Below are 56,852 nucleotides of genomic sequence, written 5' to 3'. Positions count from 1 at the left end.
TGGCCACGGTCACGCCGACCCTGGACGGAGACGTACTCGCGGTTTTGGCGTCCGCAGACGCTACGTTCACAATCAGCCAGGTCCATCGCATTCTCACCACGGCGTCGGCTGAAGGCATCCGCAAGGTCCTCAACCGACTCACCATTCAGGGCGTTGTGCTGCACGATCAGGTGGGTAGGACGAATACCTATCGACTCAACACCGAACACCTCGCTGCTGAGCCGATCATGGCGTTGGCACGTCTGAACTCGGCGTTTCTGAACCGTCTCGAAGAACACCTCCGAGAGTGGGGCACGACGCTGCGGTACGCCGCGGTTTTCGGGTCGGCGGCGACCGGGCACATGCGCCTCGATAGCGACATTGACCTGATCTTGGTGCGCGCCTGCGACTGGGGCCACGAAGGCGACGACGTGTGGGGGCATCGGGTGACAAAGGTTGCCCGACTTATCACGGCGTGGACTGGCAACGACGGCCGCATAGTCGAGTACGCTGCGGACGAATTTCGCGCTGCGGCTGCCGCGGGTGAACCTCTGCTTCGTGACGTGGCGAAGCAGGGCCTCACCGTTGCGGGTACTCGGTCCTGGTTCAACGCGCAGCTGCGCCCGGCGTCGGGGAGGTCCTGATGGCGTCGCAGCGCGACTGTGACTCCGTGGTCATCGCAGGGCGGATGTCGAAGGCGAACGAGTTCTTTGATGCCGCTGACCATCTCGGGGAGGAGATGCCCAACGCCGCTGGGGACTTTGTACGTCGACGCTGGCATCGCAGCCTCAGACGTTATCTGTTGTGTTCGCCTCGGTGTGCATTCCAACACCGGCAACCACGCCGAGGCTGCAGCCCTCCTGAAGCGTGCGGACAGTGGATCTGAGCGACACCTGAACACGCTGTTAAACCTGAAGAACAAGGCTGCGTACACGCATCAGGACCTAACCTCCGGAGAGCTAAAGCGGATGATCCGCGCAGCGCAGCACTTGGTTGCGTCGGCGAAACTGGCAGTGGCCGCTCGCGGATAGGGCACACGCCACCTCGGCGAAGACGTCCGCTACGGATGTCGGCAGCACTCGCGTATGCCACTCGACGCGCGAGCCGGCTGGTCGGGGAATCCGGCTGCGGCGCAGTGCAATAGGAGTGAACTACTCGGAGAGTGCCGGTAATCCTGCATATGCTCTGCGCGTCGCGATCGGAGCGGAGATCGGACAGAGCGGATCGCCGGTGCGGGCGAAGAGGGATCAGTCCCAACCACGGCACAGCTGCATAATGATGACAACGCAGTTACATTGACTGCACGAGTGTGGTGATTCAGTCCGTGACGTTCCGGACGCGGTGCGCGATGAGCTCGCTGGGCGGGCCGCACGGGCGGGCAAGTCATTGCAGGAGTACTTGCGCGGCATGCTGATGGAGTCTGCGGCACGTCCGCAGGTCGATGATGTGATTGCGCGGGCGCGGGCGCGAGTCGGCACAACTGGAGTTCGGGTCGATGCCGCAGCGATCCTCGATGCGCGAGATGCCGACCGACGGTGACGGTGGCCGCCGTATGTGAGTCTTCGGCCCTCGTCACCCTGTTGCTCGACGACGGACCGGACGGCAACTGGGCGGTTGAACAATTGTCGGGCACGCACCTGCTCGCACCGCAACTGGTGATGTTTGAAGTAAGCAATATCATTCGTAGACAAGAAATGGCCGGAGTTGTCAGTGCCGATCAGGCGGTGCAGGCGCATGGCGATCTGCTCGACTTGTCGATCGAGCAGTGGCCGTACGAACTTCTCGGTTCGCGAGTGTGGGAACTCCGCAGCAATTTGTCTGGATACGAGCCAGCTACGTTGCGGTCGCCGAACTGGCGGACGCGCCGCTCATCACGCTTGATCGTCGCATCGGTAGGGCGCCGGCCTAGGGTGCGAGGTTAAGGTTCCGTGACGTCAAGGTTTAATAGTGTTGCGGCACAGTGCGATATGCAGTGGTCTACTTACTGGATACCGTCAATATCGAGTTGATCATATTCCCCTGCAAGAGGTTTCAAGGTCGGCAGTCTCGCGGTGGCGATAGATGGTAGGGGCTGAATTGGCTGCTGATTCGATGTGTGTCAATATTGATATATGTCGAATCAAGACGTGGTGGTTGCGAGCGGCGGGTTGAGCGCGAAGCGGGCTGCGCGGGTCGCGGCGGAGTTGAAGGCGTTGGCGGATCCGGTGCGCCTGCGCTTGTTGTCGGAGGTGGCGTCGCGGCCGGGCGGTGAGGCCTGTGTGTGTGATATTTCGGGGCCGATCCGGTTGTCGCAGTCGACGATCTCGCATCACCTGAAGGTGTTACGAGAGGCTGGCCTGGTGACCAGTGAACGCCGGGGCACGTGGATCTACTACCGCGTGAATAGCGTTGTGCTCGAGCAGTTGTCGGAGGTACTCGTTCGTCTTGCGGCAGTGGTCGGCGAGCCGGGCTCGTGCGAGGAACGTCGATGAGCGGGGCTGGTGCTGCGGTCGCGGGCAAGTTGTCGATGCTGGATCGGTTCCTGCCTGTGTGGATCGCCGGCGCGATGGCCGCAGGCTTGCTTTTGGGCCGAGCTGTTCCGGGGCTGGGAGAGACACTGGCGACGGTAGAACTCGACGGTATCTCGCTGCCGATCGCTCTCGGGCTGCTGATCATGATGTACCCAGTGCTGGCAAAGGTGCGCTATGACCGACTTGACGCGGTCACCGCCGATCGTCGCCTGCTGCTCAGCTCGCTGGCGTTGAACTGGATCATGGGCCCGGCGTTGATGTTTGCGCTGGCGTGGTTGATGTTGCCGGATCTGCCGGAGTACCGGACGGGCCTGATCATCGTCGGTCTGGCCAGGTGTATCGCGATGGTCATCCCGTCCTCGTCGGTCTCGTTTACGTGTCCCTCGCGCTGCGGAAACGGTTCACCGCAACCACCAACTCAACCCAGGAGCCCGTGCGCCATGCCTGAACCCATCGATGTGCTCTTCGTGTGCGTAAGCAACCGCGGCAAATCTGTGATGGCCGAACACCTCACGCCGACGGTCACCGACCGGATCGCTGCATCATCGGCCGGGACCAGTGCGAAGACGCACAGCGAAGCCGGGCGGGGCACATCTACTTCCCCGCCGACGCCGTACCCACCTGGGCGCAGTGCGTGACGCTTCTCGAAGAGCAACGCGATCACCACCTGCGGCGCGCCCTCCGTCTGGTGGATCGCCTCGGCCGCGAGCTGGAGGCTGTGCGCAACGACATCAACGAAGCGCGCGAACATCCGCGGCAAGCCCTCGGTGTCGACCTACTTGCGCTCGGCGACTGGCGGCAGAGTCATCCCCTCGAGGGAGAGACCACGACCGCGGCAATCCTTCAGCAGTTCGTCTTCGAGCGGGTCGCCATCCAGAACTACGATCGTGCATTTCGCGAGGCGCGGAACGCAGGCGTTCGCCCTGATCACTAGCCTGGCAGGCGATCCAAATCCCACACCTGGCCCGCGCCCTGACGCCCGCGTCGCGGCCACCTTCGACGCTCGACGCTTTGGGTCGCCCGGTCGAACTCGGTTGAGAGGTCCGCGTGCAGGGCCGCGAGTTCGCGTGAATCGACCATCAGCGCGCCGATGTGGCCCACAATGTCGTTAGGTTCGGAAAAGTAGTCGCCGGCCTCGACCGCTCTTCGGTGGGCGTCGGTGATCCGTTCGGCTGTTTCGGCCATCGTCGGCGAGAGCAGTCGGATTCTCTCAACCACGACCGCCATCTGATCCACGGAGTGCACTGGGTGCGGACCACCGGTTTCCTCGGTGTCGAACGGATCAGACCTGTGGGCATGCGGGGAGCGAATTCTGCTCTCATAGGCTGCCGAGAGCACGTTCTGCCGATGCCACGACAGGCCCGCGAACTCGCTGATCGCCACCAGCAACGCGTCGCGGTGCCACCGATCGAACTCGCGGTGATCGGCAGCGCGCTTGGTGTACGTCACCGAGGCCAGCGACACGAGTACGGCTGATGCTGAGATCACGTACGGCACCCACGCCCACGGCGTCATCGCGGCCACACAGAATGCATACGAGTCTCCTTAGGTACTGGGTCCGGTGTCGTCAGGTCCAGCGATGCCGGCGGGTTCGGCCACAGCCGGACCGCTTGATTGGTCGCCACGAACGGGTGCTCGAGGTGGCTGCGCCCTGGGTGGTAGGCAAGGTGGAACACCGCGAACTCGCCACCGTCGGCGCTGAACATCGTGAAGGACTGATGTTGTGGCGGCCGAGCGCCCCAGCTCTCCCACGGTAGAGGCGGGTCCGAAACACCGGGATCATCGGCGGCCCGGGCCATCCACAACGACACCTCGGTCGGCGCAACCCCAGTCCTGATCTCTTCGGCGAGCCTGGGCGGGAACGGGTCCCAGGGATTTATCGGAGCAAAGTTGGCCAATCCCGGAACGATACGCCGGACCAGATTTCCTTCGTGCCGACTGTTCGGATGACGGCTGAGCGCAAGCGTTTTGATCATCCACCGCGCGACCACATCCACGTCTGCTTGAGACAGGACATTGCCGTCGTCGAGGAGCGCACGCACCGGCGTCTTGGCCGGGACCTCATAATGGGCGTTCAACGCTCGATGACAGGTCTCACAGATGTCGAGGAAGATGGGTGAGAGACGGTCCGTCTTCCGTTCCTTGCCCGCCCGGGTGCGCAACGGTTCACGGTTGAAATGCGTCGTGAACGGACCCTCGCCGGCCGGCCACCGCTTGAGAAACCACTGTGGAAACACGTGCTCGCGGGTGATCCTCGCGCGCTCATTACACAGCTGGCAGATGCCCACATTCTTTGCCGTCGTCGCTGCCCGCTCGTCGACGAGACTGGTTAAATCGGTGCTGTCGTCCGAAGTGCCCGACTGGCGAGCGCGCCGTCGACATAACGTCCACTTCATACGGCTCCCTCTGGTGGGAGAACGCTGTCAAATATCCAGTCCACCTGCTCGTCGAATCCGTTAAAGCGATGGTAGGTGGCGTCGACTGTTATGAGGTGGAGCACGACCGCCGCGTTGATGCGCACGTGCTTGTCCTCGACCTTCCAGAGACCAGTGTCGCCTGCTGTCCGCGGGCGCGTTCGACTGTGGAGGTTTGCGTCATGTTCGAGTGATGTAGCTCCCATTCGAGTTCGCGTCCGTGAGGGTCTGTACCCACGCAGTCGAAGGTGACTGTGTCACCGACACGTAGGCCGAGCCCGGTCTGGATAGTCGAAACGAACGCGTTGCGACTGCTTGGGTCGCTGCCGTTGAAGGTATTGCCGAAGCTGTCTGTGATGCTCTCGATGCGCGGGAAGTAGTCACCGGCCGGGTCCTGTGAACTCATGTAGATGGTCACCTGCCGCTCCGCCATCAGAGGTAGCACGGAGGGCTACTATGGCCGACTTCCCGACCGGCCGTGTCGCCGTGTCCCGATCTGGGCTCAACACTCACCCTTGACCCAGTCGCGGACCGCGCGCTCGCGTGCCTCCGAGATCTGCTTGGAGGTGAAGTCCTCGGGTTCCTCGGTGCGCCACTCGCGCATGTACTGCTCAACCTGGGCGTCCGTAGCGCCGGGGCTGATTCCGGTCGCCTCGCCGTAGGCGTCGAGCTGGCTGCAGGTCTGGGCATACGCCGCGCCGTCGTCGTTGGGCACGGTGCCCTCGACCTGGATCGTCTCGTTGCGATCGGTGCCGGTGGTGGCCGAGGCCGAGATGGTCGAGGGCGGCACGGCGTCCGGGTCGGCGGACTCGGAACAGGCGCTGAGCGCCAAGAGTGCGAAGGCGAGCAACGCAGCACGTCTCATAGCCGCTCAGGGTAGCGGTGACCGAGCTCATACACCACCGATGACCTGCAACAACGTTGGCACGGTTGCAGAGTTCGTCGTCGGCAGATGAGGGTTACCGGGCAGAGCACCCCAACAAACCAATCGCGGATGTGGGCCAGCGCCGGTCAACCTCCATTCCGGATTGAGCTGTAGATGTAGATTGCGCCATATGCCGATCCTGCCGTCGAACAGTCTGAACCTCCTCGTCCGCGTCGCTTCCGACTCCGAGGACGCCTGGACTGGACTCGTGCAGGAGATCGAAAGACTATCCGGCGACACCAACTTCGAGGTCGTCGACGACCCACGACTCGACGGCCTTTCGACTGGTGACTTCCTCGATCTCCTCGTCGATAGCGAGAACGACTACGCCTTCGTAGCCGACGCCGAAACCTTGGCCAACGACGAACGGTCGCTACTGGCGATCTCGAGCTCCGGGGACACCCTACGAATCGTCCCAGCCAGCCTCGCCGGTGTAGCTGACAACCTCGCCATCGCCAACCTCTCGCTCGGTGACTTCAAGAACGCCGCGGACAGCGACGGGGTGTACCGAGGCGGCTCGCGCTCGTATGTGCCCCCCGAGACGCTGACCAAAGACGAACTACTCGCCCTCGCAGAGGGGAACACCTCAAGTCCGGCGCTTGCCCAGTTTCGCGACGAACTCGCGTCGCTGCTCGCCCCGCGGTACGCCGTGCGACGAATCGATCTCACTGAGTCGCACGAGCGACAGGCTGGTCGAGACTTTCGAGGATGGCAGACCTTAGGGCACGAGGACTACCTAGCGGTGACATCTCACGGCGGCGAAGCTGAGTACGCCACGGTCGGTCTGTCTCGCGGCTATTGGGAAGTACTGCTCGACCGGACTGCCGGCCGATGCCTTGCGGCGTTGAAAGTCTTCCCGCCGTCCAACTCTTAACCGGCGGTGCGAGCGCTTATGTCACACGCCGAGCAGAACCACTCTCCCCCAACGTTTTTCAAGTGCCGATAATGGTAATTATGACAAGGAGGAAAGTGAAAAAGTCATCCGGGGCGCAGCCCTGAAACCCGCAGGGCGGATTAGTTTTTCACGCCTTGCGGGCCGCGACTGGAGGTAAGAGAATGAGTCAGGGCAACGCAAACCAACTCAGCCCGAAGGGCGTCACTGTGCGGCGTAGCCCGCTCCGATCAGGTGACGGCGGAGCCGGCAGACAGACCGCAACCCACCGCGGCCGGCGACCTCTCGTCAGGGGGCGCGGGCACGCCGGACGCACGTGGCAGACGTGGTGATTGTGCGGGAGCGACGCGGGTCCGGGAGGGCGTGGTGTCGCGGCAGCGCAGAATATCCGCCAGCAGGGTGACGAATCACATGCGACGCAACATTTTTCGCCGATAACTACGTTACGTCATCACTGCGGCTACCAGGACAGCCGAATGGCGGGGCCTTCGATGGCCGTCCCCGCCCATGGCGATCTGACAGAGGGGGTGCCCGGGCAACCTAGCGGTTGTCGCGAGGAGTGGGTGAGATCTAAAACGCTCTTCCGGATCTCAGTCGCCTCCTTCCTTCGTTGCTCCCCACGAGTCCGTTAGCTGAGCGTGTATAGCGATTGCCCATTTGCGGCGTATGCAGTTTCGGCGTCTCTGGCGACCAGCGCGGTGACACTGCTGATGGTGCTGCGTTGTTCCCAGTGTGTGCCGTCTGGGCTGCGCCAGACGGTGTTGGCGGTGTCAATGCCCCAGAGCGTGCCATCGGGTGCGGCCGCCAGGAGGGCTAGGGCTGGCGCATCGGGGACGATTGTGAAGGTCTGGGCGTCGTCGGTGCTGTGTTGCAGCCCTGCAGGGGTGGTCGCCCAGACGCCGTGGTCGGTGATCGTGAGTGCTGCTGCGGCCAGGGACGCGCCGGTGGTCCAGCTTGTCCCGTCGTCGGTCGATACGAGCAGGCGGTTGATTCCGTCGAAGCCTACGAGTAGTTGTCCGTTGGTGGCGAGCGCGTGGAAGTCGATTTGGCCGGCCACCGATCTCGGTGTCCATGTCTGCCCGCCATCTTCGCTGGCGACGAGTCCCAGCGGGTTGGGTGCCGAGCTCGTTGGACCTGGATGGCCGGAGGCGAAGAGCCGGTCAGAGCCGGGTACCCCGGTCAGTCCCATGAAGTCGTTGTCGGAGGCGCCGACCCGGCTGGTGGTTCCGTCAGCGGTGAGAGCGACTACGCCGGTGTGAGTTCCGGCCAGGATGGTGCCGTCGGCGCGGATGTGCAGGGCGTGGAGGTGGTCGAGTTCTGGGGTCAGTGTTGTGGCTGTCTCTGCTGAGATTGCCGGCGGTGGTAGAGATGTGGGTTGTTCCTGGGTGGCACAACCGGTCAGCACAGTCAGCGTGGCGATGACTACGACCGCAACAGTGCGGATGGACAGGCTCGAGGCAGGCAAGCGGCTAGGACTTTCGTGTGGATAGGGCCGTGTTCGGTGGTGGCGGCGCTGGATGGTGTGCTCGGTGTGGCGGCGAGACCGGGATAGAGGGTCGGTAGAGAGCCACCCTGGCCCTCTGGGGCGTCGTGGTCGTGGTCACGACTTCTGGATGGGGATGGAAGCCTGCGAAGGTTGTTGGCCGCAATGTCTTTGGAGGACGAGGGAGGCAAGGACGGTACCGAGGTGGTGACGCGCCCCGGCGAGGTCGCCGATCGCAGCGAGGTGGCGGACGAGACCGATGTGTGCGGCGAGGTGGCGGCGTCGGTTCGAGGTGACGCTGAGGTGATGGGCGCGGTGGAAGAACTGGTGGGCCGAGTATGGCGTGGGTGCCCGGTAGACGTCGCGCATGGCATGCAGATACTGACGACGGTGGTCGTCCGGGGGCGAGTGCGTCCCCCTCGGGTTCTCGGTCACAGCGCATCCCTCGAACTAGTACGCGCAGGCTGGGTCAACCCGCGTCATCTAACTACTATAGAGCCTAGTAATTGGCGGCGCGGTGGGTGCTGGAGTTGCGGCGTCACGGACGAGCCCCTGGGGCATACTGGCTGGTGGTGCAGGTGGCGGACCGCCGGGAAGGTGTATTGAGCGTGGGTCTCAGCGAGCACGACGGCGGGCGTCGAGGATCGAGGCGAACGATGGGTGAGCATCCATGAGTGCAGCGGTGGTGTTAGTTGTAGCCGCAGGTGTGCTGGGCTGGCTGTGGCCTCGATGGATGGTCCGGGTGCAGGGCCGTATCGATGCTCGTTGGGTGTTGGTGGCCTGGCCGGCCGCGCAGGTCGTGTTTGCGTTGTTGTGGGTGGGAGCTGTTGTGACGCTGGCGGTTCCCGGTCATTTCGGCATCCATTCGTTGTCTGAGGTGGTGTCGTGTCTGCGGGTGTTGTCACACGGCGCATCCCCGCGGGTGGAAGCGATCTCTGGTGGCGTGCTGGCGGTGGTGACCGTGGCAGCGATTGTCCGAGCGGTGACGATCGCGGTGCGATCGGCGGTGCGGATGCGTGGTGCTCGTGAGGAGTATCTTCAGTCGTTGCGGTTGGTGGGCGCCCGCAGTGAGCGTTATCCCGATGTGTGGTGGCTCGCCGACGGGCGGCCGATGGCGTTTTGTCTGCCGGGCAAGGATGCCGGCATTGCCGCCACGACCGGGTTGCAGGCGGCGTTGTCCGGTGAGGAACTCGATGCCGTCGTTGCTCATGAGCGCGCACACCGGCGGCAACGTCATCACACCGTGGTGTTGGCGGCCCGCGCTCTCGGGCGTGCGTTCCCGCTGATTCCGTTGTTCAGCCGCGCGGGCCGTGAGGTCGCCGGCTTGGTCGAGCAAGCCGCCGATGCCCGCGCGGCCCAGCTGGTGGGTGCGTGGGCGGTCTGCTCGGCGTTGGGAACGTTGGCCCGTTCGGGACCTGTAGCGGGCCCGGTGGGTGTGTTGTCGATCAGCGATTCGTCGTCGGTGGGGCCTCGGTTGAGCCGCTTGGACTCCGGTCACCGGTGCCGGTCGCGACGTCATCATGTGGGTGCTGCCGCGGCGGTGGCTGGTGTGGTGGCGGTGCCGACCACGCTGGCGGTGTCCGGTGTCGTCTCGGCGATGGTGATCGCGATGTGTGTGTAGCCGAGACCGACCCGGGCAGGTCCGACCGCTAGGGGTTGTTGAGAAGCTGCTGCATCCTCGCGATTTCGCTCTCCTGATCAGTGACGATCTGACGTGCCAGAGCGATCGCCTCGGGCGATTGGCCGTCTTGAATCTCGGTCTTGGCCATGGCGATGGCGCCGCGATGGTGTTCGATCATCTGCGTCAGGAACAGGCGCGACGCCTCGGCTCCTTGCGCGTCGCGTAGCTGCTGCATCTGTTCTGGCGACATCATGCCCATCATCGACGGCATCGGGGAGGAACCCGGCGCCATCGACGTACCCATGTCCATGTTGTGTCCCTGGCCCTCGAGTGGGGCTCCCCATTGCTTCAGCCACGACTGCATCTGCTCGATCTCGGGCTGCTGAGCGTCTTTGATCTGCTGGGCCAGACTGACGACCTGGGGGTTGATGTTGTCCTTCTCCAACAGGATGTCGCTCATCATGATCGCCTGGGTGTGGTGCGGGATCATCTGCTGGGCGAACGAGATGTCCGCGCTGTTGTGTTCGGCAGAGGCCGCCGCTGACGATTCGGTACTGACCGTGCTGGTACCCATCCCCGACATCGAGGAATGATCCTCAGTCGAGGTGTCCGAACACGCGGCCACCACTGTCAGAACAGCCGCCGCGGCAGCAACGACGACACCGGTTCGTGTGACTCTCATCGATCTCCTCCTCAAGAGTGATACTTCGCTACCGCCCGGCAGCGCTTCGATAACAATTCTACTAACACCGATAGTAGTTAGTCGCCTGCCCGGCACCCACAAAACGGGCGGTGAACTGCGCAAACAAAGCCGCTAATGCCTGATTAGTTCGCTTCGTAGTGGAGCCGCGTGTGACTGGTGGGGCACAAGTGACTTGTGGTGTGATCTCGCGGGTACACGCATGGCACTCGTGCGTGGGTCTACGACGTCCGCGGGAAAGGTCCGACCGCATGCAGATGGTGTTGACATCGCTACGGGTCAAGGCGGGGCAGCAGTGGGGCCCCAAAGCGCTGGGGGTGGCAGCGGCGGTGTGCGTGGGCGTTGCGCCTGTGATTGCCACCGCACCGGCGGCGGCCTCGACCGATGGACATGTGGCCGGGGAGCTGATCGCGATCGTGCAGGACTCGGTGAAGGCCGCTTTGGGTGGTGCCGCGGCGGCGAATTTGGGGAAGCCGATCACGCAGACGGCGTCCTGCCTGGGCGCTCAGGCCCAGTCGGGCAGCGTCGGCGATGCGGGCAGTGCAGCCGCACTGCAGTGCTTCGGCACGTTTTCGCTCATTGATCCGATAGACGGGTTCCGGATCATCGACGCGTTACCGCTGGCTCGGCTGGTAGCCACCCTGATCGCCGCAATCGTGCCGCACGATCCGAACGAGCCGCATGGCCCCCAGCCGCAGGAACCCGGAACGCCGACACCGCTGCTGCCCGGTAGTGGCGGTGCGGTGGCGCCGACTGCGGGCGAGATCACGTCCACCTTCGGTGACGGACGGGGCCATCAGGGCATTGATATCGGCAATGATCTGGGCGCGCCCATTGTCGCGGTAGCTGACGGGGAGGTCATCACCTCCGGACCTGCCGAGGGGTTCGGGTTGTGGATGCGGATCCGGCACGATGACGGCACGATCACCACCTACGGCCACAACGACGAGAATCTACTCGAGCAGGGCGCGCGAGTACGGATGGGCCAATCGATCGCCACAGTGGGCAACCGTGGGGTCTCGACCGGCCCGCATCTGCATTTCGAGGTTCTCGACCCGACGGGAGTCAACGTCGATCCGGCACAGTGGCTGGCCGATCGCGGGGTGGTTCTGGCGATGGCCGCTGATGCAGACGCCCGCGCGCCGGGGCCGGTGGTGCCGCAGTGGGTCGGCGAACCACGCCTGTGACGAACCCGGCGTGGTGGGTGGCTCAGGAACGAACGAGGCGAGCGATGGCCGCCGAGGCTTCAGCGATCTTCTCCTGCGCCTCGTCCCCGCCGGCGTGGGCGGCATCGAGCACACAGTGGGTGAGATGGTCGTCGAGCAAACCCAGCGCGACCCCCTCCAGCGCCTTGGTCAGCGCCGAAATCTGGGTCAGGATGTCGATGCAGTACTGCTCCTCATCGACCATCCGATAGATACCTCGGGATTGCCCCTCGATGCGCTTGAGACGGGCCAGGTATTTGCCCTTATCGCTGATGTAACCGTGGGAAGAGTGTTCCGAGGCAGAGGATTCTTCCGGGGTGGAGGATTGTCCCGGTGCGGACGCAGCGGTCATGGACTCACCTTCTCAATGGATCTCGGCCGGTTGTGCTGCAGTCCACGCACTGTACTCGCGCCTGGCTGCAGGTCGAGTCGGCGTAACAGTTGCGCGTTGAGTGCGACCACGACCGTCGAGGCTGACATCAGAATCGCTCCGACCGACATCGGCAGGACGAACCCGATGGGCGCGAGAATTCCGGCGGCCAGCGGTACAGAGATCAGGTTGTATCCCGCTGCCCACCACAGGTTCTGCTTCATTTTTCGGTAGCTGGCGTCCGACAGCTCGATGACCGACAGCACCGAGCGGGGGTCGTCGCTGGCGAGGATGACCCCGGCCGAGGCGATCGCGACGTCGGTGCCGGCCCCGATCGCGATGCCCACATCGGCCTGGGCCAGGGCGGGGGCGTCGTTGACGCCGTCGCCCACCATCGCCACCTTGCGGCCTTCGTGCTGCAGTTCGGCCACCTTGCTGGCTTTGTCTTCCGGCCGTACACCGGCGAACACCCGATCGATACCGAGGTCGTGAGCGACGGTGTGCGCCACTGCTTCGGCGTCGCCGGTAATCATCACAACCTCGACCCCGCGGGCGTGCAGCACCTCGACGGCTTGGCGGGATTCCCCGCGCACCTCATCAGCAAGTTTGAGAGCTCCAATCAGCTCAGTGTCGCGGGTGACATGCAGGATGATTGCGCCGTCGGCGCGCCAGCGATCAGCGATGGCCAGTTCCTGATGGCCCTGTTCCTCGAGCATGCGGGGCCCGCCCACCCGCACTGTGGCGCCCTCGACGCGAGCGGTCACACCGACCGCCGGTGACGAGGTGAAGTCGGTGGCCGCCGGCACCGGCCGCGCGCGGTCTCCGGCAGCTGCGACAATCGCTCGCGCCAACGGGTGCTCACTGTCGGCTTCGGCGCTGGCGGCCAGGGCGAGCACGGTGTCCTCATCGACGCCGTCGGCGGCCGCGATCTCGATGACCGTGGGCTCACCCTTGGTCAGGGTTCCGGTCTTGTCGAACAGCACCGCATCCACAGTGCGCATGGCCTCAAGTGCCAACCGGTCTTTAACCAGCACGCCGCCGCGGGCGGCGCGTTCGGTGGCAATGGCCACCACCAGGGGGATAGCCAAGCCGAGTGCGTGCGGGCAGGCGATGACCAGCACGGTGATGGTTCGAATCACCGCCTGGTCGGGTTGGCCGATGACCGTCCACACGATGGCGGTGATGATCGCTGAGCCGAGCGCGAACCAGAACAGCAGCGCTGCAGCGGAATCGGCCAGCCGCTGGGCGCGGGAGGTGGAGTTCTGCGCGTCTGCCACCAGGCGCTGAATCCCGGCCAGCGCCGTGTCATCGCCGGTGGCGGTGATCTGGACCCGCAGCCCCGAGTCGGTGGCCACCGTGCCGGCCACCACCTGATCGCCGATGCCGCGGCGCACCGTGCGCGATTCTCCGGTGACCATGGATTCATCGAGCTCGGCCGAGCCGTCTACGACGCGACCGTCGGCCGGCACGCTGGCCCCCGGGCGCACGATCACCACATCTCCGACCTGCAGCTCACTGGGAGCAACCGTGGTGATCTGGTCGCCATCGACGCGTTCGGCCTCATCGGGCAACAGCGCGGCCAGCGAGTCCAGGGCCGAGGTCGTCTGGGCCAGCGACCGCATCTCGATCCAATGCCCCAACAGCATGATCACGATGAGCAGCGCCAGTTCCCACCAGAAGTCCAGTTCGTGATGCAACACACCGATGCTCGCACCCCAGGACGCCACGAAGGCCACCGTGATCGCCAAGGCGATCAACAGCATCATTCCCGGTGCACGCGACCGCAGTTCTGAATAGGCGCCTACCAGGAACGGCCGCCCACCCCAGCAGTACATCACCGTACCCAGCACCGGTGAGACCCACTTCAACACTTCACCATCGGGTAGGTCATAGCCGATGAGCATCGCGAACATGGGCGAAAAGGCCACGACCGGCACAGCCAGGGCCAGCATGATCCAGAACAGCCGCCGGAACTGCCCGACGTGATCACCATGCCCCCCATGCCCAGCGTGATCATGGTCTGCGCGGGCGCGCTCAGCATGGTGATCGTGGTGGTTGTGTGACGCTGCGGCGAGTTGGCCGTGGTGGCGTTCATCGGCGGCGTCGTGACCGACGTGCTCAGGGGAAGAGTGCTCGTTCATGCCGCTACCTTATACCCCTGGGGGGTATACGTCGAGGGGTTGGTGGGTGGAACTGTGGACGATGAGTGGGGCGGGCTGGTGAAGGCGCGCAACCGCAGGCTGTTGCTGACGACGAACACGCTGGACAACGCCATGGCGGCCCCAGCCAGCATGGGGTTGAGCAGTCCCAGCGCGGCCAGCGGTATCGCGGCGACGTTGTAGGCGAATGCCCAGAACAGGTTCATTTTGATCGTTTTCAGAGTGGTGCGTGCCAAGGCGATCGCGTCGGCGGCAGCGTTGAGGTCGCCGCGGACCAGGGTGATGTCAGCGGCATGCATGGCGGCGTCGGTGCCGGTGCCCATCGCCAGCCCGAGATCGGCGTGGGCCAGGGCAGCGGCGTCGTTGACGCCGTCGCCGATCATGGCCACAACCTTGCCGTCGGATTGCAGGTCGGTGATGACGGCGGCTTTGTCGGCCGGCAAGACGTTAGCGATGACGGTATCGATACCGACCTCAGCGGCCACGGCATCGGCGACGGTCTGGTTGTCGCCGGTCAACAGGATGGGCGTCATACCCAGTGCGGCGAGCCGGGCGATGGCGTGTGCGCTGGTGGGTTTGATCGCATCGGCGACCGCCAGGACCGCATGGGCGCGGCCGTCCCAGGCGACGAGTACGGCGGTCTGTCCGGCTTCTTCGGCGGCGGTCTGCGCCTCGTTGAGGTGAGGGTCATCCACGGCGATGCCGTGTTCGGCCAGCAGCGTCGGACGCCCGACGGTGACCACACGTCCCTGGACCAGACCGCGCACGCCTCGACCTTCGAAGTTGCGGAAGTCGTCGACCTCGTCGAGCGGCCCGACTTCGGCGGCTGCACCAGCAGCGATGGCGGCCGCGACGGGGTGCTCGGAGGCATTCTCCACCGCCCCCGCGAGGGCGAGCACGTCTTCGCGAGTGGTGGAGGGAGCAGTGGTGACCTGGACGAGTGTCATCTGTCCCGTGGTGACCGTGCCGGTTTTGTCGAGGACAACGGTGTCGACGGTTCGGGTGGATTCCAGGACTTCGGGGCCTTTGATCACGATGCCGAGTTGGGCTCCGCGGCCGGTACCGACCAGAAGTGCGGTCGGGGTGGCCAGTCCCAGAGCGCAGGGGCAGGCGATGATCAGCACAGCGACCGCGGCGGTGAACGCCGCTTGCAGGGGATAGCCGGCGCCGATCCACGCGCCGAGGACAGCGATGGCGACGGCGATGACCACCGGCACGAAGACACTTGAGATCCGGTCGGCCAGTCGCTGGGCGTGGGCTTTGCCGGTCTGGGCGCGTTCGACCATCGCGGCCATTTGCGCGAGTTGGGTGTCCGCTCCCACGCGGGTCGCCCGCACCCGCAGGTGCCCGCCGGCGTTGACCGTTCCGCCGGTCACGGTGTCGGCGGGGGCGACCTGGACTGGCATCGACTCGCCGGTGACCATGCTGGCATCGACTGCCGAGGTGCCGGACACCACCACACCGTCGCTGGCGATCTTCTCGCCGGGGCGCACATTGAACTCGTCGTCAATGGCGAGCTCGCCGATCGGGATCCGATACTGGTGGCCGTCCCTGATCACTGTGACGTCTTTGGCGCCCAGCTCCAACAAGGCCCGCAACGCCGCACCGGCGCGCCGTTTGGACCGCTTCTCGAAGTATCGGCCGGCCAGGACGAACATCGTGACCCCCGCGGCTACCTCAAGGTAGATGTTGCCTGCACCGTCAGAAGCGCTGACCGTCAGGGTGAATCCGTGGGTCATGCCTGGTTGTCCGGCGGTGCCGAAGAACAACGCATACAACGACCACAACAGCGCCGCGGTGGTGCCGACCGAGATGAGGGTGTCCATGGTGGCCGCACCGTGGCGCAGGTTGAGCAACGCGGCGCGATGAAACGGCCATGCCGCCCACACGATCACTGGCTCGGCCAACGTCAACGACGCCCACTGCCAGTAGGTGAACTGCAACGCCGGGACCATTGCCAGCGCGATCACCGGTACCGAGAGAACCACCGCACCGATCAGTCGGTGACGCAAGGCCACGAGCTCCCCGTCGTCGTCCGAAGGGTCATCGTCGGGGGCGGCACCTTTGGTGGGAGTGGCGGGCAGCGCAGCGTGGTATCCGGCCTGTTCGATGGTCTCGATCAGCAGGTGTGGGTCGACACCGGCGGGTGCGCTGACGTGAGCTTTTTCGGTGGCGTAGTTCACCGAGGCGCTCACTCCGTCGAGTTTGTTCAGTGTGCGTTCGATGCGTGCCGCGCACGATGCACACGTCATGCCCGACACGGCGAGTTCGATATCGACGGCGCCTGTCTGCTCGGCGGTGGCCGCAGGTGGGTGGATCGGAGCTGAGGTGGTCATGGGGGGTTCCTCGTTGGGTGAATGCCTCGGCGCAGTGCCCCGGGTGGCGCTGGTCAGCGAGTTAGTGTCCGGCGTGCGGATCGGCCGATGGGGCCGTGGAGTCAGGTGTCGGGGCCGGGGCGCCGGTGGGGGCGTCGAGAACGAAGGTGGCGGTATGCACAGCGCCCTGGACCTGGAAGTCGAGGTAGAGCAGATAGCGGCCCGGGGTGGGGGCGGTGGTGGCGAAGCGGACCTGTGGTCCCGCGAGTTGACCGGCAGTCGGTGCCGCGCCCTCAGGGTGAACATGCAGGTAGGCCAGGTCACCCTGACGCAGGGCCACCAAGTGACCGAAAGCGCCCAGATACGGCTGCAGGGTGGTGACCGGTTGTCCTGCTCGGCGCACGGTGACGGTCAGTTCGGACTCGACGCCCGCGCGCAGATGACCGGCCAGCCCGATGTCGAACCCGTCGACGGATGACTGTCGTGATTCGGCGGTGGGTGGGGCCGGCTGGTAGTCACCTCTGACTTCGACGGTGCTGGTGAGGGTGAGGGGTTGGCCGGTGGCGGCGGGCACGAAGTCGGCGTAGATCCGGTAGCTGCCTCCCGTCGCCCACTGCCAGGGCAGCGTCCAGCGCCCTTCGGGCGAGAGAGTGGGGTGCACGTGTCGGAAGTGGGTGCCATCCGCGCGGACGACGATCAGGTGCAGCTGCTTGTCGTGCTCGGTGGCGAAGTCGGTGACCGCGGCCCCGGCGGCGTCGAGGATCTCAAAGCTCAGCGGTGCCTGCACCCCGGACGCATGGGGTGCCACCACATTCCCCAGGATGAAGCCGGCTGCTGCCATCGAAACTCCGCGAACCTGATCGGCCCCCGGAGACGAGGCGGATGTTCGCGACTGTGGTGCAGCATTGTGATCGGCATGGGCGGACTCAGCCGGGGAGGTCGACGCCCTGTCGGGAGCGACACCAGCGGCGATGGCGTACGCCGCAGCGAAAACTATCAGCAGGGCCGCGGCGAAGACGCCGAGCTTGGTTGGAACATTCATCGCTGGATTCCTGTCATCGGTGGTGGCGACACCCACGCCGCCCGGGAGAGGCTGAAGTCGCCAGTGGGGCAGACACTTCAGCCCTTCGTCGGCTACTGCGCCAGGTGGTAGCCGGCCTCTTCGATCGCGCCGCGGATCGCGTCGGCCTCGATCGGGGCCGAGCTAGAGATGGTGACTCGCCCGCTGGCCACGTCGACGTCGACGTCAGTTACGCCGGCCAGTGCGCCGACTTCTTCACGCACCGACGCCGCGCAGTGCCCACACGTCATTCCGGAGACGATCACTGTCGATGTGCTCATGAGATGTGCCCTTTCGGTACAGCAGTGGTGCCAACGACCCTCAGGGGGTCTGTCGCTGTGGCGTCTCGCCACACCACCGTTATACCTTACCCCCCTAGGGTAATCAATGGGTTGTGGTCGACTGAGCTTCGGTGGGGGCGGCGACACTGAGCCATCCGCGGCGGTGCAACAGCAACAGGGCAGACGCCGCCGCCATGCCGGTGAGGACTAGAGCGATCCACACCAGTTCGGGCATGTCGCGGGTGGTGGCCGCGCTGAACAGCCACCCGGTCGCGGCGTTGCCGAGCAGAATCCCGATCCCGACGATGGTGTTGTAGAGCCCGTAGTGGGTGGCGACAAGCGTGCCGCGGGCCAGTCCCACCACCGTGTCCATTTCGAATGGGAACACTGCTGCGGTGGCGGCGGCGAGCAGAGCTGCGGTGAGTAGCAGGGCGGCGATGTTGAGGGCGATGTTGCGCTGATGCGTTGCGGTGCTGGCGACTAGGGGCAGGAAAGCTGCAGCCATCAGCGTCATTCCCACGCTCAGGCTGCCGGTGCTGCCCCAGCGGTTGCCGAACCATGTGGTGATGCGTAGCTGGCCGGCGATGGCCACCAGACCGGTCACCACGAACATTGCGGTGACAACACTGGTGGCGAGGGTGGGGTTGTCTGCTATGCGGTCGGCATGTAGGGGCAGGGCGAGGTAGACCTGGAAGGACAGCACGTAAGAGCTGGCCATCGCCGCAGCGAACAGCAGGAATCGCCGGTTACGGACGACGCTGCGCCAGTCCTGGATGATTGAGGTGCTGCTCGGCGCCGGTGTTGTTGCGGGTAGCGCTTTGATCTGCACGAGGGTCAGGACCGCGAAAACTGCTGCCGCACAGAGAGAGGTGAGCCGGAAGTCCAGGGCGGTCAGGGCTAGTCCGACCAGCGGCCCGAGCAGGATCCCGGCCTGGTAGAAGACGTTGAACACGGCGAATGCTTCGATGCGGCGCTCACCGGCGTCGGCGGCCAGGTAGGCCCGTACGGCGGGGTTGAACAGCGCCCCGGCGAATCCCGTTGCCGCCGAGGCGATCAGGATCGCCGGCAGCGAACTGACCAGGGCCAGTAGGACGAATCCGATGACCCTCATCAGGCATCCGGCGATGATGAGCGGTTTGTAACCCCAGCGGTCAGCGAGTGTTCCCCCGATCAGGAACATGCCCTGTTGGGAGAAGTTGCGTACCCCCAGGACCAGGCCCACTGCCCATGCGGCCAGGGCCAGCGGGCCGGCGAGGTAGGCGGCGAGGTAGGGCATGAGCATGTAGAAGCCGAGATTGATGGTGAACTGATTGACCATCAGCACTTGGCTGGGGCGATCGAAGCTGCGGAAACTGCGGTAGAGGCGTCGCATAGATCAGCTCGTGGGCTCGGCGTGCGGCACGCAAGTGGGGTCGATGATGGTAGGGCACCGCGTCCAGCTGCTCGCGACCTGAGTGAGCGGATCGCTGATGGTGCGGGGTTCAGTGGGCGGCGCCGGGGCGCCGATCAGGTCGTGAGCGCGGCAGTACTCATCGTTGTAAATGGTTCCGTAGTAGCGAGCGGGGCCATCGGGGAACACCGCCGCGATGCGCGTATCGGCCGAACGAGTACGCGCCAGCCAGCCCGAGACCAGGGCCACCGCGCCCACGCTCCAGCCGCCGGTGGCGTAATGCGTGGCGGCCAGGGTGCGACATGCCCAGACTGCCTCGGCCGGCGCCACCCAGTGCACCTCACTGAACTGGTCATAGGCAACGTTACGGGGGTAGATACTCGAGCCGAGTCCCCGCATAATCCGTGACTGTGCCGGCTGGCCGAAAATCGTCGAGCCAATGGTGTCTACGCCCACAACCTCCAGCTCAGGGTTGAACTGCCGCAGAGTATGAGCCACACCGGCTGAGTGCCCACCGGTGCCCACCGAGCACACCAGCACATCGATATGTCGCAGCTGCGCGATCAACTCCACACCCAACGAGCTGTAACCGGTCACGTTGTCGGGGTTGGAATACTGGTCGGGACACCACGCAGCCTCGTCGCGCTCGAGCAGGGTGCGCACGCGGTCGCGGCGGGCTTGTTGCCAACCCCCGACCGGATGGGGATCGCTGACGACATCGACCTGGGCGCCGTATGCGGCGAGCATCTGCCGCAAGATCGGTTCCAGTCCTGGATCGGTCACCAAGGTCACCGGATGCCCGAACACGATGCCCGCTAAAGCCAGGCCTAATCCCAGTGTCCCACTAGTTGATTCGATGATCCGCGCCCCCGGGGCCAGCTCTTCACGGGCGCGGGCGCGTTCCACCATGTGCAGCGCAGGCCGGTCTTTCATACCACCGGGGTTGAAGCCTTCCAGCTTGGCCCAGAAGCCGCGCCCGTGCTCGGCGAAGGGTTCCTCGATGCGCAACACCGGGGTGCCGCCCACCAGCTGACGACTCAGCCCAGCACGGGGCGACGCGGCTTCGGCGGGGAAGGTACTGGCGAATGGATCACTGGTGGTGAGGCTGTAGGAGACAGTCACACGGGCATCCTCTGCGTTGTTGAACAGGACGCCGCCGGGCAGAAATCAGATCATCAGTGTGAGAGGGAACTGTGTCGTAACGTTCCACCCGGCGACACCGCCACCTTGCCCACCGAACCTCAAGGCTGATCGGCAGCGTGGATCAAGATCTGCTCAAGAATGCCCACGAGGTTGGATGATCGTGTAGACCACCGCCACCATAGGAGCGTGCCCCAAGATCGCAACGTCGTCGACGACCTCCATATGCCGGTGGTCCGACCACCGCACGGTCTGCACGCCCTGGTGATCGAAGATGAGCCCGACATTGCCGAAGTCGTTGCTGACTACCTGCAGCGCAGCGGATTCACGGTCACCGTTGCGCCCGACGGCCAGGAGGGAGTCGCCGCCGCACGCACGGCGAGTCCGGCAGTAGTCATCCTCGACCTGGGCTTGCCGTCACTCGATGGCGTCGAGGTCTGTCGACAGTTGCGCACCTTCACCAACGCCTACATCGTGATGGTCACGGCCCGCGCGGACGAAGTCGACACAGTCGTTGGCCTGTCGGTGGGGGCCGATGACTACCTCACGAAACCATTTCGCCCTCGTGAGCTGATGGCGCGCATCGACGCCATGCTGCGCCGACCACGGCCGACCCCAACCGGCGAGTCGCACCCGCGGACGATAGGGGAGCTCACCCTCGACCCCCAGGGTCGTGAAGTCCAGGTGCAGAGCACACCCGTGGAGCTGACTCGGACTGAGTTCGACGTTCTCGAAGCGCTCACGCGGCGGCCCGGTGTTGTGTTCAGTCGAGAGCAACTGCTCACCGAAATCTGGGGACCCGACTGGGTCGGCGATGCCCACGTCGTCGAAGTCCATGTCGCCAGTCTGCGCCGCAAACTCGGTGACAGCGCCGTAGCCGGCCGATTCATCCGCACCGTTCGCGGAGTGGGCTACCGGATGGGTGACGGCCAACCTCGAGGAGCCAGCGATGAACGATGAACGTCGACGGTTACGTATCCCCGGCAGCTTCGGCTCCCGGCTCATGCTCGCTCAAGCTATCGTCATCGCCGGCGGCGGCATCAGCGTCGCGATCGTGGCACTATTCGTGGCTCCACACACCTTCCACGACCACCTCGGCCAAGCTCGCCTCGAGCCAGGGTCAGTTCAGGCCGACCATGTCGAAGCCGCGTTCACTTCCTCGATCGTCGTCTCAATGTCTGCCGCATTGATCACCTCGACGATCCTGGCCACGGCCGTCAGCTGGTTCCTGGCTCGCCGCGTACAACAGTCAGTCGCCAGTGTCGCCCGCTCAGCCGTGGCTATTGGCGCCGGCAACTACCGCACGCGCGTACCCGATCGCCAGCTCGGCACCGAGTTCACCCAGCTCAGCCGAGCTATCAACCAACTTGCACAACGGCTGGATTCACAAGACGACATCCGTAAGCGGATGCTGTCAGACCTTGCCCACGAACTGCGCACCCCACTGACCACCATCGGCGCGATCACCGACGCCATCGAAGACGGAATCCGGGCTCCCGACTCACAGACCTTTGACGTCGTGCGCACCGCCACCACCCGCCTGCAGCGTCTCGCCGAGGACATCGCGACCGTATCCAGCGCCGACGAGCATCAGATGCCCCTCCACCCGGCGACGATCACTGTCAACGAACTGCTCATCGCGACCTACGAAGAAGCCGCCGACCTGTTCACCGACGCCAAAGTCACGCTAGGCATCGTCACCACCGCCGCGCGCGTACACATCCATGTCGACGCCGAACGAATGAGCCAAGTACTGCTCAATCTGCTCACCAACGCGCTGCGACACAGCTCCCCGGGCCAGCGAGTCGTAGTGAAAGCCGACACCGCCCCGGCACACGCGGTGCGCATCAGCGTCGTCGACTGCGGTGACGGCATTCCCCCTCAACACCTTCCACACATCTTCGACCGCTTCTACCGCACCGACTCCTCACGCACCAGAGACGCCGGCGGCAGCGGAATCGGCCTCACCATCGCCCGCTCTATCGTCGAAGACCATGGGGGCACCTTGCTCGCCGAAAGCCTGGGAGCCGGACACGGAGCCACCTTCACCATCACGTTGCCGACCACCACCCGACGTCACATCCACCGCAGCACCCCTGGAACCGAATTCTCCGTGGCCTTCAAACACCGCCCGCGTCGCGGCGCTGCCGATGCGCTCCAACGGGACCAAGCTACTAACTGAGGTAGTCCGTCGTAAGATTGACCCGCATCTAGAGATGGTGGGTGAAAATGACTGGGCTGGGTTCACTGGAACGCGCAGTGATGGACGTGCTGTGGTCAGCCGGTGCGGCGATGTCGGTGCACGACCTAGTCGAGGAACTCCACGACCGCGAACCGGCCTACACCACAGTGCTCACCGTCGTCACCAACCTGCACAAAAAAGGGTTCGTCGGTCGAGAAAAAGTCAGCCGCGCCTACCGGTACTTCCCCATGCAGACCCGTGAAGAGGCCACCTCACGCACCTTGCGTCAAGTCCTCGACGCCAGCGGGGACTCCGCGGCAGTACTGATGCACTTCGCCCAGACCGTGACACCCGCCGAGCGTGAAGTGCTCAGCGAATACCTCACCCTTAAACCTCGCCACACCCGCGGCGGCGGCACCAAAGCCTAAGCCATAGAAACCCTCCGACAAGGGAAACTCCGGCGAGGCCCAGGCCCGACTACTCAACCGGTCGCGCGCCCCTTGACTGCTGGGAGTAGACGCGCCACCAGCGCACCGGCCACACCCGCAGCGAAGGCCGCAGCACTCAGAGCCGACACCCAGTCGTGCACATCCACAGCGGTCAGCACCCGCAGCTCAACCGGATCACCGCGCCCGACTCCTGAGCGGGGGTCGGATGGCACGAGATCCGACGTTCGGAGCAGCATCACCAGCCAGAACGCGGCCACCGCCTCAAACATCACCACAGCAAGACCCACCGCACGGGAGATCGTACGGGCAGGACCGCGCGGGCCGAACCGACCCGCACGCCGCACCGCGACACCGTCAGTCATGCCTCACCACCTCCCCGCACACCCGCATCACACCCCACTTCTACTAACCACCTTCGTATTTTGTGGCCATCGGGCGTGGGCGCCGGGAACGAGGGTCTCGAAGCAATCACCACAGGAGGCCGGCCGGGCCAGGCGGAAGACTATCGCGGCCACCAGACCGAAAATCGCGATCACACTGCCAGTACGGACCCACCTCGGGGGTCGATTGAGCTCGGCCCTCAACGCCAGTTCGGCAATCGGATCAGCAGGCACCACACCACCCTCGATCGGCCCGCCCGTGGCGGCGAACACGATGAACACCCACATCGCCGAGGCCATCCACACGAGCGAGTCCACCATCACCGCCAACGACGCGCCGTGCAGACGAGCAGAAAACAGCATGAACGCCCCAACACAGAGCAGCGCCAACACGATCGCCGCCGCGAAAAAGCCCTGGGGAGCAACCACCATCACGCCGCCGGCCGCACTCACAGCAAGCGCACTCGAAACGAGCGCCCGCCAAGCCTCCCCACCTCGACCCGGCCGACGGGCAGCGGCGACACCACACGCTACGACCGCACCGAACAGCCCCAAGAGTGCCCCTTGGGCCACAACGCTTGCGATCACCGCACCTCCAACAGCCATCTTGAAACTATTCCAAATAGTAGTTCAGATGAGCCGGAGGACGCTGAGCGGAGGGGGAGCAGCTCTACCCCATGGATGGACCGAGGCCTCCCGAGGCGAGGAACCCTGGGCCGCTCGCTCGGGGTCGCAGTCCTCGGCAGCGTCGGAACAGCGGCCTATCGCAGCAGCATCGAGTCCTCCCTTCCCGACAATCTGCCCGCCGACGCAGCAGCCGCGGCCTCCGACAGCATCGACGGCGCGCCCACCTACGCCGACGAACTGCCCGGAGCGCTCGGGCAACAACTGTGGCGCATCGTTTCGTCACTGGTGACGAATCATGCAGCGCGGCAACATGTTTCGCCGATAATAGATCTTATGTCAGGTAACCCTGACGTGAGGTAGCACTGACGTCTGGTTATCCTGACATCGAGCGTCTACCCTATCGGCATGGGTTGGGTACACGAAAGTGACGCGCACTTGCACGAGGCGGCGTTGGTGGCGTTCTTCGAGGACGGGGCCGTGAGCCACGGGTCGACCATGGTCGACGGCGTGGACTACGAGCTCGTCGAGATCGGCCAGAGCCCGGACGAGGATCATCGTCGGCCGTCGGCCGAAATTGTCGGCTGGTTGCTGCGCTGCGATTGCGCTCGCCGATCCAGCTCCGATGTGTCGACCTGGACCGATCCGGCCCAGTGGGCGCGGGTGCCCTCAGCGTCCCTTGAGGACCTTGCCGGGCATCGGGTGTTCGCCCCCGACACTGACGTCCATGCCGACGAGCGGCCCGAGGTCGCGGAGGCCGCCCGAGCGGTGTGGCAGCGCGAGCATCTCGATCCGATCGACGTCGACGACGAGCTCAGGGCCGCAGTTACCGCCCGCAGAGACGCTGACGCTCAGCTCGACGCCGCGGTGGCCAAGGCCCGCCGACTGGGCCGGTCCTGGGCCGACATCGGCGCGGCCACCGGCATGACCCGGCAATCGGCAAACGAACGCTGGAAGGATCGTGCGTGACCGCGATCATGGAGGAAGCTGAGTATGGGTGAGTCCGAGCGAACCGCTGAGTTGCTGAAGCTCTCCGAGGTGTCTGCGCAGTCCGGCATCTCGCTCGACGTGCTGAGACGAATGGTCAGTGACGAACTGCTGCCGCATCGGCGGCCAGGTCAATAGCCTGTCGGCACAGGTGCTCGCCGAGATCGGCGCCGACGTCGCGGAACATCAGCCTCGCCAACTCACCGACGAGCTGATGCGGGCCGCAGATCTCGTCGTGGTGATCGGCACCGCCGAGGTTGCCCCGCCCGAAGGTGTCGCCCTCGAGGTGTGGAACACCGACGAACCCTCCGAACGTGGCATCGAGGGCATCGAACGGATGCGGTTGATCCGCGACGACATCACCAACCGCATCCGCTCTCTCGCCGACCGGCTTGGGCGGTAGGCGAGAGCGCGAGCTGCGGCTTGTCAGCAGCAGGCTGGGCGAGCTTCAGTAGAATCGCTGGCGCTGCCTCCGCAGCACACCGAACCTTGGTCGGCACTATCGACGGCGTTCTGTGCCAACAGTTTCGGGCTGGTCCCGAAGGTGTCGGAGTCGGCGAGCACGGTGTAGACCTCCCACTTCTCGTTGGCCGGGCCGGTCACCCACACCTTGTCTTGGGTCGCGAAGCAACAGGTGGAGTTGATCTCCTCCTGCGTGAACAGACCCTCCCCGGCCAACCGGGCGATCTCGGCGTGCACCTTCTCGCTAGATTCCACTTCGACGCCGAGGTGGTTGATGGTGCCGCCTTGGCCAGGATTCTCCAGCAGCACCAGTTTCAGCGGCGGCTCGGCCACCGCGAAGTTGGCGTATCCCGGCTTGCGCTTGGCCGGAGTGGTGTTGAACAGCTTGGAGTAGAAGTCGATCGCGGTATCGAGATCATCAACATTGAGCGCGAGCTGGATACGGGACATGACCATCACCTTCACCTGTGAGACATATATCGAACTAGGGCCACCTGCAGGGTGCCCACCTTTTCGACATATGTCAAGTAAGAGGTATGGTTGGGTCGTGCCGAAGACGTTGCCGGTGGTTGATATCAGTGGTCCAATTTGCTGTGCTCCGGTGTCGTCGGGTCCGCTTGGCGATGATGATGCGCTCGAGATTGCGTTGCGGCTCAAGGCGCTTGCTGATCCGGTGCGGATCAAGTTGGTGGCGATCTTGCTCGCCGATGAGTCGGGTGAGGGTGTGTGTACGTGTGATCTCGCGGCGGCGGTTGGGGTGACGGAGGCGACGACTAGTCATCATTTGGGGCAGCTGCGCAAGGCGGGGATGGTGGTGGGGCAGCGGCGGGGTATGAACGTGTACTACCGGGCTCAGCCGGAATCGCTGCAGGCGTTGTGTGCGGTGTTGGGGGCGAGCACCGGCTGCTGCTGAAGACAAGGTCAGTTCATGGACGCGATCGTCGCGGCCAGCGATTGTGCGTAGCGGGCGTAGGTAGTGGTTGCCAGCGCGGCATGGCGTTCGGTCACCTGATAGCTATAGCCGAGCATGTCGGCGACGATCGGTGGCGGTGCCAGTTTGACGAGGTTGTCCAGAGCGCTGTTGCGTGCTCCGTGCAGGTTGATGCCGAGGCGACGGAGTTCTTTCATCGCGGTTTGTGCGTGCAGGTGGCGGCCAGGACGATCCACGCGGTCGGTGACGTGACGAACGACATCCCGAAGCGCGACTCGTTTCCATGCGGACTTGTCGAGATCAACGCTCATGCCGAGATCTCCGAGCGGAGCAGGGCGATGATGTCGGCTATGGCGACCACCGAGGCATCTGCGGCCGACCGCCACTGTGCCAGCGAGGTTTTGACGCTCGGCCCCGGAGACTCGCCGGCGACGGCCGGCGCGACGTATTGCGTGATCGCCAACGTGTTGCCCTTGGTAATGATCTGGTCGATAGTTGCGACCGCCGCGAACCCCTCTGCCGTCTCAAACGCGTTGTACGCGTCCATGATGCGTTGCTGGTGCTCGTCGCGCAGGAACGACTGCGTCTGCTCGCGCGCCATCTCCTTGGACGCGTCGATGAAGAGCACCTTTCCGCGGCGCACAGGATCTTTTCTAGTTCGCATGACGACAATGGCGGCGGGCATCGGTGAGTTGTAGAACAGTCCTTCACCCATCCCAAGCACGGCCTCGACGAGGTCAGACTTCACCAGTGCTTCCCGGAGGGCGGCCTCGTCTCGGCGGAACAGGACCCCATGCGGGAACAGGATCGCCGCCCGGCCGGTCTTCGGGTCGAGGCTCTTGGCGATGTGCTGGAAGAAGGCGTAGTCGGCGCGGCCTTGGGGCGGGACGCCCCACATTCTGCGGCCATATGGGTCCTTGGCGAAGGCGTCGCGGTTCCACGCCTTGATGGAGTAGGGCGGGTTGGCGAGCACGATGTCGAAGGTCTGGAGCCGGCCTTGCTCGTCGTGGAAGGCGGGCTTGCCGAGGACGTCGCCGTGGGCGATCTCGCCATCGGCGATGCCGTGGAGGAACAGGTTCATCCGGGCGATCGCGGAGGTCCCGTAGTTGAACCTTGGCCGTAGAGCCGCAGGTTGCGCCATTACCTGTGATTCATCTGATGCAATATGCAGTAGTTGACTGGATACCGTCAATATCGAGTTGATCATATTCCCCTGCAAGAGCTTTGGTGGGCATGTATCCATCGTCCGCTCGTGAGGGGTGGACCGACTTGCGTCACTGATTAGATCAGTGTCAATATTGATATGTGTCGAAACAACATGTGCTGGCGGTAGGCGGCGCTGGCCAAGGTCTGAGTACCGAAGATGCCGCGAGGTGGGCGGCGGCTCTGAAGGCGCTCGCGGATCCGGTTCGATTGCGGTTGGTCTCCGAAGTGGCGGCGCATCCCGGCGGTGAGGCGTGTGTGTGCGACATTTCCGGCTCGTTTGCGGTGTCACAGCCGACCATCTCGCACCATTTGAAGGTTCTGCGCGAAGCTGGTGTGGTCACCAGTGAGCGGCGTGCCACGTGGGTGTACTACCGGGTCAACACGGGCGTGCTGAGTCAGTTGTCGGAGTTGTTGGGTGGCCTTGCCGCGGTGGTGGGGGAGTCGAAGTCGTGCGAGGCTCCGGAGTGAGCGGCATGAATAGTGTTGTTGCCGGACGACTTTCCGTTCTCGACAGGTTCCTGCCTGTGTGGATTGGTGCGGCGATGGTCGCCGGTTTGCTACTCGGTCGTGTGGTGCCCGGGCTCGGTGACGGCCTCGCGGAGGTGGAGATCGACGGTATCTCGCTGCCGATCGCTCTCGGGCTGTTGATCATGATGTATCCGGTGCTGGCCAAAGTTTGCTATGACCGGCTTGACTCGGTGACCGGCGACCGTCGGATGCTGGTCGGGTCACTCGTATTGAACTGGGTCGTCGGGCCAGCGCTGATGTTCGCGCTGGCGTGGTTGCTGTTGCCGGACCTTCCGGAGTACCGGACTGGGCTGATAATCGTTGGGTTGGCGCGTTGCATCGCGATGGTGATCATCTGGAACGACCTGGCGTGTGGCGATCGCGAGGCCGCGGCGGTGCTGGTCGCGTTGAACTCGATCTTCCAGGTGGCCATGTTCGCTGTGCTCGGCTGGTTCTACCTTTCTGTCCTGCCGGGCTGGCTCGGGCTTGAGCAAACCACTATCGATACCTCGCCGTGGCAGATCGCCAAGTCGGTACTGATCTTCCTAGGGATCCCGCTGTTGGCGGGTTATCTGACCCGACGTTTGGGCGAGCGCGCCAAGGGCCGCGACTGGTACGAGAACACACTACTACCACGATTGGGACCATGGGCGCTCTACGGGCTGCTGTTTACCATCGTGATCCTCTTCGCTCTTCAGGGCGACCAGATCACCTCCCACCCATGGGATGTCGTGCGCATCGCGATCCCGCTGCTGATCTACTTCGCCATCATGTGGGGCGGCGGCTTCGCTCTCGGCGCCGTGATGGGACTGGGGTATGCGCGAACCACGACACTGGCGTTCACCGCGGCCGGCAACAACTTCGAACTCGCCATCGCCGTAGCCATCGCAACCTACGGCGCGGCATCAGGACAAGCCCTGGCCGGGGTGATCGGCCCGCTCATCGAGGTACCGGTGCTGGTGGGCCTGGTGTATGTGTCACTGGCACTTCGCCAACACATTACCGACGCAGTTCCGAAATCCAAAGAATCGAAGGAGTCGATCCGAGATGTCTGAATTCCCGCTGGGTGATCGACGATGACGAGCAACCGGTGGTCAGTTCTGTTCGTATGTGTCAGCAACCGGGGCAAATCGGTGATGGCCGAAGGCCTCGCGCGTAGCGTCGCGGCGAACATGCTCGACCCGTCGTCGGCGGGGACCGAGGCGAAGCTCGGCGTCGCGCCGAATGCTCAGTCCGTGCAGGTGCTGGACGAGGTGAATGTCGACGTCAGCGAACACCGGCCCAGTCAGTTGACCGACGAGATGATGCGCGCTGCCGACCTCGTCGTCGTGATAGGCACCTCAGCACATGTGAGCGCGCCTGAGGGTGTTGCCCTCGAGGTGTGGGACACCGACGAACCATCGCTGCGCGGCATCGACGGGATGGACCGGATGCGGCTGATCCGCGACGACATCACCACCCGCATTCGCGACCTCGTCGAACGCATCGGGCAGTAGAGGACGGCATTCTCGGCGTCCTATCTGAACAGCAACACGCCGACCGTGGATCTTCGTGCGCGGACGTCCTAAACAACACACAGAATCCTGCGGTTCAGTTTCAGTGGTGTTGACTTCCAACAGCTTTGGGCTCGTGTCGAAGGTGTCGGAGTCGGCCAGCGCCGTTCGAGTACCAGACTGAATCGGTAGCGGCCATCGATACCGCCTATCGTTACCGATCGTCGACGGGATCGCACAAGGGCGGGGAGGGCGATGAATACGCAGTCACGGGACGATCGACCGCAGTTGCAGCGTCGGCTGGGAGTGTTCGACGCAGTGGTGATCGGTTTGGGATCGATGGTCGGGGCGGGCATCTTCGCTGCGCTGGGACCGACTGCGGCAGCGGCGGGTTCCGGGTTGTTGATGGGGCTGGTGGCGGCTGCGGTGGTGGCATATTGCAACGCGACGTCCTCGGCACGGCTAGCCGCCCGGTATCCGCAATCCGGCGGCACCTACGTATACGGGCGCGAGCGGTTGGGTGACTTCTGGGGCTATCTGGCTGGATGGGCGTTCGTGGTCGGCAAGACCGCATCGTGTGCGGCGATGGCGTTGACCGTCGGGGCCTATGTGTGTCCCGCCTATGCCCATGCGGTCGCGGTCGCGGCCGTGGTCGCCTTGACCGCGGTGAACTATTGCGGCGTGCAGAAGTCGGCGCTGCTGACACGGGTGATCGTCTCGGTCGTTCTGGTGGTACTGGCGCTGCTGGTGGTCGTCAGCCTGACCTCGGGGCAGGCGGTCGTGGGCCGGTTGGACATCGGTTCCGACATCACCGTGGGCGGGGTGTTGCGGGCAGCGGGGTTGTTGTTCTTTGCCTTCGCCGGCTACGCCCGGATCGCCACCCTGGGCGAGGAGGTCCGAGAGCCGGCCCGCACTATTCCTCGGGCGATCCCGTTGGCTCTGGGGATTACCTTGGTCGTCTATGCGGCGGTGGCGGTAGCGGTGTTGTCGGTGCTGGGCGCCGACCGGTTGGGCTCCTCGACCGCGCCGCTGACCGACGCGGTCCGCAGTGCCGGGGTGGCGTGGATGGTCCCCGTCGTGCAGGTAGGCGCCGCGGTAGCGGCTTTAGGATCACTGCTGGCTCTGGTGCTGGGGGTTTCCCGCACCACGTTGGCGATGGCCCGCGACCACCACCTACCGCACGTGCTGGCTGCAGTTCACCCGCGGTTCGAGGTGCCCCATCGCGCCGAATTGGCCGTGGCGGCGGTCGTCATCGTGGTCGCGGCAACCGTCGACGTTCGCGGCGCGATCGGCTTCTCCTCTTTCGGGGTGCTGATTTACTACGCGATCGCCAACGCCGCCGCCTGGACCCTGACCCGAGATGAGGCCCGCCCCCCACGGTGGGTACCGGTGATCGGTGTCGCGGGCTGCGCGATCCTCGCGGTGGCTTTGCCGCTGGTCTCGGTCATCATCGGTGCCGTTGTCATCGCAGCCGGTGCGGTGTTCTACAGACTTCGGAGAACCCCTGGCAGCCGCACCTCACCCCCGTCGACCAGTTGACTGGCGCAGCGTTCTTTCATCACGAAGGACCCTCTCGGCCCAACTCCGCAAACGATTCACGATCTTCGGCCAGTGTCTGCTCGCCCGCCTTCGTTGCACCGTAGACCCGCCGTGTAGGACCGTCCACGACCCGTGATGCACATGTGGAGTCACACAGCGCCGGGCTGAAACTCCGGCACCGTCCACCCCTTGCAGTGACGAATCCGATATCGGCGTTGCACCTTACCGGCAGAAGTCGCCCGTCCCAGGCAGCTGTCCAGCCGCCGCGCACCTTTGGGATCGCGAAGCTAGGCCAACAACTGGACGCACCTGTGGCACTCTCAGTTGAGGGTGGCGATGGTGGTGGCGATCGAATGGGCCTAGCGGGCGTAGGTGGCTGCGGCCAGTGCTGCATGGCGCGCGGTCACCTGATGACTGTAGCCGAGCAGTCAGCGACGATAGGCGCTGGCGCGAGCGCGACGAGGTTGTCCAGGGCGCTGTTTCGACTGCCGCGCACGTTGATCCCGAGGCGGCGAAGGGTGTGCATGACGGTCTGCGGATGCAGGTGGCGGCCGGGTCGGTAGCCGGGGAACAGATACATGGTGTCGGCGCCGGCGGTCTGCAGGTTGGGGCGATGTTCGAGGAGTTCGTAAATCAACACGGCGAATGGCGCGGGAACGGGTGTGGGATCGGTGCCGAGGCGAATCCGCAACTCGGTGGGTGTCAGTTCCAGGTCGCCGATCTGTAGGGTAACGATCCGGCCGATCGGTTTGGGCGTAAAGGAGCATTAGCAGGCCGGCCACACGTTGGTGCAGGCTGGTGACATCTCCACGCATCAACGTCTGAATCCATTGCAGGCGTTGGTCATCGGTCAACGAGGGCGTGGTCTTGGCGTAACGGTGCTCGATCGTGACGGTGGTGTTGATCTGCATAGCGCGGCACCACACGAAGAAGGTTCGTATGAGGTGTCGGGTGGTCGGCCCGGAGTGCAGGTACTGGTCGATATCGTGCTGGGTGGCCGTCTCTGCGGTGCGTCCGTGCATGCCGTGGAGCCAGTTGAGGAACTTGATGACCTCGGTGATCTCCTGTTTCGCGTTGCGGACCGCGCCCTCACTGGATTGCCCGGGTGTGGAGTTGGCGCGGATGCGTCGCAGGTGATGCCGGGTGGCGAAGCGGTGGGTGATCGCCCACGTTTCCGGAGTATCAGCCGCGGCTTCTTTGGCGGCCAGCCACTTTTCGAACAGTGCCAGATAATGGTCACGGCGCTCAAGCAGGCCGTGCTGCTCAAGGATGGAGCGGAGGTGCTCGACTGTCTTGGAGGGCTCAAGAGCGTCGAGCGCGTCATGACTGCACGGAATCGACCCCGTCATCAACCCGGCCAGCAGTGCGCGGACGTCTTCGCTGCGCATCCAAGTCATGATGCTCTCGGGTCGTTCCGCGGTGGTGAGGGCATCGATCAACGTGCTGCGTAGTTGCTTGCGGGTGGCGCCTCGAGGTGGGGGAGCAAGCTGTTCGAGGTTCTCGCGCAGCGCACACCGGGCGCAGCGTCCGCGGCGATAGATTTCGCCTTCGTGCGTACATGTGAGGCATCGGTAGCCCGAGGGGTTGATCCCACCGCATTCGAGGCAGCAGGGGCGAGGATCATCGGCCCGTGCCCGGGCGGGCAGCACACCGTCGTGGCCGCAGATCGGGCAGATTCCGAAGGTACGCATCGCGACGTAAAAGCAGCTGTTGCAAAGCCTTTCGCCGGGCCAATGCACGCGCGGCTGTTAACGACGCCTGAAAACTGACCCCTTAGGGGTTCCGGTAGTAATCGCGCGGAAAACAACACATATGGCTGGACCAGCGGCGATGGTGTTGTGATCGGTTCGGGCTGCGGGCGGGTGCGGTAGGTGCTTGGCTTGGCTGCCGATGAGGTTGGTCGGTGTGCTGGAGGTCGGGTTTCATGGCGACGCAGGTATTCGCGGCTGAGGAGTTGGCGCGTCTGCGGGAGTTTCCAGAAGTCAGCCGCGAGGAGCTGTTCCGGTTCTTCACGCTGACGTCGGCCGATATCGCGTTCGTCGCGCCGGGGCGGGGGCGTGGTCCGGAGGATCAGCTCGGTCTGGCGGTGGCGTTGTGCACGCTGCCGTGGCTGGGGTTCGTGCCGGACAAGGTCGCCGCCGCGCCGCCGGTGGTGGTGGCACGGTTGGCGGATCAGCTGAAAGTCGATGCGTCGCAGATCCGTTCGTACGGCCGCCGGGCGCAGACCCGCACCGCGCATCTGCACCTGGTGGCCCAGTATCTGAGCTGGCAGAGCGCGGGTGCGATGGAGTTGAAAGAACTCGACGAGTTCCTGTTGGCGCGGGCGATGGAGCACGATTCCCCGACCCTGCTGTTTCGGTTGGGGTGTGAGTATCTGATCTCGGCGCGGGTGATCCGGCCCAGCCCCGACACCGTGGTCCGCCGCGTCGTGCACGCGCGTGAGCAGGCCCAACGAGAGACCTACGACCGGTTGGCGCATGAGCTGACGCCGCAACGCTGCGAGGAGTTGGACGGCTTGCTGGTCACCGATGTCTCGATCCGGATGTCTCGGTTGCGGTGGCTGTCGACGCCTCCGGTGGAGGCGTCGACAGCCGCTGTGCGCAACGAGGTCGAGAAGCTGGAGTTCGTGCGCGGTTTGGGCGCGGACACTCTTGATCTGTCGGTGTTGCCGACTGAGCGTCGCCGGTTCCTGGCCATGCTGGGCCGCCGTCTGACCGGGCAGGCGTTGGAGCGTCGCGATCCGCAGCGCCGGTATCCGATCTTGTTGACGGTGCTGGCGCAGTCGGCCGCTGATGTGCTCGATGAGGTGGTGGCGTTGTTCGATCAGGCGCTGTCGGGGAAGTTCAGTGCCGCGGAGAACCGGATGCGCGAGCAACTGGCCGACCGGGCGAAGACCGGGGAGGACCGGCAAGCGCTGCTGGATGACCTCCTATCCATCCTCATCGACCCGCAGATCCCTGATGAGGATGTGGGCGGGTTGATCCGGGGCGGAAGCATCGGGTTGGAGCGGTTGCGTGCGGCGATTGCGCAGGCCCAGCCGCGGTTGCCGCGTGATCACGGGCATCTGGCCGCTCTCGATAGTTCGTATTCGTATCTGAGGAAGTTCACTCCGGCGGTGTTGTCGGCGGTCCGGTTCTCCGGTGGTACGGCGGCGACGGAGTTGCTGATCGCGGTGGACATGCTGCGCGAACTCAACGCGACCGGTCGCCGCAAGGTGTTCGACGACGCACCGGCGGGGTTCGTGCCGACCAAGTGGCGCGGTTATCTCGAGGAGGCCCGCAAGACCGGCAATACCGTTGCCTATCGTCACTTTTGGGAGCTGTGCGTGCTGCTCGGGTTGCGGGACGGGCTGCGTACCGGGGACGTGTTCGTGCCCGGATCACGCCGCTACGCCGACCCGGCCGCCTACCTGCTCACCCCGACCCAATGGGAGCCGCAGCGAGCCGAATTCTGCCGCCTGGTCGACAAACCCGCCGACCCGGCCGCCGCGTTGGCCGCGCTCACCGACGAGTGGTTGACGGCGGTCGGTGAGCTGGAGCAGATGCTCGCCGCCGGTGACGGGCCGGTGCGCTTGGACGAGACCGGTGATCTGGTGATCTCCCCGCTGAGCGCCGAGGACATTCCGACCGAGGCCATCGAGTTGAAGGCCGAGCTGACCGAGATGCTGCCGTTCGCGCCGATCGTGTCGGTGCTGATCGAGATGGACAAGCGCACCGGCTACCTGGATTGTTTCACCCACGCGGGCGGCAAGCAGACGCGGAGCCCGGAGTTGAAACGCAATCTGATCGCGGTGCTGCTGGCGTACTCGACGAACCTCGGTCTCACCAATATGGCTGCGGCGTCGGGGATCTCCTACGACATTCTGTCCTGGACCGCGGAGTGGTATGTGCGGGAGGAGACGCTGCGCGCGGCGAACCTGGCGATCATCGGCTACCACCAGAGACTGCCACTGACCACGGTGTTCGGCACCGGCACACTCTCGTCATCGGACGGGCAGAGGTTCCCGACGCGCGGCAAATCGGTCACCGCCCGTGCGGTGAATCACTTCTTCGCCGAGGAGGGCCTGTCGACCTATACCCACGTCACCGATCAGCACACCACCTACGGCACCAAGGTCATCGTTACCACCCGCCGCGAAGCCCACTACGTCCTGGACGAAATCCTCGGCAACGCAACGGATCTGCCAGTCACCGAGCATGCGACCGATACTCACGGGGTCACCCTGGTGAACTTCGCGCTGTTCGATCTGCTGGGGATGCAGCTGTCCCCGCGTATCCGGGATCTGGGCAAGATCACCCTGTACCGGCCGGTGCCGCGCGCCGAGGCCGACACCCTGTTCCCGCACGCCGGCGCTCTGCTGACACGGAAGTTGAACCTGGACCTGATCGCCGAGCATTACGACGACCTGCTGCGGCTGGCCGGATCGCTGAAGTTCGGGCACGCCACCGCCTCGCTGCTGGTCGGCAAGCTCTCGGCGTCGGGAAGACAGAACGCCCTCGCCGCAGCATTGAAAGAGTACGGGGCGATGCGCCGCACCATCTATGCCTGCCGGTATCTGACCGACCCTGACTACCGGCGCAAGATCTCGCGCCAGCTCAACAAGGGCGAATCCATCCACGCCCTCAAACGTGGCCTCCTCTATGCCCACGAAGGAGCCTTCCGCGCCCGTCACTTGGAAGCCCAGACCGAGCAGGCATGGTGTCTGACCCTGGTCACCAACGCCCTCATCACCTGGACCACCGAGTATTACGGGCTGGCGGTCGAGCAGATGCGCCGGGCTGGGCGGCGCATCGACGAGGAGGTCTTGGCCCACATCTCGCCCGCGCACAGCGCCAACATCAACTTCTTCGGCGCGATCGAGGTCGACATCGACGCCGAGTTGGCTCAGCTCGGACCCACCGGCTACCGGCCGTTGCGGGTCCGCGACACCCTGTTCTGAATCCGAACCGACCGCGCGCCGGGGTGCGCAGACGAGGCGATCGGGCAGCGTGGCAGGGCTTTTGCCGACTACCCGCGGTGGGCGGTGAGGAAGTCGTCGACCAGGCGCGCGCAGTCGTCGTGATCGATGCTGTACAGCCCGGTCAGGCGGGCGAAGACGATCGGGCCCAGGAGTTGGATGATGGCGAAGCTGGTGTCGAGGTCGCCGAGGTGGGCGCGGGCCTCAGGGCTGGTGAGGATGTGGTCGAACGGTTCGCGGTAGCGGCGGATGACCTGGGCGCGCAGGGAGGTGACCGCGCCCGAGTCAGGGGGTGCGCCGGGGTCGGGGGTAATGGATCCCATGGCCAGCCAGGACAGGGTGGTCAGCTGGAGGGGAGCGTTCTCGATCAGGTCGGCTTGGGCGGTGAGCAACGCGATCAACTGCTCGCGCACGGGCCCGTCGTCGGGTGGGGTGTCCACGCGTGGGAGTAGGCGTTCGAAGGTGGCCGCGAGCAGGTGGGTGCTGCTGCCGAAGTGCCGGTAGAGGGTGGTGCGCGCGACTTTCGAGGTGCGGGTGACCGCGCCCGTCCCGGGCTTCTTCGGCGAGGTCGATGCTGAACATGCGGTTGCCCAGGTCCGCGCCTTGCAGGGCGAGGATACGGAGGATCCAGCCGTCGCTGGAACACGGCCGTGTGTTAGGAACGCGTTTCGAGTAGCACGGTTCTGACGATCGGGTAGCGCGAGTATGAGCATCCGGTAGCGGTAGCCGAGGCGATGTGCTCGTCTCGGGTTCACGCGTGGCAATTCGGCTGCGCGTGAACCCGAAACAGGAGGCACGGGTGACTGATTACCGATTGGTGATGTCACAGTTGCTGCAAGGCAGGTCGTACCGGGAGATCGAAGCGATCGCAGGATGCTCGCACCGCACGATCGCCAAAGCGAAGAAGATCTGCGGTGAACGGGAGCTGACCACCGAGGACCAGATCGAGGCGTTGACCGCCGAGGAGATCGACGCCTTGTTCACCGATGGGCGAAAGAACGCCTCAATCGATTTCGTGATGTTCGATGTCGCCGCCGCGGTGAAGAAGCGCTCAGGCAAGAAGAAGCTCCCACTGCGGGTGCTGTGGGCCAACTACCTGGAAACCGAAGGGGCGCCGGGGCAGCGGCACTACAGCTACCAGCGGTTCTGCCAGATCATCGGTGAGTACGTCGAGGTCAACGATCTGACGATGCGGATCGCGCACGTACCCGGGCACACGATGCAGGTCGACTGGGCCGGCACCACGATGGCGATCTTCGACCCGGTCACCGGCAGCAGGACCCGGGTGTCGGTGTTCGTGGCATCGCTGCCGTACTCGGGCATGGTCTTCGCCTGCGGATGCCTGGACGAGAAGGCAGCGAACTGGCTCGATGCCCACGTGCAGGCATTCGAGTACTTCGGCGGCGTCACGCAAGTGGTCGTGCCCGATAACACCTCGACCGCGTCGAACCAGATCACACGCGGGGACAGGGCCCGCGAGGTCAACCACGCCTACCGGGACTTCCTCGAGTACCACCGCACCGCCGCGGTGCCCACCAGAGCGGTGCGGCCCCGCGACAAGGGGCACGTCGAGTCCGGGGTCAAGATCGTGACGAACTGGGTGATCGGCCGACTCGCCGACCGCCGGTTCGCCAGCCTGGACGACCTGGGCGAGGCCATCAACGTCCAGGTCGATCAGATCAATGACCGCATCCCGTTCCGCGGACAGAAGATCAGCCGGCGGGAGTTGTTCGCCGAGCACGAGCAGCCACAACTGCTGGCGCTGCCCGACGCACGGTGGCAGCCGGTGACCTGGAGGAAATCCAAGGTCAACAGGGATTACCACGTCGAGATCGCGACGGTGAAGTATTCGGTGCCCCACACCTTCGCCGGTCAGCTCGTCGATGTGAAGATCACCGGCGAAACACTCGCAATCATGTGCGACGGAGAAGTCATCGCCTCCCATGCCGTCTCCGGGCGCCGGCACTCGTACGTCACCGACCCCGAGCACGTGCCCGCCCAGCATCTGCAATCCTCGGATCTGTGGTCCCGGGCGTACTTCGTGCGCCAGGCCCACAAGGTCGGTCCGTGCACCGTGGCCGCGATCAGCGACCTGCTCGACCGGCAACGCATCGAGGCCCAGGGCTACCGCTCGTGCCAGAACATCCTCGCCCTGGGGAAGAGCGACAAACAACTCCTCGAGCGGGCTTGCGGGCAACTTGTCTCCGAACAGACCCGACGGGCGATCTCCTACACCGCGGTCAAGCAACGCCTGGCGGCGCTGCGGGCCCAGGCCGCCGCACGACCGACCACCGCGGCGGAACCAGCGACTGCTGCGTCGGTAGCGCCACCGGCGGGACAGCGCGACACCACCGGGGCGCATCTGGCCGGGCCCGAGCAGTTCAGCCTTTCTGCCTTGACCGGAGCCACCGGAGCCGACTTGACGGATGAGGGAGGGGCCAAGTGATCGATCGTCACCTCACCGACGCGGACATGCCGTTGTTCACGCAGCTGCGTATGACCGCGTTCGGGCAGACCGTCATCGAGCTGGCCAACGATCCCGCCTGCGACGAGTGGACCTTCTCCCAGAAGATCTTCCACGCGCTGGATAAGGAGATCACGGCCAGACAGGAACGTCGGACCCAGAAACTACTCAAGGCCTCCAGAACGCCAAACCCTGATGCCTGCGTAGAAGAGATCCGTTATCTGGCTGACCGCAACCTCAATCGGGAGCTAATCGCACGGCTTTCCAGCTGTCAATGGATCGAGTCGACCCGCAATCTTGTCGTGCTCGGTCAGTCCAGCGTGGGCAAGACCTATGTGGCTCTGGCACTGCTCAATGCCGCGTGCCGAAAGTACTACAGCGCGAGGTTCTTCCGGCTCGACGATCTGGCCAACCGGCTCGCCGTGTTGGAACCGACCTCGCAGCGGCGGTTGGATTTCCTGACGGATCTGCACAACTGTGACCTGCTGGTCCTGGATGACTTCCTGACGACGCCGGTGGCTGCGCACACCGCGGCCGAGTTGCTCAACATCCTGGCCGCTCGTGAAGGTCGAGGTTCGACTCTGGTGACCTCGCAGTTCGATCCGCCGGACTGGTACAAGTCGCTCCAGGACGCGGTCATCGCCGAATCGATCCTCAACCGGATCGTCGCCGGCGCCGAGATCATCGCCCTGGACGGGCCGAACATGCGCCGACATCTGGCGGACAGCCGATAGTTGGGCGCCGCGGTCGGGCAAGCTAGTATTCAGAGCGTGTCTCACGTGGATGAAGTGGGTTGTGATGCATGATGTAGTTCGTGGTTGACGAGTTGTCTATCCGGTTGGTGCCGGATGCGTTGTGGGAGATCGCCGAACCGCTGATTCCGGCCTTCGCCCCCCGACCGCAGGGTGGTGGCAGTGCGCCGGTCGACGACCGGGCGGTGTTCACCGCAATCGTGTTCGTATTGACCAGCGGCTGCGCCTGGCGGCACCTGCCGCCGTCGTTCGGGGTCAGCGTCCCGACCGCGCATCGCCGCTTCACGGCCTGGGTACGCGCGGGGGTGTTCGAGAAACTGCACCGCGAGGTGCTCGATCGACTCGGCGGCTCGGGTGAGCTGGACTGGTCGGCAGCGATCCTGGACGCCGCGAGTGTCCGGGCGAAAAGGGGGGATCTTTGACCGGGCCCAGCCCGGTCGATCGCGGCAAGAAAGGATCGAAGATCCACGTCCTGTCCGAGGCCGAGGGAATTCCGCTGGTTGTCGGCGTCTCTGCAGCGAACACCCACGACAGCACCATGCTGCGGCCGCTGGTCGAGGCCATTCCCGCGGTCAGGTCCCGTCGTGGGCCGCGACGACGCAAACCGGGTCGCCTGCGCGCCGACAAAGGTTACGACTCCGCCGCTCACCGTTGCTGGTTGCGGGAGCGCCGGATCGTCCCGCGGATCGCTCGTCGCGGCATCGAACGCAACGACCGCCTCGGCCGGCACCGATGGAAGATCGAACGCACCCTCGCCTGGCTCACCGGCTACCGCAGGCTCACAATCCGCTACGAACGCCACGCCGAGCACTTCACCGGCTTCCTGCAACTCGCCGCGGCGCTCACCTGCTTCAAGAAGCTCTCCACATGAGACATGCTCTCAATATGACTCGCTGATCACTGTGCATGTTCGAGGCTGATCCGAAGTCCACCACTTCGCGCAGCCTTTTTTATACCAGCGGCGGGACGGGTAGGTTATTCGTGCCGAAATTCGCGTGGAGAGCGACCAGTCCACCGCTTGAAGGCGTGAGAGAAGTTGGCGAGGTCGCTGTATCCGAGATCCGCAGCGATCTCACTCACCGACATCGATCGGTCGAGCAGCCGCAGCATCGCACGATCACGCAGGAATGATTCGCGCAACTCGCGAAAGGTGGTCCCCTCCTCGGACAGGCGCCGCTTGAGTGTGCTACGGGATATCGAGAGCTCGTGTGCGACCCAGTCGTTACTTCGTTTGCCGGGATCCTCCTCCAGGAGCCGTCGCACCTTCTCCGAGAAAGACGTGGTTCTGCTTCGCTGTTCGAGGGTTTGCTGCAGATCAACGATGGCGAGGCGATAGGCGACGGGATCGGAGAACCTACATACCTCGTTGAGGGTATCCGCGGGGACACGAAGGAATGACGTCGGAGCGTCGAAGTACAGGCGCCCAGCTAGGGCGTCCTCATGATTGGCCAGAAAGTTCGGCGCCGACCAGCTCAGATGGAGGGTGACGGTCGGCACATCGCCAGCGAGCATGTCAAGCAGGCGCAGGAGCGCCGACCCGCTGTACGCGACGACCAGGCAGTTCAGGGCCGGATCGCCTGTATGTGCGCTGAGCCCCACAGTAAGCCCCTCGTCTCTTGGGTGGAACTGTGGGCTGAGGGCCGTCGAGATCAAAGGCAGATAGGTGAGCAGCTCGACGATCTCGGCTACCGAACCTGCACTGACCAGAGGAAAGCTCAACGGGCCAAAGGACGTCAACTGAGCCTGCTCGGCGAACGCGAAGCCGAGCGTAGTTGCCTGGTCGACATCGAGTGCGGGGTACACCTCGCGAAACCACCGTATCGGGGCCTGGATGTTCCGCTGGATCAACGTCGTCTCGTCGATTCCTTCGCGAGCCATGATGTTGCGAAGCCGCGCGACAGCGTCTGAGTCGAGTGCTTGGCTCTCGAGCAATTGCGCGAACATGAGTGGAGGCACACCCTCGTCGTTGAGGTTCACCCTGGTCCCCTTTGAGCCGAATTCACAAGTTTCTGACTCTGCCGAACATAGCCGCCGCGCTCGTCTTCGACAACACTTTGACCAAGTTCACATTGAGGACGACGTATCCAGGAGTTGGCTATGGCAGTTGTCACCTTTGTCTCCCACGATGGCCAGAAGCACGAGGCGCCCATCGAGGAAGGGCAGTCGCTGATGCAGGTCGCGACCAACAACGCGGTGCCCGGCATCGACGGCGACTGCGGAGGCGAAGCCGCGTGCGGTACCTGTCATGTGATCGTCGATCCGCAATGGTCCGAGCAGGTCGGCCTCTCGGGTCCCGAGGAGGAGGAGATGCTCGCGATGAACCCCGAGCGCCAGCCGACCTCCCGGCTGTCCTGCCAGATGGCGGCGTCGGCGGCGTGGGACGGCTTGATCGTCGAACTACCCGAATTCCAGATGTGACGGCGAGAAACGGTTAAGACCTGATGAAGATTCCTGAAGCAATCACCGCCAAGGTTCAGTCGACCATCCCGATGGATCTGCAGATCCAGGGCGCGCATCTGTATGACAAGACCCGGCGATGGGTGACCGGGACGAACGGAGAGAAGCTCTTCGTCGAGAGTCCTATCCCGCCGGTCGAGGACGTCGAGCTCGCCGACATCGACCTCAGCAACCCTTTTCTCTATCGCCAGGGGCGCTGGCAGTCCTACTTCGAGCGCTTGCGCAACGAGGCGCCGGTCCACTACCAGCCCAACAGTGCGTTCGGTCCGTTCTGGTCTGTCACGCGGCATGCCGACATCGTGGCCGTGGACAAGAACCACGAGCTCTTCTCCGCCGAGCCGTTCATTGTCATCGGGGCCCCGCCTCGTTTCCTTGATATCGCGATGTTCATCGCGATGGATCCGCCACGCCACGACGCGCAGCGGGCCGCTGTCCAAGGCGTTGTTGCGCCGAAGAACCTGCGTGAGATGGAGGGGCTGATTCGATCGCGTGTGCAGGAGGTGCTGGACGACCTGCCCGTGGATCAGCCGTTCGACTGGGTGCAGAACGTCTCGATCGAGTTGACCGCTCGGATGCTTGCCACCCTTCTGGACTTCCCGTACGAGCAGCGTCGCAAGCTCGTCTACTGGTCAGATCTCGCGACGTCGCTGGAGCAAGCCAACGGCGGGCCCTCGGACAACGACGAGGTGTTCCCCGGCATGCGCGACATGGCGCGAGGTCTCAGCGCTCTCTGGCACGACAAGGCAGCGCGGATGGCTGCCGGGGAGGAACCCGGCTTCGATCTGATCACCATGTTGCAGAGCAACGAGAACACCAAGGACCTGATCGACCGCCCGATGGAATTCTTGGGCAACCTCGTGCTGCTGATCGTCGGAGGCAACGACACGACCCGCAACTCGATGAGCGGCGGTGTTCTTGCGCTGAACCGCTTCCCCGATCAGTTCGAGAAGCTGAAGGCAAACCCCGACCTGATCCCCAACATGGGCTCGGAGATCATCCGGTGGCAAACCCCGCTGGCTTATATGCGCCGGGTCGCCAAGGCCGACACCATTCTGAACGGGCAGTTCATCCGCAAGGGCGACAAAGTAGTGATGTGGTACGCCTCGGGCAACCGCGACGAGCGCGTGTTCGAACGGCCCGATGAGTTCATCATCGACCGGGCCAACGCCCGCAACCACATCTCCTTCGGCTTCGGCGTCCATCGTTGTATGGGCAACCGGCTGGCCGAGCTCCAGCTGCGGATCCTGTGGGAGGAGTTGCTTCCCCGTTTCGACAATATCGAGGTCGTCGGCGAGCCAGAGTACGTGCAGTCCAATTTCGTGAGGGGCATCAGCAAGATGATGGTCCGCCTCACCCCGAAATCCAGCGCATGACCTCGCAGCGGGCCCTCATCGTCGGGGCCGGCCATGCCGGGGCCCAACTCGCGGCCAGTCTGCGCCAGGAAGGGTGGACCGGTGAGATCGTCCTCATCGGCGAGGAGTCGGCGCTGCCCTATCAACGCCCGCCGCTGTCGAAGGGTTACCTGGCGGGGAAGAGCACGCTCGACGAACTCGCGATCCGCAGCGCCAAATTCTACACCGAGCAGGGGATCCAACTCCTGAATGCGAAGGTGGAGGCGATCGACCGCTCGGCTGGTCATCTCGTGTTGAGCACCGGCGACGCGCTGCCCTACGACAAGCTCGCGCTGTGCACTGGGGCCCGCCCTCGACGGCTTTCCATCCCGGGGGCCGACCTGGTCGGCGTCTACTACCTACGCACCGCTGCGGACGTCGAGATGATCCGAGAGGCCACCAGCCCCGGGTGTCGGGCTGTGATCATCGGCGGCGGCTACATCGGACTGGAGACGGCCGCCTCATTGCGTGCGCTCGGTCTGGAGGTCACTGTACTCGAGGCGACCGAGCGCGTCCTCGAACGGGTCACCGCCCCCGCTGTATCGGCGTTCTTCGACCGGATCCACCGGGAGGAGGGCGTGAACATCCGGACGGGCGCGCTGGTCGAAGCTCTATCAGGTGACGGCAGGGTCCGCGAGGTGTTCCTGTCCAGTGGCGAATCAATTCCCACCGACCTCGTCATTGTCGGTATCGGCGTTGAGCCGAACACCGAGCTCGCCGCCGCCGCGGGTCTGGTCGTCGACAACGGCGTCGTGATCGACGACCAGACCCGGACCAGCGACCCCGACATCGTGGCGGCTGGGGACTGCGCCAGCCATGACATGGCCCGTTACGGCCGTCGCATACGCCTGGAGTCCGTGCCGAGTGCGGGTGAGCAGGCCAAGGTGGCGGCCGCGACCGTCTGCGGCAAGTCCAAGATGATCGCGGCGCTTCCATGGTTCTGGTCGGATCAATACGATCTCAAGCTCCAGATCGCCGGTCTCAACACCGGGTACGACGAAGTCGTCCTCAGCGGCGACCCGACCCGGGACCGCGACTTCACCTGCTTCTACCTGCGTGCGGGCGAGCTCATCGCCGCCGACTGCATCAACCGGCCCCGTCACTTCATGTTCAGCAAGCGGGTCATCACGCAGCGACTCCCCATTGGCCGGACCGAACTGGTGCTCGCAGGCTCTGTCTGAGGTGATCGGTCCCTTGGCGGCGATGGTACGACAACAGCGAGTACGGGCCCACATTTCGGAAAGGAACGTCAGTGACGAACATCATCCAGCTCCCGCTGGCGAAGGGTCGTGAGCGGCTCTCGTCGGTATTCCTGGCACCATTGCCGAGTCGGGCCGACGCGACCCTGCTAGGGGTCAGCGACCAGTGGCCTGTTCGTGAGCTCGCCCCGCCCCCGGCGGGGTCGGGGCTCGAGCCCGTCCGAGGGACCGCGGGCATGCCTCTGCTCGGTCACACCCTGGACTACATCAGGTTCGGCTCCAACTTCACCCGGGCCAGGTACCAACGCTTCGGACCGGTCTGGTGGATGGGCGCCTTCGGCACGAGAATCGTGATGGTGGCGGGCGCGGATGCCACACAGGAGGCGCTGACGACCAAGGCGAAGTCGTTCTCCCAGGACGGGTGGACCTATCTCATCGATGCTTTCTTTCACCGGGGCCTGATGCTGATGAGCTTCGACGAGCACAGGATGCATCGGCGGATCATGCAGGAGGCGTTCACCCGCGACCGGCTCGCCGGCTACGTCGACCAGCTCGGCCCGACGCTGGAGACCAGCATCCGCAGGTGGACAGCGGGCCGGTCCACGCGCATCTACCCACTGTTGAAGGCCCTGACTCTCGACGTCGCAACGGAGGTCTTCATGGCAGGTCGGGGAGGGAGCGAGGACACTGACGCCATCAACGACGCCTTCGTGGCCACCGTGCGCGCAGCCAGCTCGATCATCCGTTTCCCGCTGCCGGGGACTCGGTGGCGCGCCGGAGTCCATGGGCGCACGCTCCTGGAGGACTACTTCACCCGGCATCTGCCGACGGCTCGAAGTGCCCAGGGAGACGACCTCTTTGCGGGGCTGTGCCATGCGCGCACGGCCGACGGTGAGGCGTTCACTGATGAGGACGTCGTCAACCACATGATCTTCTTGATGATGGCGGCCCACGATACCTCGACCATCACCACCACCGCTGCCGCCTACTTCCTCGCCAAGCACCCAGCCTGGCAGGAACGGGCTCGGGCCGAGTCCGACCGACTCGGTGAACGCCGCCCCGACATCGACGACCTGGACTCGATGGCGACTCTCGACCTGGTGATCAAGGAGACGCTGCGCCTCGTGGCGCCCGTGCCGATCGTGATGCGCAAGACGATCGAGAACGTGGAGATTGCCGGACGCCACATCCCGGCGGACACCCTGGTGGCCGTGGCTCCTGCGGTGAACCACTTCGACGAGTCGTGCTGGACCGAGCCCGACACCTTCGACCCCGACCGTTTCAGCGAGCCGCGCCATGAGGACCAGAATCACCGTTTCGGGTGGATCCCCTTCGGCGGAGGAGTGCACAAGTGCATTGGTCTGCACTTCGGCACCCTCGAGGTCAAGGCGATCCTGCACCACATGCTGCGCACTTACACCTGGTCGGTCCCCGACCAGTATGAAGTGAGATGGGACAACACCTCGCTCCCCATTCCTGTCGACGGGTTGCCGATCACCCTGGAGCGCAGATGAATCCGGCACCGGTGGCGTTCTTGGGGGCGACCGACTTCCTCGACATCGAGCACGAGTCCGTCCGGGCATTCACCGCCGCCGCGGTTGGGGATGCGAGCACCGACCGGGACAAGGCCAATCGCCTCTTCACCGCCGTCCGTGACCAGATCTGGTACGACCCCTACACGGTGTCGGACAATCCCGCCCACTATCGAGCCAGCTTCGTCCTCGAGTCCGGGCGCGCCTATTGCGTCCCGAAGGCGGTGCTCTTGACCGCGGTGTGCCGAGCGGCAGGGATTCCGGCGCTGCTGGGTTTCGCTGACGTCCGCAATCACCTGCAGACCGAAGCGCTGCGAGCGCTCATGGGCGGCACAGACCTGTTCGTCTATCACGGCTACAGCCGTCTCTACATCGACGGCCGGTGGTTGAAGGCGACGCCTGCGTTCAACACCGAGTTGTGTGCGCGTTTCGGTGTGCCGCCGGTGGATTTCGACGGTGATCGCGACGCACTCCTGCACGCCTTCACCGCCGACGGAGCCCAGCATATGGAGTACGTCCGCGAGCGCGGCATCTTCGACGATCTGCCTTTGAACGCGATCCTGACCGAGCTTCGGCATACCTATGGACCGTTGATGTTCAAGCGCGCTGACGTGATCGCTGACGCTTTCACCGACACACCCACCAGCCGCACCCAGCCCGACGGGATCTCCGGTGGGTTCCACTCACCCCTGGAGGACCGATGAGCACGGCGACCGCAGCGGACGCCTTGGACGTGTGCAACCCAGCCGATGGCCGGCTGATCGCAACCGTCCCTGTGGATGATCGCGAGACCGTGAACGGTGTCGCGGCTGACCTCCGCTGCGCCCAGGTCGGGTGGGTCGAGGCTGGCCCGCGGCAACGCGCCAGATGGTTGCATCGCTGGCGGGACTGGATCCTGGCTCACACCGACGAGCTCACCGATCTGCTGCAAGCCGAAACGGGCAAGGTGCGCCCAGATGCCCTCGTGGAGACGACCGCGTCGTGCGAATTCATCACCTACTACGCTGACAACGCCGAGAGGTTTCTCGCTGGCGAGCAGGTCAGGTCCTCGAGTCTGTTGAGTCTGCCGAAGCGGCTGTCCAAGACCTACCACCCATATCCGGTTGTCGGGCTCATCACGCCCTGGAACTTCCCGATCACCCTCTTCCTCATGGATGCAGCGCCCGCGTTGGCTGCCGGATGCGCGGTCCTGGCGAAGTCCTCGGAGGAGACGCCACTGACGTGTGCGCGGGTCGTCGAGGGCTGGCACGAGATCGGCGCCCCTCCGGTCTTGGCCCATGTTGTGGGTGCCGGCGAAGCGGGTGCGTCGGTGGTGGACGCCGCTGACTTCGTGCAGTTCACCGGCTCGACAGCCACCGGGCGTGCGGTCGCGATCCGCTGCGCCGAGCACCTGAAGCCGGTGAGCCTGGAGCTGGGCGGTAAGGATCCGGCGATAGTGCTGGAGGACGCCGACCTTGCTCGTGCGGTGGAGGGGATCGCGTGGGGCGGTCTGTTCAACGCAGGGCAGGTCTGCATCTCCGTCGAGCGGGTATACGTGGTAGCTGAGATCTACGACGAGTTCGTGGCCCGGCTGACGCAGAGGGTGCGCTCCCTGGCCCAGGGTGCGGCGACAGGTGACGACGTGGGTGCGATGGTCACTGCGAGGCAGGTCGAGATCGCCGATCGCCACGTCAGCCAGGCGGTGGCGGCGGGTGCGCGGGTCCTGGCCGGCGGAACCCGGAGTGCGGTCGGGAACTACTACGCTCCGACCGTCCTGGTCGGTGTCGACCACACGATGGCTTGCATGACCGAGGAGACCTTCGGCCCCACGATCCCGGTGATGCTGGTCGCGGATGAAGACGAGGCCATCCGTCTGGCCAACGACTCGGCGTACGGCCTGTCTGCGACGGTGTGGACCCGCGACCACGCTCGGGCACAGCGCATTGCGAAACGCCTGGACGCGGGTGCGGTCAACATCAACGACGTCTTCAGCAACCTCTTCGCCACCACACTGCCGCACAGTGGATGGAAGGCATCGGGTATCGGTGCGCGGCTCGGCGGTGCCTACGGGCTGCACAAGTACTGCCGGGTCCAGGCGGTGACCGAGCCGCGGATTCCTGTCCCGGCACGAGAACTCACGTGGTACCCGTACACCTCCCGGCGTGCGGCCATCGCCGAAAGAGTATTGCGCGCGGCAGCCGGCCGCGGCCTGTGGCAACGCCTCGGCCTGAACAAGGAGAACAGCAAGTGACGACGCACATCCCCCACACTGCCGCCAAGACTGTGGCGATCACCGGCGGAGCCCGCGGCATCGGCTACCAGACCGCGAAGGAGCTGATCCGACGAGGCCACCGCGTCGCCATCGGCGACGTCGACGAGGCACGTGCCAAAGAGGCCGCCGTCGAGCTCGGGGTGAAGGTCGTCACCCGCCTCGATGTCACCGATCCCGACTCGTTCCGCGAATTTCTCGACCTGGTCGAGGGGGGCCTCGGCCCCCTCGACGTGCTGATCAACAACGCGGGCATCATGCCCACCGGGCACGCCCACGAGGAAGCCGACGCGGTGACCCGGCGGCAGGTCGAGATCAACGTCCTGGGAGTCATCTTCGGGACCAAACTCGCCCTCCAACGGATGCTGCCGCGGCGTGCCGGGCACATCATCAACACCGCATCACTGGCCGGTGAGCTCGCCGTACCCGGTCTGGCGACCTATTGCGGCACCAAGTTCGCGGTCATCGGGTTCACTGAGGCAGCACGACAGGAATACCGCAAGTCCGGGGTCCAGCTGTCCACGGTCCGGCCTACGTTCACCAACACCGAGCTCGTCGCTGGGACGGCTGGGGCCAAAGGACTGCGCAACGCCGAGCCCGAGGAGATCGCTCGAGCGACAGCCGATCTGATCGAGAATCCGCGTTCTTTCGTGCGTGTCACCCGCCTCGCCGGCGGCATGGTCGCCGCGATGAAGTTCGTCCCCGGTCGGTTGGCTACCTGGCTCGGATCGGCCCTGGGCACGGACTCGGTGTTCCTCGACGACGTCGACATGAGGATACGCCAGGCCTACCTGGACAGAATCCGGAGCAACTGATCCAGTCTTCGAACCCCGTCGTGCGCCGATCCACCGAAGAGGAACTCCTATGCCCCGCAGAACCCTGATCAAGGACTACCCGCATCGGATGGCGGGGCATTGCGGCTCTGGCGCGATGCGCGATCTTCTGCACTGGCATGGTCTGGGGTGGGATGGACCGCCCGACGAAGGTCTGGTGTTCGCGCTCGGTGGCGCGGTGGGGCTATCCTACCTCCGGTCGAGCGACCTCGTCCCACCGCTGTACCTGGTGGGACGAGGTGCCGACTTCGAAGTCGATCTACCCCGCCGACTCGGCGGACAGGTCCACGTTCTCACGACCGACGATCCTCGCGAGGGATGGTCATGGGTTCTCGACGAGATCGAAGCAGGCAGACCCAGTCTGGTGTGGGGCGACATCGGTGAGTTGCCGTACCTGCGGGTCCAGTTGCGGATGAGTCGCCACGATATCGTCGTGATCGGTCACGACGAGGCCGAGGGGATCGCTTTTGTCGTGGACAATGACCGCGCCGAGGTGCAGGAGGTCCCGCTCGATGCGCTGGCTCGGGCGCGGTCCTCGAAGTCTTTCCCGGAACCGACGCGCCACTGCACCTACCGCATCATCTGGCCGGACGCGCTGCCAGACGTGGCGGAAGTAGCGGCAGAGGCATTTCGCCAGTCCGCGGCCAGTATGCGCCGCCCGTCGCAGCCCGGGATCGTCGATCTCACGACAGCGGCGGCCGGGGCCGAGGGCCTAGCTGCGGTCGTACAGCTGGCGGCCGACGTTCGGACCTGGGCCGATCTTCCGATAGACGACCTCGAGATCCTCCTGTTCAGCCTGAGCGCTTTTATCGAGAAGGCAGGTACCGGCGGCGGGCTGTTCCGCCGATTGCTCGCCGATGGCTGCGCGGATGTCGCACGCCTGACCGGCGACTTCGCCACCGCTCAACTCGCCGTCTCCGCCAGCCGTTGTGCGCAGGCATGGACCGAGACTGCACGTGCCGGTATCCGGCGCGACGTTGATGTGCGAGCGCGCGCGGCCGGGATGTCTTTGGCGGCTAGCCGGCTGCCAGAGCTGGAGTTGGACCTGGTCGAGTCCCTGGAGTCTGCTTCAAGCTCGCTTATGGCTGCAGATCGCTGACAGCCCCACTTTTCCCCGGACGCTCGGTCTCCGGATCGCTGTGTTCGAAGGCAACTCTCTCAACAAGGAATGCTATGCAGAGCACGATGATGAACGTCCCGTTGACAACTGCGGCGATTCTGCGCCACGGCTCGAGTGTGCATGGCTCGGCAACCGTGCGGACCTTGCAGCCCGACGGGAGCGTGAAGGTCGCCTCGTTCGCCGAGATCGGACGGCGGTCCGCCCAGTTGGCCAACGCGTTGCGCGGTTGCGGGATCACAGGCGATGAGCGCGTCGCAACCTTTATGTGGAACAACCAGGAACATGTGGAAGCCTACTGTGCGGTGCCCTCGATGGGCGCGGTACTGCACACTCTCAATCTACGCCTCGCCTCAGATCAACTCGTCTACATAGGCAACCACGCCGAGGACCGGGTCGTGATTCTCGACGGAAGCCTGGTCCCGCTGCTGGCCCCCGTGCTGCCGCACATCACCAGTGTGCACACCGTCGTCGTGACCGGGGGGGGGTGGACCTCACCCCGCTGCACCGTGACGGGCTCACAGTCGTGGGTTACGAGGAGTTCATCTCCGCTCAGCCCGAGACGTTCGACTGGCCTGACCTCGATGAGCAGTCAGCAGCCGCCATGTGTTACACCTCCGGTACCACCGGGACCCCCAAAGGCGTCGCCTACAGCCACCGGTCGACCTACCTGCATTCGATGGCGGCCTGCGCCGCCGACGGACTGCGAGTCGGCTGCGATGACCGGATCCTCGCTATTGTGCCGATGTTCCATGCCAACGCCTGGGGACTGGTCTATGCCGCCCTCATGGCAGGTGCCGACCTTCTCATGCCTGACCGGTTCCTGCAGGCCGAGCCGCTGGTACGGCTCATCGATGCCCAGAAGCCAACCGTCGCAGGCGCGGTCCCGACGATCTGGAACGACGTGCTGAACTTCGTGGAGGCCAACCCCAGCTACGACATCTCCTCTCTCGGCCTGGTTGCCTGCGGTGGCTCCGCCGTGCCCGTTCACCTGATGGAGATCTTCGAGGAGAAGTACGGCGTACAGGTTGTCCAGGCGTGGGGAATGACCGAGACCTCGCCGCTGGCCACCGTCGCGCGTCCGCCGGCATCGCTCGACACGCAGGAGCGGTGGCGCCTGCGAGCCACTCAAGGCCGTCCGGTTCCAGGTGTGGAATTGAGGATCGTCGGCGACGCGGGCAATGAGCTCCCGCACGACGGCGAAGCCGTCGGCGAGCTGCAGGTGCGCGGACCTTGGATCACCGGCTCGTACATCGGCGAAGAGGATGACGGGGAGAAGTTTCAGGACGGTTGGTTGCGCACCGGCGACGTCGGTCGGATCGATGAACGCAGTTTCGTCACGCTGACCGACCGCACAAAGGACGTGATCAAGTCTGGCGGGGAGTGGATCTCCTCGGTCGAGCTCGAACTGCTGCTCGCCGGACACCCCGATGTGCTCGAGGCATCTGTGATCGGGGTGCCGGACGAGAAGTGGCAGGAACGTCCCCTCGCGGTGATCGTCGTACGTGACGGGCGCGAGCCCACACCTGCCCATCTGCGTGACTTCCTCGTTGGCAAGGTCGCCAAATGGTGGCTGCCCGAGCGTTGGTGCTTCGTCTCCGAGGTGCCCAAGACCTCGGTCGGCAAGTTCGACAAGAAGCGCCTGCGCTCCCTGCATGCCGAAGGAGAGCTTGCCGTCGTCGAAATCTAGGAATCCTCTCTAGATCATCGAGCACGGGTCCCTGCTCACATCGTGGGGTTAGGATCCGCGGCGGACAGTCCGACTTCGAGTACCTTGCCCGGCCTTAGTGGTCACGCCTCTCTTCAGTCACGCCGCGAACGCAGACCGGGTGGTGCGACATACCCCACGCTGAGTCAGCCGAGAACCTCGCAGGCCAAACCTCGACTGCCGCGCGATCACGGCCACTTGGCGGCCCTGGATACTTCCTGCTGGTACCTGCGAAAATTCCCTCCTGCAGTGCTGGCGGCGGTCCGGTTCGACCATCGCAAGGTGTGGGCGATGTGCCGTTGCGACGGGCACCCGGTGTCGCAGGCGACCGTGCTGCGGTGCCTGCGAGACGAGGGTCTGCTGCCGCCAGCCGCAAGGCTGCGTTCGCCGCCGAGCCCACCGGCCCGAATCAGGTGTAGCGTTTGGACTTCAGTGAGTTCGAGACCACCGCTGGCGGGACGTGGCGTATCGCGGATTGCCGGGACTACTGGAGCAAATACGAGCATCCCTGGCATGTGTCGCCGACGGCGAACCAGCACGAACGCGATCACCGCGATCGAGCGCGCTTTGGCCGACTACGAGCAGTCGTACGACCACCCGCTGGCCGAAACGTGCCCACGCGAGCCCGGCCGTGGTCTCGAGCCCGCGGCGACGATCGTGACCTACAACGGCGGCCCGTTCCGGTCGTTCCGCTTCGAGGCGTTCGTCACCGCACACCCCGAACTGCGCCACGTCGGTACCCGAGTCAGGTCGCCGGGCCAGAACGGCTCGCGCGAACGCGGTTTCGGGTCGCTGAAGTACGAGCGACTGTTCCTCGAGGAGATCGATGACGTCTTGGCCGTGGTGAAGCACGCTGACGCCTACCGGGTCGAGCACAACACCGTCCGGCCGCACGAAGCCATCGCTTGGAACCGGCCGATCCAGATCCACCCTGGCCTGGTCGGCCCTCGGATCCCCAACTTTCCCCGAGACCGAAAACCTGCCAACTACTTGACACGGGACACGACGACGCAGCAGCGGCCTCGTCCAGGAGTGTTCGATCAACGGCTCTGGTATCCCTCACACCCGAATTGAGCCAGAGCCGTTGACCCGACCTCCGTACGTGCGGGCTTTTGTCGGTTTTACTTGCGGGTGTTGTGGTTGTGGTGGGCGGTGAGGAAATCGTCGACCAGGCGTGCGCAGTCGTGGTGGTCGATGCTGTGCAGCCCGGTGAGGCGAGCGAAGACGATCGGGCCCAGCAGCTGGATGATGACGAAGGTGGTGTCGAGGTCGCCGAGGTGGGCGCGGGCCTCAGGGCTGGTGAGGATGTGGTCGAACGGTTCGCGGTAGCGGCGGATGACCTGGGCGCGCAGGGAGGTGACCGCGCCCGAGTCAGGGGGTGCGCCGGGGTCGGGGGTAATGGATCCCATGGCCAGCCAGGACAGGGTGGTCAGCTGGAGGGGAGCGTTCTCGATCAGGTCGGCTTGGGCGGTGAGCAACGCGATCAACTGCTCGCGCACGGGCCCGTCGTCGGGTGGGGTGTCCACGCGTGGGAGTAGGCGTTCGAAGGTGGCCGCGAGCAGGTGGGTGCTGCTGCCGAAGTGCCGGTAGAGGGTGGTGCGCGCGACTTTCGAGGTGCGGGTGACCGCGTCGATGGTGACCGCGTCGATACCGCCGGTGGCCAGCAGATGGGTGGCCGCGTCGAGCAACCGTGCCCGCGAGCGCGCCAACCGCGGATCGGCCTGATCGAGATCCGCGTCCTGCTCGCCGGTGGCGGAGTGGGGCGCGGCGGGTCCGGTGCGGGTGTCGGCCTGGTCGCGGGTGGTCATGGTCGGGAAGACCTCCAAGGAAACGGGCGGCGGTGAATGTGTCCGATTTCGACTCTATCGCAACCACTCTCGCCTGTGATACTCATGGTAGCGAAGCGATACCGATGGTTTCGTCGGGTGGGAGGTGCCGGTGAACGCACCGGAAACGACTGACGGTCACAGTGTGCTGGCGCGGGCCGAATGGTGGATGCTGACGGTGTCGTGCCTGGCGGTGGCGCTGGTCGTCGCGGCGATGGCTGCACTGTATTCGGCGTTGCCGCTGATCGCGGTCGCGACCGGGGCGACCCAATCGCAGCTGACCTGGATCGTCGACGGCTACACCCTGATCCTGGCGTGCCTGGTCCTGCCCGCCGGCGCGGTGGGTGACCGCTACGGGCGCCGCGTCGTGCTGATCGCGGGCCTGGCGGTGTTCTCCGTGGCCTCGGCGCTGCCGCTGCTCATGTCGGGGCCGGTGTGGCTGATCGCGGCCCGCGCGGCGGCGGGCGCGGGCGCGGCACTGGTGATGCCCTCGACCCTGTCGATCCTGACCGCGGGGCTGCCCGAAGCGCATCGCGGGCGCGCGGTCGGGGTGTGGGCTGGGGTCGCCGGGTCCGGTGCGGTGCTCGGGATCCTCGGCTCGGGACTGCTGCTGGCGCGGTGGTCGTGGGAATCGGTGTTCGTGGGACTGACCGTGGCCGGGGTGGTGCTGGCCGCGCTGGCGTGCACCATCGCCGAATCCCGCGAGCGGGAACACCCGCCGGTGGACTGGGTGGGCGCGGTGGCGGTGGCGATCGCGATCGCGGCGATCGTGTTCGCCTGCGTCGAGATCCCCGCGCGCGGCTGGCTCGACCCGCTCGTGACCCCCACCCTCGCGCTCGGTGTCGCCGCGGCGGTGGTGTTCGTGATCATGGAGTTGCGGGTCGCCGCGCCGCTGCTGGATGTGCGGTTGTTCGCCCGGCGGGGGTTCGGGGCCGGGTCACTGTCGGTGACCATCCAGTTCCTGGTCACCTTCGGGGTGTTCCTGCTGCTGGTGCAATACCTGCAATTGATCCTCGGGTACGGGCCGCTCGGTTCGGCGCTGGGCCTGGTGCCGATGGCGGTGCCGCTGGTGGCGATCTCGGTGATCGCGCCGTGGCTGTCGAGCCGGGTCGGGCTGCGGGCGATGACCGTCACCGGGCTGCTCGCCATCGCGACCGGACTCTTCCTGGTGAGCCGGTTGACCCTGGCCGCCGACTACCCAGACCTGTTGTGGCCGTTGCTGATCCTGAGCGCCGGGCTGGGATTGTGCACCGCCCCGGCCACCTACGCCATCGTCGCCGACACCCCCGTGGCCAAACACGGTGTCGCCGCCGCCGTCAACGACGCCGCCCGCGAGATCGGCGCGGCCATCGGAATCGCCGTATCCGGCAGCGTGCTCGCCGCCGGATACACCCACCACATCCAACCCGCCCTGCCCCAGCTGCCCGAACCCGCTCGCGGCCCGGTCGCCGACTCCCTCGCCGCCGCCCTGCAGGTCGCCGACCGCGCCGGACCCGCCGCCCAGCCACTGGCCGAATTCGCCAAGACCGCGTTCGTACACGGCAGCACCCAGGCCGCGCTCGCGCTGGCGGCCATCACCGCGGCCGGAGCACTCGCGCTGGCCATCCTCGCCCCCGGACGCACACCCCGGCCCACCCCCACCACGACCACGACCACGACCACGGTGCGCGAACCGGCATCCACACTGCAGGACCCCCACAGCTGATACTCACCGTGAAAGGGAGGTCGTCATGACGGCCTACCACACCATCCTCGTCGACACCGACGGCTCCGACCGCTCCTACCGGGTGATCGACCACGCCGCCGAACTCGCCCGCGCCAGCCACGCCCGCCTGCTCATCCTGTGCGCCCGCCACGACATCGACGCCCACACCCTCGGCCCCGACCTCGACCGGCTCGGACCCGACGCCTACCAACTCCGCGGCACCACCCCCACCGACACGATCCTGCGCACCGCCCGCCACCACGCCACCGCCCACGGCGCCACCGACATCACCACCCACATCCTGGCCCCACCCACCCTGCACGCCCTGCTGCACCTGGCCGCCACCACCGGCACCGACCTCATCGTCACCGGCCACCCCCACCGCCACCCGCTGCTGGCCCGCTGGCTACCCACCCTGCCCATCGAACTCGCCCGCCACGCCCACTGCGACATCCTCATCGTCCACGCCCCGCCCGACAATCCACCCCACCTGCCACCGAACCCCGCAGACCGGCACTCGACGACTGTCCCGTAAGCCGATCGGCCACCGGAACACCACGATCCGCGGACTGCCGCCCAGCTCGCAGGTGTTCCGTAGAGGTGTTCCGCGTACCGTCCCGCTCAACCCCCGCTATCCGGAACAATTCCGGGTATGGGTGAACCGTTCCGCGTCGGATACTGCCGTTGCTCCACCGATGAACAAGACGTCGAGATCCAAACCGACCAACTCCTCACTCTCGGCGTTCCACGCGACCGGATCTTCATCGACACCGGGTTCTCCGGCACCACCCGCCGCAACCGCACGGGCCTCGACAACGCGCTCGCCGCAGTGACCTCGGCAGCGGCGGCCGTCAGCGGGCGGCAGGTCGTGCTGACCACAACGAAATTCGACCGATTCGCCCGCAACATGGCCGAAGCCGGAGAAATCCTCACCGACCTGCGCAAGCGCGATGTCCTGTTCGGGCTCGGCAGCTCCGTCTACGACTGGAACGACCCGTTCGGCAAACTCTTCCTGCAAACCCTGGCCATGGTCGCCGAATTCGAGGCCAACCTGGGCCACCTGCGCACCCGTGAAGGCATGGCCAAGGCCCGCGCCAAGGGCCGCCTCAAGGGCAAACAGCCGAAACTGCCTCTCGCAGCACGCAAAACGATCCACCGCCGCTACCACGACCCCGGCGACGACGCCAGCCTGGCCGACCTCGCCGAGGAATACAGCGTCGGTCGCTCCACCATCCACCGCATCATCAGCAGCCCCGCCCCACCCCGCATCTGACGCAAACCAGCGCACCGCCCGAGCCGATCACGACGGCATCGTCGCTGGTCCAGCCATATGTGTTGTTTTCCGCGCGATTACTACCGGAACCCCCCTTAGCGACGGGTGAATTTTGACCCCCGTCTGAGCTAGGAGGGTGATTTCAGTGGAACAGTGGGCGGAGATCCGCCGGTTGCATCGCAGTGA

The 56,852-nt window shown here is 65.1% G+C and carries 53 protein-coding genes and 6 pseudogenes (1 of these 59 running past the window's edge); 37 read left to right on the top strand and 22 right to left on the bottom strand.

The annotated features are described in order from the left end of the window. The 7 genes and pseudogenes from ACWDTF_RS20045 to ACWDTF_RS20015 form a co-directional block, all read left to right on the top strand. Window positions 1-623 carry the 3' portion of a nucleotidyltransferase domain-containing protein gene (locus ACWDTF_RS20045; RefSeq protein ID WP_355278080.1) on the top strand. It extends 19 nt beyond the left edge of the window, so 623 of the gene's 642 nt are visible here — the last part of the coding sequence; its start codon lies beyond the left edge, outside the window; its stop codon occupies window positions 621-623. Beyond that, window positions 623-1,010, top strand: a pseudogene (locus ACWDTF_RS20040) (hypothetical protein). Before ACWDTF_RS20045 ends, ACWDTF_RS20040 begins: the two are co-directional and overlap by 1 nt. Before the next feature lie 268 nt (window positions 1,011-1,278). Next, a complete protein-coding gene (locus ACWDTF_RS20035) occupies window positions 1,279-1,518 on the top strand; it encodes a FitA-like ribbon-helix-helix domain-containing protein (RefSeq protein WP_433259518.1) in 240 nt (79 codons plus the stop codon). Continuing rightward, window positions 1,515-1,901: a type II toxin-antitoxin system VapC family toxin gene (locus ACWDTF_RS20030; protein WP_355278085.1), complete on the top strand. Its 387-nt coding sequence runs from the start codon at window positions 1,515-1,517 to the stop codon at window positions 1,899-1,901. The genes ACWDTF_RS20035 and ACWDTF_RS20030 overlap by 4 nt, the downstream gene beginning before the upstream one ends. A 189-nt stretch (window positions 1,902-2,090) precedes the next feature. Next, window positions 2,091-2,450, top strand: coding sequence for an ArsR/SmtB family transcription factor (locus ACWDTF_RS20025; protein ID WP_355278087.1), 360 nt, complete (start codon window positions 2,091-2,093; stop codon window positions 2,448-2,450). Next, window positions 2,447-2,842, top strand: a pseudogene (locus tag ACWDTF_RS20020) (arsenic resistance protein); the annotation flags it as partial. The gene ACWDTF_RS20025 and the pseudogene ACWDTF_RS20020, both read left to right, overlap by 4 nt. A 281-nt stretch (window positions 2,843-3,123) precedes the next feature. Then, window positions 3,124-3,423 carry a hypothetical protein gene (locus tag ACWDTF_RS20015; protein WP_355278090.1) on the top strand — a complete coding sequence of 100 codons (300 nt, stop codon included), beginning with the start codon at window positions 3,124-3,126 and terminating at the stop codon, window positions 3,421-3,423. On the opposite strand, the gene ACWDTF_RS20010 is transcribed toward ACWDTF_RS20015, so the two are convergent. The 3 genes from ACWDTF_RS20010 to ACWDTF_RS20000 form a co-directional block, all read right to left on the bottom strand. Next, a complete protein-coding gene (locus ACWDTF_RS20010) occupies window positions 3,420-4,013 on the bottom strand; it encodes a hypothetical protein (RefSeq protein WP_355278093.1) in 594 nt (197 codons plus the stop codon). The two genes, ACWDTF_RS20015 and ACWDTF_RS20010, sit on opposite strands and share 4 nt — an antisense overlap. Then, the gene (locus ACWDTF_RS20005; protein ID WP_433254471.1) at window positions 4,001-4,885 is read right to left on the bottom strand and encodes a hypothetical protein; all 885 of its coding nucleotides are present in this window, start codon (window positions 4,883-4,885) and stop codon (window positions 4,001-4,003) included. Before ACWDTF_RS20005 ends, ACWDTF_RS20010 begins: the two co-directional genes overlap by 13 nt. Window positions 4,886-5,405: 520 nt before the next feature. Further along, complete coding sequence (locus ACWDTF_RS20000) at window positions 5,406-5,768, bottom strand: hypothetical protein (protein WP_355278097.1); 363 nt, start codon at window positions 5,766-5,768, stop codon at window positions 5,406-5,408. A 190-nt stretch (window positions 5,769-5,958) separates the two neighbouring features. Between ACWDTF_RS20000 and ACWDTF_RS19995 the strand changes: the two genes are divergently transcribed. After that, complete coding sequence (locus tag ACWDTF_RS19995; RefSeq protein WP_355278100.1) at window positions 5,959-6,702, top strand: DUF6924 domain-containing protein; 744 nt, start codon at window positions 5,959-5,961, stop codon at window positions 6,700-6,702. 646 nt (window positions 6,703-7,348) lie between these two features. Here the strand turns inward: ACWDTF_RS19995 and ACWDTF_RS19990 are convergent. After that, window positions 7,349-8,185, bottom strand: a complete 837-nt coding sequence (locus ACWDTF_RS19990) for a F510_1955 family glycosylhydrolase (RefSeq protein WP_355279105.1) — start codon at window positions 8,183-8,185, stop codon at window positions 7,349-7,351. Between the two features lie 135 nt (window positions 8,186-8,320). Then, complete coding sequence (locus ACWDTF_RS19985) at window positions 8,321-8,638, bottom strand: hypothetical protein (protein WP_039994217.1); 318 nt, start codon at window positions 8,636-8,638, stop codon at window positions 8,321-8,323. A 235-nt stretch (window positions 8,639-8,873) separates the two neighbouring features. Between ACWDTF_RS19985 and ACWDTF_RS19980 the strand changes: the two genes are divergently transcribed. Then, the gene (locus ACWDTF_RS19980; RefSeq protein ID WP_064864483.1) at window positions 8,874-9,824 is read left to right on the top strand and encodes a M56 family metallopeptidase; all 951 of its coding nucleotides are present in this window, start codon (window positions 8,874-8,876) and stop codon (window positions 9,822-9,824) included. A gap of 28 nt (window positions 9,825-9,852) precedes the next feature. Here the strand turns inward: ACWDTF_RS19980 and ACWDTF_RS19975 are convergent, their stop codons facing one another. Continuing rightward, complete coding sequence (locus ACWDTF_RS19975; RefSeq protein ID WP_024499309.1) at window positions 9,853-10,506, bottom strand: DUF305 domain-containing protein; 654 nt, start codon at window positions 10,504-10,506, stop codon at window positions 9,853-9,855. 269 nt (window positions 10,507-10,775) lie between these two features. Here ACWDTF_RS19975 and ACWDTF_RS19970 point away from each other — a divergent pair, with 269 nt between their 5' ends. Next, window positions 10,776-11,711 (top strand): M23 family metallopeptidase, encoded by a 936-nt coding sequence (locus tag ACWDTF_RS19970; RefSeq protein ID WP_005179985.1) that lies wholly within the window; start codon window positions 10,776-10,778, stop codon window positions 11,709-11,711. Window positions 11,712-11,733: 22 nt separating this feature from the next. Here the strand turns inward: ACWDTF_RS19970 and ACWDTF_RS19965 are convergent, their stop codons facing one another. The 7 genes from ACWDTF_RS19965 to ACWDTF_RS19935 all read right to left on the bottom strand — a co-directional run bounded on the left by ACWDTF_RS19965 (window position 11,734) and on the right by ACWDTF_RS19935 (window position 20,426). Then, window positions 11,734-12,081 (bottom strand): metal-sensitive transcriptional regulator, encoded by a 348-nt coding sequence (locus tag ACWDTF_RS19965; RefSeq protein ID WP_005195356.1) that lies wholly within the window; start codon window positions 12,079-12,081, stop codon window positions 11,734-11,736. After that, a complete protein-coding gene (locus ACWDTF_RS19960) occupies window positions 12,078-14,240 on the bottom strand; it encodes a copper-translocating P-type ATPase (protein ID WP_007239617.1) in 2,163 nt (720 codons plus the stop codon). Before ACWDTF_RS19960 ends, ACWDTF_RS19965 begins: the two co-directional genes overlap by 4 nt. Continuing rightward, complete coding sequence (locus ACWDTF_RS19955) at window positions 14,237-16,594, bottom strand: heavy metal translocating P-type ATPase (RefSeq protein ID WP_449754923.1); 2,358 nt, start codon at window positions 16,592-16,594, stop codon at window positions 14,237-14,239. Before ACWDTF_RS19955 ends, ACWDTF_RS19960 begins: the two co-directional genes overlap by 4 nt. Window positions 16,595-16,655: 61 nt before the next feature. Next, complete coding sequence (locus ACWDTF_RS19950) at window positions 16,656-17,615, bottom strand: hypothetical protein (RefSeq protein ID WP_355279113.1); 960 nt, start codon at window positions 17,613-17,615, stop codon at window positions 16,656-16,658. Between the two features lie 92 nt (window positions 17,616-17,707). Next, complete coding sequence (locus tag ACWDTF_RS19945) at window positions 17,708-17,914, bottom strand: heavy-metal-associated domain-containing protein (protein ID WP_005195294.1); 207 nt, start codon at window positions 17,912-17,914, stop codon at window positions 17,708-17,710. Between the two features lie 103 nt (window positions 17,915-18,017). Continuing rightward, on the bottom strand, window positions 18,018-19,286 hold the full coding sequence (locus ACWDTF_RS19940; protein WP_433254484.1) for an MFS transporter: 1,269 nt from the start codon (window positions 19,284-19,286) through the stop codon (window positions 18,018-18,020). A gap of 3 nt (window positions 19,287-19,289) precedes the next feature. Continuing rightward, window positions 19,290-20,426 (bottom strand): PLP-dependent cysteine synthase family protein, encoded by a 1,137-nt coding sequence (locus tag ACWDTF_RS19935; RefSeq protein WP_005180004.1) that lies wholly within the window; start codon window positions 20,424-20,426, stop codon window positions 19,290-19,292. 243 nt (window positions 20,427-20,669) lie between these two features. Between ACWDTF_RS19935 and ACWDTF_RS19930 the strand changes: the two genes are divergently transcribed. The 3 genes from ACWDTF_RS19930 to ACWDTF_RS19920 are packed head-to-tail and all read left to right on the top strand — an operon-like array spanning window position 20,670 to window position 23,054. Beyond that, window positions 20,670-21,404: a response regulator transcription factor gene (locus ACWDTF_RS19930; protein WP_055477338.1), complete on the top strand. Its 735-nt coding sequence runs from the start codon at window positions 20,670-20,672 to the stop codon at window positions 21,402-21,404. Next, window positions 21,394-22,626, top strand: coding sequence for a sensor histidine kinase (locus ACWDTF_RS19925; RefSeq protein WP_012835879.1), 1,233 nt, complete (start codon window positions 21,394-21,396; stop codon window positions 22,624-22,626). Before ACWDTF_RS19930 ends, ACWDTF_RS19925 begins: the two co-directional genes overlap by 11 nt. Window positions 22,627-22,673: 47 nt before the next feature. Next, on the top strand, window positions 22,674-23,054 hold the full coding sequence (locus ACWDTF_RS19920) for a BlaI/MecI/CopY family transcriptional regulator (RefSeq protein ID WP_005180013.1): 381 nt from the start codon (window positions 22,674-22,676) through the stop codon (window positions 23,052-23,054). A gap of 53 nt (window positions 23,055-23,107) precedes the next feature. Here the strand turns inward: ACWDTF_RS19920 and ACWDTF_RS19915 are convergent, their stop codons facing one another. Together ACWDTF_RS19915 and ACWDTF_RS19910 are read right to left on the bottom strand one after the other, a co-directional pair. Beyond that, entirely contained in the window at window positions 23,108-23,437 is a 330-nt protein-coding gene (locus ACWDTF_RS19915; protein ID WP_005195283.1) for a hypothetical protein, read from the bottom strand. Window positions 23,438-23,464: 27 nt separating this feature from the next. Next, window positions 23,465-23,908 (bottom strand): hypothetical protein, encoded by a 444-nt coding sequence (locus ACWDTF_RS19910; RefSeq protein WP_231894176.1) that lies wholly within the window; start codon window positions 23,906-23,908, stop codon window positions 23,465-23,467. A gap of 579 nt (window positions 23,909-24,487) precedes the next feature. Between ACWDTF_RS19910 and ACWDTF_RS19905 the strand changes: the two genes are divergently transcribed. Next, window positions 24,488-25,048, top strand: a complete 561-nt coding sequence (locus tag ACWDTF_RS19905) for a Clp protease/crotonase-like domain-containing protein (RefSeq protein ID WP_355278129.1) — start codon at window positions 24,488-24,490, stop codon at window positions 25,046-25,048. Window positions 25,049-25,181: 133 nt separating this feature from the next. Continuing rightward, a pseudogene (locus ACWDTF_RS19900) lies at window positions 25,182-25,469 on the top strand (arsenate-mycothiol transferase ArsC); the annotation flags it as partial. 23 nt (window positions 25,470-25,492) lie between these two features. Here the strand turns inward: ACWDTF_RS19900 and ACWDTF_RS19895 are convergent. Beyond that, entirely contained in the window at window positions 25,493-25,978 is a 486-nt protein-coding gene (locus ACWDTF_RS19895) for an ArsI/CadI family heavy metal resistance metalloenzyme (protein ID WP_355278126.1), read from the bottom strand. Between the two features lie 97 nt (window positions 25,979-26,075). On the opposite strand from ACWDTF_RS19895, the gene ACWDTF_RS19890 reads away from it, so the two are divergent. Next, window positions 26,076-26,441 carry an Rv2640c family ArsR-like transcriptional regulator gene (locus ACWDTF_RS19890; protein ID WP_355278123.1) on the top strand — a complete coding sequence of 122 codons (366 nt, stop codon included), beginning with the start codon at window positions 26,076-26,078 and terminating at the stop codon, window positions 26,439-26,441. A gap of 8 nt (window positions 26,442-26,449) precedes the next feature. Here the strand turns inward: ACWDTF_RS19890 and ACWDTF_RS19885 are convergent. Further along, window positions 26,450-26,692, bottom strand: a pseudogene (locus ACWDTF_RS19885) (hypothetical protein); the annotation flags it as partial. Window positions 26,693-26,766: 74 nt separating this feature from the next. Continuing rightward, complete coding sequence (locus ACWDTF_RS19880; RefSeq protein WP_355278120.1) at window positions 26,767-27,600, bottom strand: N-6 DNA methylase; 834 nt, start codon at window positions 27,598-27,600, stop codon at window positions 26,767-26,769. A gap of 164 nt (window positions 27,601-27,764) precedes the next feature. Between ACWDTF_RS19880 and ACWDTF_RS19875 the strand changes: the two genes are divergently transcribed. From ACWDTF_RS19875 to ACWDTF_RS19860, 4 genes are all read left to right on the top strand, one after another. Further along, window positions 27,765-28,133 (top strand): ArsR/SmtB family transcription factor, encoded by a 369-nt coding sequence (locus ACWDTF_RS19875; RefSeq protein ID WP_240862803.1) that lies wholly within the window; start codon window positions 27,765-27,767, stop codon window positions 28,131-28,133. A 5-nt stretch (window positions 28,134-28,138) separates the two neighbouring features. Further along, window positions 28,139-29,227, top strand: a complete 1,089-nt coding sequence (arsB, locus tag ACWDTF_RS19870; RefSeq protein ID WP_240862805.1) for an ACR3 family arsenite efflux transporter — start codon at window positions 28,139-28,141, stop codon at window positions 29,225-29,227. Between the two features lie 21 nt (window positions 29,228-29,248). After that, window positions 29,249-29,668, top strand: a complete 420-nt coding sequence (locus tag ACWDTF_RS19865; RefSeq protein ID WP_240862808.1) for an arsenate-mycothiol transferase ArsC — start codon at window positions 29,249-29,251, stop codon at window positions 29,666-29,668. 252 nt (window positions 29,669-29,920) lie between these two features. Further along, window positions 29,921-31,204 (top strand): APC family permease, encoded by a 1,284-nt coding sequence (locus tag ACWDTF_RS19860; RefSeq protein WP_355278116.1) that lies wholly within the window; start codon window positions 29,921-29,923, stop codon window positions 31,202-31,204. Window positions 31,205-31,563: 359 nt separating this feature from the next. On the opposite strand, the pseudogene ACWDTF_RS19855 reads toward ACWDTF_RS19860, so the two are convergent. Then, a pseudogene (locus tag ACWDTF_RS19855) lies at window positions 31,564-32,895 on the bottom strand (hypothetical protein). 233 nt (window positions 32,896-33,128) lie between these two features. On the opposite strand from ACWDTF_RS19855, the gene ACWDTF_RS19850 reads away from it, so the two are divergent. Further along, window positions 33,129-36,143, top strand: a complete 3,015-nt coding sequence (locus tag ACWDTF_RS19850) for a Tn3 family transposase (protein ID WP_355278113.1) — start codon at window positions 33,129-33,131, stop codon at window positions 36,141-36,143. A 68-nt stretch (window positions 36,144-36,211) separates the two neighbouring features. Here the strand turns inward: ACWDTF_RS19850 and ACWDTF_RS19845 are convergent, their stop codons facing one another. Beyond that, entirely contained in the window at window positions 36,212-36,637 is a 426-nt protein-coding gene (locus ACWDTF_RS19845; protein ID WP_232512637.1) for a TetR/AcrR family transcriptional regulator C-terminal ligand-binding domain-containing protein, read from the bottom strand. Window positions 36,638-36,960: 323 nt separating this feature from the next. Between ACWDTF_RS19845 and istA the strand changes: the two genes are divergently transcribed. The 3 genes from istA to ACWDTF_RS19830 all read left to right on the top strand — a co-directional run bounded on the left by istA (window position 36,961) and on the right by ACWDTF_RS19830 (window position 40,248). Further along, a complete protein-coding gene (gene istA / locus ACWDTF_RS19840) occupies window positions 36,961-38,607 on the top strand; it encodes an IS21 family transposase (RefSeq protein WP_029540274.1) in 1,647 nt (548 codons plus the stop codon). Next, window positions 38,604-39,359, top strand: a complete 756-nt coding sequence (locus ACWDTF_RS19835) for an ATP-binding protein (protein ID WP_003937311.1) — start codon at window positions 38,604-38,606, stop codon at window positions 39,357-39,359. Before istA ends, ACWDTF_RS19835 begins: the two co-directional genes overlap by 4 nt. An 80-nt stretch (window positions 39,360-39,439) precedes the next feature. Continuing rightward, window positions 39,440-40,248, top strand: a protein-coding gene (locus tag ACWDTF_RS19830; protein ID WP_375295872.1) for an IS5 family transposase whose coding sequence is annotated in 2 segments (ribosomal slippage) — window positions 39,440-39,787 and window positions 39,790-40,248 — 807 coding nt in all. Because the reading frame shifts where the segments join, the coding sequence is not laid out codon by codon here. 104 nt (window positions 40,249-40,352) lie between these two features. On the opposite strand, the gene ACWDTF_RS19825 is transcribed toward ACWDTF_RS19830, so the two are convergent. Then, window positions 40,353-41,354 carry a helix-turn-helix domain-containing protein gene (locus tag ACWDTF_RS19825; protein ID WP_029540275.1) on the bottom strand — a complete coding sequence of 334 codons (1,002 nt, stop codon included), beginning with the start codon at window positions 41,352-41,354 and terminating at the stop codon, window positions 40,353-40,355. 120 nt (window positions 41,355-41,474) lie between these two features. Here ACWDTF_RS19825 and ACWDTF_RS19820 point away from each other — a divergent pair, with 120 nt between their 5' ends. From ACWDTF_RS19820 to ACWDTF_RS19775, 10 genes and pseudogenes are all read left to right on the top strand, one after another. Further along, entirely contained in the window at window positions 41,475-41,795 is a 321-nt protein-coding gene (locus ACWDTF_RS19820) for a 2Fe-2S iron-sulfur cluster-binding protein (protein WP_003937313.1), read from the top strand. A gap of 23 nt (window positions 41,796-41,818) precedes the next feature. Continuing rightward, window positions 41,819-43,207, top strand: coding sequence for a cytochrome P450 (locus tag ACWDTF_RS19815; RefSeq protein WP_003937314.1), 1,389 nt, complete (start codon window positions 41,819-41,821; stop codon window positions 43,205-43,207). Continuing rightward, window positions 43,204-44,406, top strand: coding sequence for an NAD(P)/FAD-dependent oxidoreductase (locus ACWDTF_RS19810; protein ID WP_003937315.1), 1,203 nt, complete (start codon window positions 43,204-43,206; stop codon window positions 44,404-44,406). The genes ACWDTF_RS19815 and ACWDTF_RS19810 overlap by 4 nt, the downstream gene beginning before the upstream one ends. A 71-nt stretch (window positions 44,407-44,477) precedes the next feature. Beyond that, a complete protein-coding gene (locus ACWDTF_RS19805) occupies window positions 44,478-45,938 on the top strand; it encodes a cytochrome P450 (protein WP_003937316.1) in 1,461 nt (486 codons plus the stop codon). Further along, on the top strand, window positions 45,935-46,660 hold the full coding sequence (locus tag ACWDTF_RS19800) for a transglutaminase-like domain-containing protein (protein WP_003937317.1): 726 nt from the start codon (window positions 45,935-45,937) through the stop codon (window positions 46,658-46,660). The genes ACWDTF_RS19805 and ACWDTF_RS19800 overlap by 4 nt, the downstream gene beginning before the upstream one ends. Continuing rightward, a complete protein-coding gene (locus ACWDTF_RS19795; RefSeq protein ID WP_003937318.1) occupies window positions 46,657-48,186 on the top strand; it encodes an aldehyde dehydrogenase family protein in 1,530 nt (509 codons plus the stop codon). The genes ACWDTF_RS19800 and ACWDTF_RS19795 overlap by 4 nt, the downstream gene beginning before the upstream one ends. Then, window positions 48,183-49,019, top strand: coding sequence for an SDR family oxidoreductase (locus tag ACWDTF_RS19790; RefSeq protein ID WP_003937319.1), 837 nt, complete (start codon window positions 48,183-48,185; stop codon window positions 49,017-49,019). The genes ACWDTF_RS19795 and ACWDTF_RS19790 overlap by 4 nt, the downstream gene beginning before the upstream one ends. Before the next feature lie 49 nt (window positions 49,020-49,068). Then, window positions 49,069-50,136, top strand: a complete 1,068-nt coding sequence (locus ACWDTF_RS19785; RefSeq protein WP_003937320.1) for a BtrH N-terminal domain-containing protein — start codon at window positions 49,069-49,071, stop codon at window positions 50,134-50,136. A gap of 74 nt (window positions 50,137-50,210) precedes the next feature. Further along, window positions 50,211-51,844: pseudogene (locus ACWDTF_RS19780) on the top strand (long-chain fatty acid--CoA ligase). Window positions 51,845-52,375: 531 nt separating this feature from the next. After that, window positions 52,376-52,936 (top strand): integrase core domain-containing protein, encoded by a 561-nt coding sequence (locus ACWDTF_RS19775; protein WP_003937322.1) that lies wholly within the window; start codon window positions 52,376-52,378, stop codon window positions 52,934-52,936. Window positions 52,937-52,983: 47 nt separating this feature from the next. Here ACWDTF_RS19775 and ACWDTF_RS19770 read toward each other — a convergent pair whose 3' ends face one another. Beyond that, window positions 52,984-53,670, bottom strand: a complete 687-nt coding sequence (locus ACWDTF_RS19770) for a TetR/AcrR family transcriptional regulator (RefSeq protein WP_008382024.1) — start codon at window positions 53,668-53,670, stop codon at window positions 52,984-52,986. 187 nt (window positions 53,671-53,857) lie between these two features. On the opposite strand from ACWDTF_RS19770, the gene ACWDTF_RS19765 reads away from it, so the two are divergent. The 3 genes from ACWDTF_RS19765 (at window position 53,858) to ACWDTF_RS19755 (ending at window position 56,666) form a co-directional block, all read left to right on the top strand. Beyond that, window positions 53,858-55,393, top strand: coding sequence for an MFS transporter (locus tag ACWDTF_RS19765; RefSeq protein ID WP_449754924.1), 1,536 nt, complete (start codon window positions 53,858-53,860; stop codon window positions 55,391-55,393). 25 nt (window positions 55,394-55,418) lie between these two features. Beyond that, complete coding sequence (locus ACWDTF_RS19760) at window positions 55,419-55,928, top strand: universal stress protein (protein ID WP_010596699.1); 510 nt, start codon at window positions 55,419-55,421, stop codon at window positions 55,926-55,928. A 117-nt stretch (window positions 55,929-56,045) separates the two neighbouring features. Further along, entirely contained in the window at window positions 56,046-56,666 is a 621-nt protein-coding gene (locus tag ACWDTF_RS19755) for a recombinase family protein (protein ID WP_010596700.1), read from the top strand. Window positions 56,667-56,852: the final 186 nt, after the last annotated feature.

Source organism: Gordonia sp. NPDC003422, from assembly GCF_053588675.1.
Note: the sequence above shows the minus strand (reverse complement) of the source record. Positions and strands in the feature narration are given on the sequence as shown.

Coding starts and splice junctions, on each gene's coding strand:
- ACWDTF_RS20025 (WP_355278087.1), top strand. CDS start 2,091: ATGTCGAATCAAGACGTGGTGGTTGCGAGCGGCGGGTTGAGCGCGAAG.
- ACWDTF_RS20005 (WP_433254471.1), bottom strand. CDS start 4,885: ATGAAGTGGACGTTATGTCGACGGCGCGCTCGCCAGTCGGGCACTTCG.
- ACWDTF_RS20000 (WP_355278097.1), bottom strand. CDS start 5,768: ATGAGACGTGCTGCGTTGCTCGCCTTCGCACTCTTGGCGCTCAGCGCC.
- ACWDTF_RS19995 (WP_355278100.1), top strand. CDS start 5,959: ATGCCGATCCTGCCGTCGAACAGTCTGAACCTCCTCGTCCGCGTCGCT.
- ACWDTF_RS19980 (WP_064864483.1), top strand. CDS start 8,874: ATGAGTGCAGCGGTGGTGTTAGTTGTAGCCGCAGGTGTGCTGGGCTGG.
- ACWDTF_RS19975 (WP_024499309.1), bottom strand. CDS start 10,506: ATGAGAGTCACACGAACCGGTGTCGTCGTTGCTGCCGCGGCGGCTGTT.
- ACWDTF_RS19970 (WP_005179985.1), top strand. CDS start 10,776: ATGCAGATGGTGTTGACATCGCTACGGGTCAAGGCGGGGCAGCAGTGG.
- ACWDTF_RS19965 (WP_005195356.1), bottom strand. CDS start 12,081: ATGACCGCTGCGTCCGCACCGGGACAATCCTCCACCCCGGAAGAATCC.
- ACWDTF_RS19960 (WP_007239617.1), bottom strand. CDS start 14,240: ATGAACGAGCACTCTTCCCCTGAGCACGTCGGTCACGACGCCGCCGAT.
- ACWDTF_RS19955 (WP_449754923.1), bottom strand. CDS start 16,594: ATGACCACCTCAGCTCCGATCCACCCACCTGCGGCCACCGCCGAGCAG.
- ACWDTF_RS19950 (WP_355279113.1), bottom strand. CDS start 17,615: ATGAATGTTCCAACCAAGCTCGGCGTCTTCGCCGCGGCCCTGCTGATA.
- ACWDTF_RS19945 (WP_005195294.1), bottom strand. CDS start 17,914: ATGAGCACATCGACAGTGATCGTCTCCGGAATGACGTGTGGGCACTGC.
- ACWDTF_RS19940 (WP_433254484.1), bottom strand. CDS start 19,286: ATGCGACGCCTCTACCGCAGTTTCCGCAGCTTCGATCGCCCCAGCCAA.
- ACWDTF_RS19930 (WP_055477338.1), top strand. CDS start 20,670: ATGCCGGTGGTCCGACCACCGCACGGTCTGCACGCCCTGGTGATCGAA.
- ACWDTF_RS19925 (WP_012835879.1), top strand. CDS start 21,394: ATGAACGATGAACGTCGACGGTTACGTATCCCCGGCAGCTTCGGCTCC.
- ACWDTF_RS19920 (WP_005180013.1), top strand. CDS start 22,674: ATGACTGGGCTGGGTTCACTGGAACGCGCAGTGATGGACGTGCTGTGG.
- ACWDTF_RS19915 (WP_005195283.1), bottom strand. CDS start 23,437: ATGACTGACGGTGTCGCGGTGCGGCGTGCGGGTCGGTTCGGCCCGCGC.
- ACWDTF_RS19905 (WP_355278129.1), top strand. CDS start 24,488: ATGGGTTGGGTACACGAAAGTGACGCGCACTTGCACGAGGCGGCGTTG.
- ACWDTF_RS19895 (WP_355278126.1), bottom strand. CDS start 25,978: ATGTCCCGTATCCAGCTCGCGCTCAATGTTGATGATCTCGATACCGCG.
- ACWDTF_RS19880 (WP_355278120.1), bottom strand. CDS start 27,600: ATGGCGCAACCTGCGGCTCTACGGCCAAGGTTCAACTACGGGACCTCC.
- arsB (WP_240862805.1), top strand. CDS start 28,139: ATGAATAGTGTTGTTGCCGGACGACTTTCCGTTCTCGACAGGTTCCTG.
- ACWDTF_RS19865 (WP_240862808.1), top strand. CDS start 29,249: ATGACGAGCAACCGGTGGTCAGTTCTGTTCGTATGTGTCAGCAACCGG.
- ACWDTF_RS19860 (WP_355278116.1), top strand. CDS start 29,921: ATGAATACGCAGTCACGGGACGATCGACCGCAGTTGCAGCGTCGGCTG.
- ACWDTF_RS19850 (WP_355278113.1), top strand. CDS start 33,129: ATGGCGACGCAGGTATTCGCGGCTGAGGAGTTGGCGCGTCTGCGGGAG.
- ACWDTF_RS19820 (WP_003937313.1), top strand. CDS start 41,475: ATGGCAGTTGTCACCTTTGTCTCCCACGATGGCCAGAAGCACGAGGCG.
- ACWDTF_RS19815 (WP_003937314.1), top strand. CDS start 41,819: ATGAAGATTCCTGAAGCAATCACCGCCAAGGTTCAGTCGACCATCCCG.
- ACWDTF_RS19810 (WP_003937315.1), top strand. CDS start 43,204: ATGACCTCGCAGCGGGCCCTCATCGTCGGGGCCGGCCATGCCGGGGCC.
- ACWDTF_RS19800 (WP_003937317.1), top strand. CDS start 45,935: ATGAATCCGGCACCGGTGGCGTTCTTGGGGGCGACCGACTTCCTCGAC.
- ACWDTF_RS19795 (WP_003937318.1), top strand. CDS start 46,657: ATGAGCACGGCGACCGCAGCGGACGCCTTGGACGTGTGCAACCCAGCC.
- ACWDTF_RS19785 (WP_003937320.1), top strand. CDS start 49,069: ATGCCCCGCAGAACCCTGATCAAGGACTACCCGCATCGGATGGCGGGG.
- ACWDTF_RS19775 (WP_003937322.1), top strand. CDS start 52,376: ATGTGTCGCCGACGGCGAACCAGCACGAACGCGATCACCGCGATCGAG.
- ACWDTF_RS19770 (WP_008382024.1), bottom strand. CDS start 53,670: ATGACCACCCGCGACCAGGCCGACACCCGCACCGGACCCGCCGCGCCC.
- ACWDTF_RS19765 (WP_449754924.1), top strand. CDS start 53,858: ATGCTGACGGTGTCGTGCCTGGCGGTGGCGCTGGTCGTCGCGGCGATG.
- ACWDTF_RS19760 (WP_010596699.1), top strand. CDS start 55,419: ATGACGGCCTACCACACCATCCTCGTCGACACCGACGGCTCCGACCGC.
- ACWDTF_RS19755 (WP_010596700.1), top strand. CDS start 56,046: ATGGGTGAACCGTTCCGCGTCGGATACTGCCGTTGCTCCACCGATGAA.